We start from the raw sequence: 57,101 nt of genomic DNA, 5'->3' as shown, positions 1-57,101 counted from the left end.
TCTTGCACCGATTTCATGGCTTTTCTCCCTCTTTCGCCTGCCTGAGGCGGATTTTATAAATGAGCAATACGAGCGCGGCGACCGCCAATCCTTCCGCCACAGGCAAAAAAACAGCGAAAAACGTTAACACCGTGCAGCCGAGCGCCAGCAAGACGTAAATGACGGCGCTTTTCAACAGCGGCAGCCGGCGGGCAAAACCGAGACGGTAAACAAGCGCCGCCAGCAGCAAAACCGTGGCGTACAGCAGCCACATGCCGCGCTCGGGATTGCCGTCAACGTCATAAAGCGAGGCGAAAAACGTCAGCCGTTCCAGCACGTTCATACTGTTCCCTCCCGTTCACCCGAATGGCCCGCCAAAACGTAGCCCTGTTTTGTTTCCTCTCAAGCGCCGCGCGGCAGAAGCATGCACACGCCGGCGCATCCAGGGCTTTCCCGGTTAGCCAAAGGCATGCCGCTTCTATTTTGCCTGTTGCGCCGCTTTCTTTCTCTTCTCCGCTTTTTCGCGCTCGCTTTTGCTTAAGATTTTTTTGCGCAAACGAATGGAAACCGGCGTCACTTCGCAATATTCATCGTCGTTCAAATACTCAAGCGCCTCTTCCAACGTCAGCAGGCGCGGCTTTTTCATCGTCACCGTCTGCTCTTTCGTCGATGAGCGCACATTCGTAACATGCTTCTCGCGGCAAATGTTGACGACAAGGTCGTTTTCCCGGTTGTGCTCGCCGACGATCATTCCTTCGTACACTTCTGTGCCCGGCTCGACAAAAATCGTGCCGCGGTCCTCAAGCTGCATAATGCTGTACGCTGTCGCCTTGCCGGTTTCCATCGAGACGAGCACCCCTTGGCGGCGGCCTCCGATCGCGCCAGCCTGCATGGGAGCGTAATGGTCAAATGAATGGTTTAAAATGCCATACCCACGCGTCAGCGACATAAATTCGCTTCGATAGCCGATCAACCCGCGCGACGGCACAAGAAAGACGAGGCGCACTTGTCCGTTGTCTCCATGCACCATATCGGCGAGTTCGCCTTTGCGGCTGCCAAGCGATTCCATAACGGCGCCGGTATACTCTTCCGGAACGTCGATCACGACTCGTTCAATCGGTTCGCACAAAACGCCATCGATCTCTTTGACAATGACTTCCGGCTTCGATACTTGCAGTTCATACCCTTCTCGGCGCATGCTTTCAATTAGAATGGCTAAATGAAGCTCGCCGCGTCCGGAAACGATCCATGCATCCGGCGAATCGGTCGGCTCGACGCGCAGGCTGACATCGGTCTCAAGCTGGGTGAGCAGCCGCTCTTCCAACTTCCGTGCCGTCACATATTTGCCTTCGCGCCCGGCAAACGGGCTGTTGTTGACAAGAAAGGTCATTTTCAGCGTCGGCTCATCAATATGAAGCGGCGGCAACGGTTCCTGGCGGTCCGGCGGACAAACGGTCTCGCCGACGTTAATGTCTTCCATTCCCGCAACAGCCACGATGTCGCCGGCGTGGGCTTCTTCAATCTCGATCCGCTTTAAGCCAATAAAGCCGAACAACTTTGTGACGCGGAACTGTCTCACGGTGCCGTCGCGCTTCAATAAGGCGACTTGCTGGCCGGTTTTCATCGTGCCGCGGAAAATGCGCCCGATGCCGATGCGGCCCACGTATTCGTTATAATCGAGCAGGGCCACCTGGAATTGCAACGGTTCATCGCGATTGTCCGCCGGCGCCGGAATATGCTCGATGATCGTCTCAAACAAGGCGGTCATGTCCCCGCCTTGCCGGTCCGGGTCAAGGCTTGATGTTCCGCGCAGCGCCGATGTGTACACGACCGGAAACTCAAGCTGCTCCTCCGAAGCGCCGAGTTCAATAAACAAGTCGATCACTTCATCGACGACTTCCGCCGGACGGGCAAACTCGCGGTCGATTTTGTTGACGACGACAATCGGCACAAGCTGCTGCTCAAGCGCTTTTTTGAGCACAAACCGCGTTTGCGGCATACAGCCTTCGTACGCATCGACGACAAGCAAGACGCCGTCAACAAGGCGCATGATCCGCTCCACTTCCCCGCCGAAATCGGCGTGCCCCGGTGTATCCAAAATGTTGATGCGCGTCCCTTTATACAACACAGCAGTATTTTTGGCTAAAATCGTAATGCCGCGCTCACGCTCCAAATCGTTGCGATCAAGCGCCCGCTCCTCGACTTGTTCGTTTTCGCGGAATGTCCCCGACTGCCGGAGCAGTTGGTCGACGAGCGTCGTTTTTCCATGGTCGACGTGGGCGATAATCGCAATATTGCGAAGATCCATTCGTTTCTTGGTCAATGTTGGTCACTCCTGTTAGACAAGCTGCTCGTCTATTATATCACAAAACATAGAAAATCAGCATATTTTCGTCTCTTCACCACAACATGTACTTGACAAGCCATGCGGTTTGCTGCAGAACGATAGGCCAAAATCGCTCATTTGGCAATTTTTCCTCACAGGCGCCAATAAGGGATGTTTCAAAAAAATCAAGTATAACGTTTGGTGAAGAGCCGTATTTTCCGGTACACTAGAAAAAGACGCCTCATTTTCCGAGAAAGGAGTCAAGCGGATGAAACGCATCGAACCTGTGCCGCTGCTACTCGCCATCCTCGCTGTCGCCGCCGTCATGGCGATCGGCGTTTTCATCGCTGAGCAAAGCGCAACCGGCATCGCCGTCTCGACGCTCACGTTTATCGCCATCATGGGCGCCGGGTTCGTTCGCAAAAAGCGGATGCGCGAATAAAAAAACGGGACTGATCCGAAAACGCACTCGCATTTTGGATCAGCCCCTTTTCTTGCCGCAGCCTCCTTCTCGTCAGCCCCGAAGGTAGCGCTGCAAAATTTCCTCATGCACGCCCGGCTTGGCGGCAAGCACAGAGCTGCGGTTGAGCAGATCGATCGGCTTTCCGTCGAGGTTCGTCATGATTCCGCCCGCCTCTTCAATTAAAATCATCCCGCCGGCAAAATCCCACGGCGACAGGCGCGGCGAAATGTAGGCGTCCAAGCGGCCGGCTGCGACATAGGCGAGCTCGAGCGCCGCCGACCCGTACGAACGCGTGCCGCGCGCATCTTTGGCCAGCCTCACGAGTGGACGATGGTCGAGACGTTTATTTTCCATGAGCCATGTGCCATTAATGGCGATGATCGATTCCGCCACCGGTGCCGGCTGCAAGCGGCCGAGCGGCTCGCCGTTCAAAAACAGCCCCTTCCCTTTTTGCGCGGTATACAGCTCGTCAAAGACAACGTCATACACATAGCCAAGCTGGCCGACGCCATCTTCGAAAATGCCGACCGACACGGCAAAGTGGCGCCGCTGATGGACAAAGTTCATCGTTCCGTCAATCGGGTCAATGACCCATACAACGCCGTCCAATGCGGCCAGCTCATCGCCGAACCCTTCTTCGCCCAACAGGCGATGGCCGGGAAATTGGCGGCGGATGTGCTCGGCGAAAAACTGCTCAATGCCGCGGTCGACGTTCGTCACCAAGTCGTTGCGGTTTTCCTTCGTTTCCACAGTCAGCGGCTCCGCAAACGAGGCGCGGATGCGCTGTCCCGCTTCTGCAATCCATTGCCGGGCATACTGGTCGATCTCTTCCCATTTTCCTGCCATGTCTATTCCTCCCGCTTTCATTATGTACGCAGCAGCCGGAAAGGGGTGGGCACCGCTCATGAAAAAAACGAACCGCAAAGATGGTTCGCCTTAAAAATGGTCATACTTGAAGGCGCATCAGTTCTTGGCGCAGCTTTTCAAGCCGCCGTTTGCATTCTCTTTTCTTTTCTTCATCGTTTTCCATCATGGCTTCATACAGCGTCGCCAATTCATAATCAAGTTCGAGCCGCAACACCGCCATGCGTTTGTCTCCGTCTGGCCGTTTCAGCGAATTGGCGGTTTTTTTCATCTTCGTCCGCACCCCTTTCTCGATCATCCGCTAAACTTCCGGCGCCCCTCACGGAATGTGCTGCTTCGTTTTGTTTTATATTATATTATGTGGAAAAAGGGGTGTATGCAACTAATTTGTGCGTTTACCTACCGCGTTTCGCCCGCTTGGCCCGATGTGAATCCAGTCACCGTTTTTTGCCTCTTTCATCTGCTTGATGACCGCGTACGATGAATAGCCGCTTTCCTTTTCAAACTCGGCGTACAACCGGTTTTCCTCACTTTTGGACGGGACGATCTCTTTGAAACGGCGGTATATCTCCATTAATTCTTCGCGTTTCATCCCCCGCTCATACGCCGTTTCGACCGCCGTAAAAAATTTAATGACATCAATGATTTCTTGCGTCGACCAATCATACGAAAACGGGTACGAATAGCCCATTGTTTCACCTCCGCCGTTAGTTTGCCCAACGGCGCCGAATTTGTTCCGCCTCGCCGATCATGCGGGCAAACAGTTCAGCGACCGACGGAATGTCGTGAATGAGCCCAATCGCCTGTCCGGCCCAAGCGAACCCTTCATCCACCTTCCCTTCGTAAATAAAGCGCCGATTCGCCTCTCCGCTAATGTATTCTTTCAAATCGTCATACGTGCCGCCTTGGCGCTCAATTTCCAATATTTTTTCTGTCCACTTGTTGGCAATTGCCCGCCCCGGCGCTCCGAGCGACCGTTTGATGACCACTGTGTCATGCTCACTGGCGTTCACGATCATGTCTTTGTATATCGGATGGGCGTGAACGCATTCTTTCGTGGCGATAAACCGCGTGCCCATTTCAATTCCTTCCGCTCCAAGCGCCAGCGCCGCCATAAGCCCGCGCCCGTCGGCGATCCCGCCCGAAGCGATGACCGGAATCGATACGGAATCAACGACTTTCGGGATGAGGACGAACGTGCCGGTGTCATATTTGCCAAGGTGGCCGCCCCCTTCCTGCCCGACGACCATCACCGCATCGGCGCCAAGCTCTTCCGCTTTGACCGCTTGGCGAACAGCTGCGACAAGCACTAATGTTTTGACGTTCGTTCCTTTCAGCAGTTCAAAAAACGGCGCCGGATTGCCGCCTGTGACCGAGACGACCGGCACGCCCTCATCAAGCGCCGCCTCAAGCATATGAGCGAACGGGCGGCCGTGCTGGCCGATGGCAAAATTAACTCCAAACGGCCGGTCCGTCTTTTCTTTCACTTTGCGGATTTCCTCGCGCAAGCGCTCCGGGCTTTCAAGCGACATCGCCGTAATTTGGCCGAGCCCGCCGGCGTTGGAGACGGCGGCGGCCAAGTCGGCGTACGCCAAGTAGGCAAGCCCCCCTTGAATGATTGGATATGTAATACCGAGCAACTCGGTCACTCTCGTGTTCCATTCCATCGGTCCATTCCCCCTTTTGATGTTATCCTTCTTTTACTTCTTGTTTTGATCGCCATTCTCCTTTTTTGGTGCAACATTCTTTTCTTCTTTGCAAACAAACAAATAAATGCTATAATGCATTTGTTTTATTTTTAAGGTAAAGAGGTGTGGGGAACCATTGTCACAACTCGAAACACCATTGTTTACCGGACTGTTGGAGCATATGAAAAAAAATCCGGTTCAATTTCACATCCCCGGCCATAAAAAAGGGGCCGGCATGGATCCGGAGTTTCGCGCCTTCATTGGAGAAAACGCCTTGGCGATCGATTTAATCAACATCAGTCCGCTCGACGATTTGCATCATCCGAAAGGGATGATCAAACGTGCACAGGAGCTCGCCGCCGAAGCGTTCGGCGCCGATTACACGTTTTTCTCGGTGCAAGGGACGAGCGGGGCGATCATGACGATGGTCATGTCGGTCGCCGGACCGGGCGATAAAATTATTGTGCCGCGCAACGTCCATAAATCGGTCATGTCTGCAATCGTCTTTTCTGGGGCGACGCCGATTTTCATCCATCCAGAAATTGACAAGGAGCTCGGTATTTCCCACGGCATTACGCCACAGGCAGTGGAAAAAGCGCTCCACCAACACCCGGATGCCAAAGGGGTGCTCGTCATCAACCCGACGTATTTTGGCATTGCCGGTGATTTGAAAAAAATCGTCGAGATCGCCCACTCGTACAACGTTCCGGTGCTTGTCGACGAAGCGCACGGCGTGCACATTCATTTTCATGAGGACTTGCCGCTCTCCGCGATGCAAGCCGGGGCCGATATGGCGGCGACAAGCGTCCATAAGCTCGGCGGATCGCTGACGCAAAGCTCGATTTTAAATGTGCGCGAAGGGCTCGTCTCCGCGAAGCACGTGCAAGCGATCTTAAGCATGTTGACGACGACGTCGACGTCGTATTTGTTGCTCGCTTCGCTCGATGTCGCCCGCAAACAGCTGGCGACGAAAGGGCGGGAGCTCATTGACAAGGCGATCCGCCTCGCGGAATGGACACGGCGGCAAATCAACGAAATTCCATATTTGTACTGCGTCGGTGAAGAAATTTTAGGCACGGAAGCGACGTACGACTACGATCCAACGAAGCTGATCATCTCCGTCAAGGAGCTCGGCTTGACCGGCCATGATGTCGAACAATGGCTCCGCGAAACGTATAACATCGAAGTGGAGCTTTCGGATTTGTATAACATTTTGTGCATCATCACGCCAGGCGACAGCGAGCGGGAAGCCGGGCTGCTCGTTTCGGCCCTCCGCCGCCTGTCGGACGAGTTCAGCCATCAGGCGGAAAAAGGAGTCAAACCGAAAGTGCTGCTTCCGGATATCCCGGCCTTAGCCTTGACGCCGCGCGACGCCTTTTATGCAGAAACAGAAGTCGTGCCATTTCACGAGTCAGCCGGACGGATCATCGCGGAATTTGTGATGGTGTATCCGCCGGGCATCCCGATTTTTATTCCCGGTGAAATCATTACGGAGGAAAATTTGAAGTATATCGAGACAAACTTGGCCGCCGGCCTGCCGGTGCAAGGCCCTGAGGACGATACGCTGCAGACGTTGCGCGTCATCAAAGAATATAAGCCGATTCGTTGAATGCACAAGCCGGTTTTCCCGGCTTGTTTTTTTAGGCCAAAATCAACGGCGCGCATGTGCTTTGCCCCACATGCGCGCCTATCCGTTCCTTCCCCCGTTTGTTTGCCCGCCTTATTCTTTTTCTCCGTCCTCGCGGTCATGACCGCAGCAATCGCATTTCCCGTAAAGCGTTGTCACTTTTTCATCTTCAAAATACGCAATTGTCACTTCACACGTTTGGCATACGATCGTGCCCATCCCCAAAACCCCTTTATGATGATAAATGTTGTTGTTGGTTTTATAATAATATATCATATTTGGATTGTCAATCCCAATTTGTATGTCACATTTCGGATTATGACACCAAACTTTTTCACCGCAGTCCGGAAAAACATGGTACAATGAAGACGAGAGAGACAAAAAGATGGCGAAAGGAGAGAAGGGCGTTGAATGCAAGCCTAAAGCTGCTGGGGGAAAATCGATCAGCATCGAGGAAATCAAACAGTTGCTCGAACGTTACCGAGCCGCGCTGCGCAAAACGGGGGAGCAGCTTGGATGGGCGTACGAGCAGGCAGCCTTTTCATACACGGTGCATGAACGCGACCACGTTCTTTATTTGCAAGGCGACGGCCGCTTATACAAAGGGATGGCCATTGCCGTGCGGACAGCCGGAGAAGAAACATGGATTGAGCTGGCATTGGCGCCGGGAGCAACGCACGGGGACAAAGGAAAAGCAAACGAATTCAGCAAATGGATGGCCAAAACGCTTGGCGGCGAACTGCGTTTATTCAGCGGCCGGACGATGTCGTTCGGCCGCGCGTAAACAGCGGCATGGGACCGCTGTTTTTTGTTCGCCGAACCGCGCCGCTTCCGCACCCAAGGGGTAGATCATGGAATAGATTGCCATATGAAATGCTGGCCGGTAAAATACACCGCCGCCGTGGCAGCTGTTGTAAGGAGCGCTTTGCGCGTCGCCAAGCCGAGCTGGCGCGCCAGTAAAAACGCTATGTACATGAAGACGCACAACATCAAGCCGCGGAAAAACGGCCGATCCCGCCCCGACAGCCACTCGATCAAGGAAAAACTGCTCCAAATCATCATTTGCAGCAAAAAGGCGACATACGCTTTCATCATTTCCATCTCCCGCTTTTCTTTACCATAACGATATGAAACGAAAGCGGAAAATAGTATGAAAAACAGGACAAGAAATGCGCCATTCCCGCATGATAAGAAAAACGACCGGGCCAAGCCCGGTCGTTTCACAGTTACTTCGTAATGATATGAATCGGTGTGCCAAGCGCCACTTCCGCCGCTTCCATGGCGATTTCGCCAAGCGTCGGATGGGCATGGATCGTCAAAGCGATGTCTTCCGCCGTCATGCCGGCTTCAATGGCGAGCCCAAGCTCGGCGATCATGTCAGAAGCATTTGGACCGATGATTTGCGCACCAATGACGACGCCGTCCTCTTTGCGGACAACGAGCTTCAAGAAGCCGTCCGTATCGTTCAGCGCCAAGGCGCGGCCGTTGGCAGCAAACGGGAATTTCGCGGCAATGACATCAATGCCCTCGTCTTTCGCCTGCTGCTCAAAATAGCCGACCGACGCGCATTCCGGATCGGAGAAGACAACGGCTGGAATGGCCACGTAATCGACTGCCGACGGATGGCCGGCGATGGCTTCCGCAGCCACTTTTCCTTCATACGACGCTTTATGGGCGAGCGCCGGACCTGGAACGATGTCGCCGATCGCAAAAATGTTCGGCACGCTCGTGCGGCATTGATGATCGACTTCGATCAAGCCGCGGTCTGTCATTTTCACGCCGAGCTGCTCGAGCCCAAGCTCGTCCGTATTCGGCCGGCGGCCGACGGTGACGAGCACATAGTCGGCGTCAATCGTTTTCGTTTCGCCATTCGCCTCATACGTGACCGTGACGCCGTCTTCGCGTTCTTCGGCCCCTTTCGCCAATGCGTTCGTCACGACTTCAACGCCTTTTTTCTTCAGGCGCTTCTTGATGATGGCAGCCATTTGCTTCTCAAAACCGGACAAAATTTCGCCGGCTCCTTCTAAAATGGTCACTTTCGTCCCAAAGTTGGCGTAAGCCGTACCGAGTTCGATGCCAATATAGCCGCCGCCGATGACCACGAGCGATTTCGGCACTTCCCCAAGGTTGAGAGCTCCCGTCGAGTCAAGAATGCGGTTGGAAAACTTGAAGTTCGGCAGCTCAATCGGGCGCGAGCCGGTGGCGATAATCGCGTTTTTGAACGTATACGTCTGCGCGCTGTCGCCGTTGACGACACGCACCGTATTGGCGTCGACAAAATACGCTTCCCCTTTGACGATCTCTACTTTGTTTCCTTTTAACAGCCCTTCGACGCCGCCCGTTAATTTTTTCACGACGCTTGCTTTCCATTCTTGCACTTTGGCAAAATCGACGGTGACGTTCTCCGCCTTAATGCCCATTTCTTCGGAATGCTTCGCCTGCTCATAGCGGTGGCTTGCGGAGATCAGCGCCTTTGACGGGATGCAGCCAACATTTAAGCAGACGCCGCCTAAATTGCCCTTTTCCACAATCGTCACTTTTTGTCCGAGCTGCGCGGCGCGGATGGCGGCGACATACCCGCCAGGACCGGCGCCGACGACAAGCGTTTCCGTTTCAATTGCAAAATCGCCAACTACCATCGTTTTACGCCTCCATTAATAATAATTCTGGATCGCTTAACAGCTGTTTGATATGGTTGAGCGCTTTTTGCGCCGTCGCTCCGTCGATCATCCGGTGGTCAAAGCTGAGCGAGAGCGCCAGCACCGGTGCGGCGACAATTTCCCCGTCGCGGACGATCGGTTTTTCGGCAATGCGGCCGATGCCAAGAATCGCCACTTCCGGATGGTTGATAACCGGCGTAAACCATTGCCCGCCGGCCGAACCGATGTTTGTAATCGTGCACGAAGCGCCTTTCATTTCTCCCGGCGTCAGTTTGCCGTCGCGCGCTTTCTCGGCGAGCTCATTGATTTCTTGCGCCAAGGCGAAAATCGGCTTGCGATCGGCATGTTTAATGACCGGTACAAGCAAGCCGCGGTCCGTATCAGCGGCGATGCCGATATTGTAATAATGCTTCTGGATGATTTCTTCCGTCTCATCATCAATGGACGTATTCAACACTGGGTATTCACGCAGCGCGGAAACGAGCGCTTTGACGACGTACGGCAAAAACGTTAGCTTGATGCCTTTTTCTGCGGCAATGGCCTTGAATTTTTTCCGGTGAGCAACAAGCTTCGTCACATCGGCTTCGTCCATCAGCGTCACGTGCGGGGCCGTATGTTTCGAATGCACCATGGCCTTGGCGATCGCCCGACGGATGCCGCTCATTTTCTCGCGCGTTTCCGGGAATTCGCCTTCTGGCGCCGCCGGTTTCGCTGCCGCCGGCGCCGCTTTTTCCTCCGCTGCGGCCGGTGCCGGTTTTGCGCCGCCGGCAAGGAAAGCGTCAATATCTTCTTTCAGGACGCGGCCGTTTTTGCCCGTTCCTTGGACAAGCCGAATATCGACGCCTTTTTCGCGCGCATACTTGCGCACGGACGGCATGGCGATGACGCGGCGGTTCGGGTCAGCCTCCGCTTCAGCTGCCGGTGCATTGGGAGCGACAGCGTCAACCTTTTCCTCTTTCGACACCGTTTCCGTTTTTTCCTCTTTTTTCGCTTCTTCTTGCTCTTGTCCTTTAAACGTCATGTTTTCATAACCCGGCGCATCGAGCGTGATGAGCGTTTGCCCGACCGTTGCCACTGTTCCCTCCGGGACGAGGATTTCAAGCACTTTCCCTTTGACCGGGGAGGGAATTTCGACAACCGCCTTGTCATTTTGCACTTCGCACAATACATCGTCTTCGTTCACTTCATCGCCCGGTTTCACAAACCATTTGACAATTTCACCTTCGTGGATGCCTTCGCCAATGTCCGGCAGCTTAAATTCAAAAGCCACTGTCTGTCTACCTCCTATCGTTTGCCGAAAATGGGCGGGGGAAGGCGTTCCGCTCCCCCGAATTTGTCCGCTGTTAGAAGTTCATCACTTTTTTCGCCGTTTCGATTACATCTTTAAAGTTCGGCAGCCATACCGATTCCGCCTGAGCAAACGGATAGACCGTGTCCGGAGCGGCTACGCGCAACACCGGCGCCTCAAGGCTTAAGATGGCGCGTTCGTTAATCTCCGCCACGACGTTAGCGGCGATGCCAGCCTGCCGTTGCGCTTCTTGAACGACAATGGCGCGGCCCGTTTTTTCGACCGAACCGATGATCGTTTCAATATCGAGCGGCTGCACGGTGCGCAAGTCGACGACTTCGGCAGAAATGCCTTCCTTCTCTAATTCTGCCGCCGCTTTTAACGATTCATGCACCATGGCGCCGTACGCGATGATCGTGATGTCTTTTCCTTCCCGCTTAATGTCCGCCTTGCCGATCGGAATCGTGTATTCCCCTTCCGGCACTTCCTGACGGAACGAACGGTACAGCTTCAAATGTTCAAGGAAAATGACCGGGTCGTTGTCGCGAATCGCCGAGATGAGCAGCCCTTTCGCATCATACGGCGTCGACGGAATGACAACCTTCAAGCCTGGCTGTTGGGCGACAAGCCCTTCCAAGCTGTCTGAGTGCAACTCCGGCGTATGGACGCCGCCGCCAAACGGAGAACGGATCGTAATCGGCATATGGTAGCGTCCGCCCGTACGATAGCGGATGCGCGCCATTTGCCCGCAAATCGAATCCATCGCTTCATACACGAAGCCGAAAAACTGGATTTCCGGCACCGGGCGAAACCCTTGCAGCGCCAAACCGATCGCCAAGCCGCCGATTCCTGATTCGGCGAGCGGCGTGTCAAAAACGCGATCTTCGCCAAATTCGGCCTGCAGCCCTTCCGTCGCCCGGAATACGCCGCCGTTGACCCCAACGTCTTCCCCGAAAATGAGCACGTTCGGATCATTTTTCAACTCGATGCGCAGCGCATCGGTGATCGCCTGAACCATTGTCATTTGCGCCATGGCTTACTTCGACTCCTTCTCTTTGTAAATTTCATACTGCTCCTTCAAATTGAACGGCAGTTCTTCAAACATGATGCTGATCAAGTCGGTTACTTTTTGCTTCGGCGTTTCGTCCGCTTTCTTGATCGCTTCTTTAATCTCTTCTTTTGCCTGTTCAATAACGTTGTTTTCTTCTTCTTCGCTCCACAAGCCTTTCGCCTCTAAAAACTTGCGGAAACGCACGAGTGGGTCTTTCTTCGCCCATTCGTTTTCCAACTCTTTCGAACGATAGCGCGTTGGATCGTCACCGGACATCGTATGCGGGCCATAGCGGAAGCAGAGCGTTTCAATGAGCGTCGGCCCTTCGCCGTTAATGGCGCGCTCGCGAGCAGCTTTGACCGCTGCGTAGACCGCAAGCGGGTCCATGCCGTCAACTTGAATGCCCGGAATGCCGGCGGCGACTGCTTTTTGCGCCAATGTTTTGGCAACGGTTTGCTTTTCGACCGGCGTCGAGATGGCAAAGCGGTTGTTTTGCACGACAAAGATGGCCGGCGCCTTAAACGCCCCCGCAAAGTTGATCCCTTCGTAGAAATCGCCTTGCGACGTGCCGCCGTCGCCCGTATATGTAATCGCCACTGCTTTTTTGCCCCGCATTTTCAAGCCGAGCGCCACACCAGCTGCTTGGATGTATTGGGCGCCGATAATGATTTGCGGCGGCAGGACGTTTACGCCTTCTGGAATTTGGTTGCCATGGAAATGGCCGCGCGAGAACAAAAACGCCTGATACAGCGGAAGCCCATGCCAAATGATTTGCGGAACGTCGCGGTATCCCGGCAAAATAAAATCTTCTTTTTCCAATGCAAAATGGCTGGCAATTTGGCTCGCTTCCTGCCCGGCGGTCGGCGCATAAAACCCGAGTCTCCCTTGGCGGTTCAACGAAATGGAGCGCTGGTCAAGAATGCGCGTATACACCATGCGGCGCATCAGCTCTTTCAGCTGCTCATCGCTCAGCTCCGGCATCGCCTCTTCATTGACGACTTCTCCTTCCTCATTCAAAATTTGAAATGTCGGGAACTGCTCGGCCACTTTCTCGAGCTGCTCCGCAAATGGGAATTGGAAGGTCTTTACACCCATCTTGTTCACCTCTGCCTTTCATCAAGAAATTTGGAAATCAGGCTGTCTTCATCCATATACTATTAATGTACCCAAAAGAAAGAAGAAATAAAAAGCAGCCGCCGCTTGGCGCAACGGAAACCGAAAACGGCGCCGACATCTGTATTACTATTTTTTATATCCTCATTAACACAGCGTCTGTTCGCAAGTTTTAGTTTACACTTTATTTTTCACGCCGTCAACGACTTTGATTTTCCGTTGCTTTCCCTTTTGTCTTCTGGTTGTATTTGGAATCAGGAACATTCCTGAAAACATCTGTTATATTACATCGAAACAACACTGTATTAATTCTGTATTATATTTTTCGGGAAATGCAAAACGCAATGTCCGTTCACGTTATTGACAGCGCTTTCTTAAGTTTCTTTTCCGATTATTCCTTATACGCCGATAATATCTCCAGACGGCCGCATTTTCATTTACGGCGCACAGGCATTTTTGTTAGACTAACACTGTAGACCGCGATGCGAGAGACAGGAGTGAAAAGGCGAATGATCACCATGAAAGATATCATTAAAGAAGGGCATCCGACGCTGCGGAAAGTGGCTGAGCCCGTTCCGCTGCCGCCTTCAGAGGAAGACAAACGCATTTTGCAAAGCTTGCTTGACTATGTGAAAATGAGCCAAGATCCGGAACTGGCGGCCAAATACGGCCTGCGGCCCGGCATCGGCCTCGCCGCTCCGCAAATCAACGTCTCCAAACGGATGATTGCCGTCCATGTCACTGATGAAAACGGAACGCTGTACAGCTATGCCTTGTTCAATCCGAAAATCGTCAGCCACTCTGTGCAGCAATGTTATTTGACGACGGGGGAAGGCTGCCTGTCGGTCGACCGTGATGTGCCCGGATACGTACCGCGCTATGCCCGCATCACGGTCACCGGCACGACGCTCGACGGCGAGGAAGTCACCTTGCGCCTCAAAGGATTGCCAGCCATCGTCTTCCAGCATGAAATCGACCATTTAAACGGCATTATGTTTTATGACCGCATCAATCCGGACGACCCGTTCCAAGTACCAGACGGGGCGATCCCGATCGGGCGCTGAACCGTGGCCGGCCATGCCAAACAGCCGCCCCGCCGAATGAGCGGCGGGGCGGCTGTTTATGGAATCAATTGCAATTGTTTCAATCCGTACCATATGCCTTCTTCACTGACCGGTTTCGTTACAAAATCGGCGACCCGTTTCACTTCCTCATGGGCATTTCCCATCGCCACGCCGGTTCCGACGAACGACAACATTTCAATGTCGTTCAGCCCATCGCCGAACGCATACACATCGCCTTTGTCAATCCCGAGCTTCTCAATCATCAGGCGGATCCCCTCCGCTTTCGATCCCCCTGCCGGCAGCACATCGGTCGACACATCGTGCCAGCGGACAAAACGGAATTCTGGATAATTGCGCACGTACGGTTCTTCTTCTGCGGCGCGGCAAAACAGCAGCGCTTGGTAAATGTCATTGTTTTCGTAATAAAGGGGATCGACAGGCGGGTGGGAAAACTTCAAGCTTCCCATGCTGACATGAATGTGCGGATGGTCGCCGACGCTCGCCCTCATTTCCTCCGCGTCCATAAAGACGAGCGGATGACCGTTGCGGTGGGCGTCCTCAGCCAACGTCCGCACTTTCTCGCGGCGGAGCGGACGCTTATGCAGGACAGTTCCTTCAAAAACGACGTATTGCCCGTTGAAGCTGACGAACGAGTCGATCCCAAGCTGGCGGCGTACATCCGCAAACATAAACGGCGCCCGGCCGGTGGCGATGGCGACATAGACGCCGGCCTGTTTTAGCTGACGGACCGCCTCAACGGTTGATGGCGGCAGCTGTTTTTGTTCATCAAGCAGCGTGCCGTCAATGTCGAAAAACACGATTTTTCTGCCCACGTTCTCTTCTCCTTGCCGAAAATGTATTCACTGTTTACCGTACTGAAAAACAATTGGAATGTCAACCGAAAGACACGGCTCGTTCCATTTTTACCCATGAAAAACAAGCCTCCACCTACATAACATATATAATAGAAACATTTACTTTCGTCGCAAATTGAGTACAATAAAAAGTAAGGAGTGATGAAAAATGTTGAAAAAGCTGAAAAAAAAGCTGCTTCAACAGTGGAAAGATTTGCTCCGGAAAAAATTGATCGCCTAACTGTTCCAACAACAGCCCTTCGGACGGAAGGGCTTCTTTCCCACTTTGGCGAATGAAACGGCCAAAATCCGTCAAAGATGATACGTACCGTCGGCACACCTCCCGCCTGTTTTTTGCTTTTGAACGACAAAAAACATGAAAACGGGGTTGCATTTTTATATAATGGAAAAGCAATCATTGTACGATAAGGAGAGATTCGGTCATGATTTTCAAAGTGTTTTACCAAGACAACGCGGAAGAGGTGCCCGTGAGAGAAAAAACGAAAACACTCTACATTGAAGCAGAATCAGAGCGGGAAGTACGCCAAAAGCTGCAAAACCGTCCGATCAATATCGAGTATATTCAGCCGTTAGAGGGGGCGCATTTGGAGTACGAAAAGAAAAGCGCTAATTTTCAAGTATTGGAGATCTCATCATGAAACTATTAACGGATCAGCAAGTCGGTGTGTTTGCCCTCGGCGGACTGGGTGAAATCGGGAAAAATACATATGGCGTACAATTTCAAGACGAAATTATTGTGATTGACGCGGGCATCAAGTTTCCAGAAGACGAATTGCTCGGCATCGACTACGTCATCCCGGACTATTCGTATTTAGTCAAGCACGCGGAAAAAGTGAAAGGGCTGTTCATTACCCATGGGCATGAAGACCATATCGGCGGCATTCCGTATTTGCTCCGGCAGGTGAACATCCCGATTTACGGCGGCAAGCTGGCGCTCGGGCTCATCCGCAATAAACTCGAAGAGCACGGGTTGCTGCGTCAGGCAAAACTCATTGAAATTCGCGAAGAGGATGTCATTCGCTTCCAAAAAACAGCGGTCACTTTTTTCCGGACGACGCACAGCATTCCGGACAGCTACGGCATCGTCGTTAAAACGCCGGTTGGCCAAATCGTCCACACAGGAGACTTTAAATTCGACTTTACACCGGTCGGCGAACCGGCAAATTTGACAAAAATGGCAGAAATCGGGAAGGAAGGCGTGCTTTGCTTGCTCTCGGACAGCACGAACAGTGAAATTCCGCATTTCACGATGTCCGAGCGGCGCGTCGGCGAGAGCATCCACGACATTTTCCGCAAAGTGAACGGCCGGATTATTTTTGCAACGTTTGCGTCCAACATCCATCGGCTTCAACAAGTGACCGAAGCGGCGGTCGCCAACAACCGGAAAATCGCTGTCTTCGGCCGCAGCATGGAAGCGGCGATTGAAATCGGCCAAGAACTCGGTTACATCAAATGCCCAAAAGGCACGTTTGTTGACGCTAACGAAATCAACCGCCTGCCGGCCAATCGGGTGACGATTTTGTGCACCGGCAGCCAAGGCGAGCCGATGGCGGCGTTGTCGCGCATCGCCAACGGCACGCACCGGCAAATTCAAATCATCCCAGGCGACACGGTTGTTTTCTCCTCATCGCCAATTCCGGGCAACACCGTGAGCGTCAACCGGACGATCAACATGCTGTACAGAGCCGGTGCGGAAGTGATCCACGGCCCGCTTAACGACATCCATACGTCCGGCCACGGCGGGCAAGAAGAGCAAAAACTGATGATCCGGCTCATGAAGCCAAAATATTTCATGCCGATCCACGGCGAATACCGGATGCAAAAAATGCACGCCAAGCTCGCCATTGACTGCGGCGTGCCGGAGGAAAACTGCTTTATTATGGACAATGGCGAGGTGCTCGGCATCAGTGAACACGAGGCGCGCATCGTCGGCAAAATTCCGTCCGGCTCCGTTTATATTGACGGCAGCGGCGTCGGCGACATCGGCAACATCGTCTTGCGCGACCGCCGCATTTTGTCAGAGGAAGGACTCGTCATCGTTGTCGTCAGCATCAACATGAAAGAATTCAAAATCGCCGCCGGCCCGGACATTATTTCTCGCGGCTTCGTCTATATGCGTGAGTCAGGTGACTTAATCAGCGAAGCGCAAGTGTTGATCTCCAAGCATCTCGAAAAAGTGCTGGAACGGAAAACGAATCAATGGTCGGAAATTAAAAATGAAATCACCGAAACGCTCGCTCCGTTCTTGTACGAGCGGACGAGACGGCGGCCAATGATTTTGCCGATCATCATGGAAATCTAAAGAAAAAAGGGCGTCCTTGCAAAAGGATGCCCTTTTTCCGTCATCATCATGCACAGGCCGCCTGCCAGCCGTCAACCGACCACTTTTTCCTCAAACCGGTCAATGTCGCTGTCGGCGCCAATCACGACCAACACGTCGCCTTTGCGGATGATTTCCGAAGCGAGCGGGGAGACGATGACGCTTGTTCCACGCTTGATGGCGACAATGTTGATGCCGTAGCGGGCGCGGATGTCTAGCTCCAAAAGCGAATGGCCGTCAAGCCGCTCGCTCGCCACGATTTCAACGATGCTGTATTTGTCCGACAGCTCCAAATAGTCCAACACGTTGTTGGAAATCAAATTGTGGGCGATCCGCTCGCCCATATCGCGCTCCGGATGCACGATTTGGTCGGCGCCGATTTTTTTCAGCACTTTTTCGTGGTAATCGTTCGTTGCCTTGACCGTAATATGATTGACGCCAAGCTCTTTTAAAATGAGCGTCGTTAAAATGCTGGCCTGAATGTTGTCGCCAATGGCGACAATGACGTGGTCAAAGTTGCGGATGCCTAAGCTTTTCAACACATTTTCGTCCGTCGTATCACCGACGACGGCGTGTGAGGCGACCGCCGCAAATTCGTTCACCCGGTCTTCGTCAATATCGATGGCCAACACTTCCATCCCTTGTTCACTCAACGTGCGGCAAATGCTGCCGCCAAACCGCCCGAGGCCGATGACGGCAAACTGTTTCTTTTTCATCAGTGATTCCTCCATCGCTTGCCCATCATTGCTTTTTTCCTTATTCTATCAAAAAAGAAGGAGAACGAAAACGTTCTTCCGCTTCTTTTTCCTCATGCTGCCTTTTTCTAATCGGCCGGACCGCGCCTTTCCGCAAAAAAACGGGCTGCCTGCGCACACAGCCCGATGAATTTCGTCGTTAGCGAAGTTTTTCTTCAACTTTTTGGCAAATTTCTTCCGCGGTAAGCCCGCTCGCTTCAATGACCGGACCGGACGTGACGATGTTGTGAATGCCGGCAACGTTTGCATCCAAGCCGGTAATGACGCAGCAATCGCAGCCCCGGGCATCTTGTTCCCCGCCAAGCGGAACAACCTCATACCCTCTTTCTCTCAATGCCTCCTGCACGTCGGTCAGCGATTGCTCAACACCGATTTTCGCCATCACACTCCACCTCCTCATATACATAATGTGTCTTGATGGAGGTGGAACTATACTTCATTCGGCGTTCCCTTTCCATGAAAAATAATCAATTAAAAAGGCGATCGCCCGGTCAATGGCCTCTTCATTTGGGGTGAGCTTTGCATGGTGCAACCCATGGGGCGAATCCACGCCGAGCCAAAACATCAATCCCGGGATTTCCGCCAGCATATAGCCAAAATCTTCGCCGGTCATCGCCTCTTTGCAGCGAATGACGTTCATACCGGGATGCGCTTCGGCAAACCGCATAAATTCCGCTGTCAGCGCCGGATCGTTGTACACTTGGTAGTACATGGCGCCGTAATCGATCGCCGCCTCGCATTCGTAGGCCACTTCGATTCCGCGCACGATCGCCTCAATCCGCCGCTTGACCGCCTCCATAGCCGCAGGCGACAGCGTCCGGATCGTTCCCTCGAGCCGGGCATGTTCGGCGATGACGTTTTGCACTGTCCCCCCGGCAATTTTCCCGATCGTAATGACGGCGCTGTCGAGCGGATCAACGTTGCGGGCGACGATCGACTGCAGCTGAACGACGAGCGTGCAGGCAGCGACGACCATATCGTTCGCCAAATGGGGAAAGGCTGCATGTCCGCCTTTTCCTTTTAAATCGATAAACAGCTCCGATGTATTGGCAAACAACAGTCCTTCTTTCGTCGCGATAGTGCCGACCGGATATTCCGGGGCGATATGCAAGGCGACGATCATATCCGGCCTCCATTCCTGCATGATGTCGCTTTCCATCATCGGCTTCGCCCCGCCCGGCCCTTCCTCGGCCGGCTGGAAAATAAACAGCAAGTCATCTTGAATCGGATGATGTGCGAAATGGGTGAGCACGCCAAGAGCGATGCTCATATGCACATCGTGGCCGCACGCATGCATGCACCCTTCATGTTCAGAGCGGTACGGCAAACCGGTCTCCTCGCGGATCGGCAGCCCGTCTATATCGGCGCGGTAGCCAATCGTTTTTTGCGGCGATGTTCCGTTGACTTTGACAAAAATCCCGGTTTTCCATGTCCGGACTTGAAGCCGCTCTTGCGGCAGCGACCGAATATAGTGAAGCAAATATTGCTGTGTTTTAAACTCTTGAAACCCGAGCTCGGGAATTTTATGCAAGTCGCGGCGAATGGCGACAAATGGGCTGATCGCTTCCATCCTCTCTCCTCCATTGGAAAAAAGCTGCCCCGTGAGCGGACAGCTTTTTTCCCGTCATTATAACTGGCGAAGCTCTTGTTTAATTTCCGTTTTCGCTCTCGTTTGTTCGTCGATTTGCTTAATGACGCGCGCCGGCACGCCGGCGACAACGGTATACGGCGGCACATCCTCGACGACGACCGCCCCGGCGGCGACGACCGCCCCTTTGCCGACGGTGACGCCTTCCAAAATGACAGCATTCGCGCCGACAAGGACATCGTCTTCAACGATCACCGGCTTCGCCGATGGCGGCTCAATGACTCCGGCCAACACCGCTCCGGCGCCAATATGGCAGTTTTTTCCGACCGTCGCCCGGCCGCCGAGCACCGCATTCATGTCGATCATCGTTCCTTCACCGACAACCGCACCGATGTTGATGACCGCTCCCATCATGATCACGGCGTTGTCGCCGATTTCCACATGGTCGCGGATAATGGCGCCCGGCTCGATGCGCGCCTTGATTCCTTTTAAGTCCAACAGCGGAATGGCCGAGTTGCGACGGTCGTTCTCGACGACGTAGTCCTCGATTTTGTCTTGATTCGCCGCGATTGCGGCTTGAATGTCTTGCCATTCGCCAAACACGACCCCGGTGTTGCCGGTGATGAACGGTTTCGCGCTCGGGCCGAAATCGATGCCTTCGAGTTCCCCTTTTATGTATACTTTAACCGGTGTCGATTTTTTGCTGTTTTGAATAAACGAAATGATCTCATTGGCGTCCATCATCTTCATCGGCGATTTCCTCCTTCATGCTGTATTCTTTTTTACTTTAGCAAAACAAAGATGTTGGTGACAAGCATCAATTCATAAAAGTTTTCGGCCCTGATTTGGCCGCCGCAGCTGTTTATTCAATTGCTTCAATATTTCGCGGCGGGTAAAAATCCCTTCAAAATAGCCATCCTCGTTCTCAACGCACACAAACGGATGGTTAACGATGAGCCCCACCGCTTTCCAAAGCCGGTCGTCAAGCCGCAGGCGCGGAATGTTTCGGTTCATCACTTCTTCGACCTTCATCGTCTCGAGCCGTTCAAACTCGATGCGCTCCAACCCTAAAATCGCATCCATAATCATCGTCATGCCAATCAGCCCATGCAGCTTGTACGACGTATCAAGCACCGGAATCGCCGAGTAGCCGGTTTTCGTGAGGACGAGGAGCGCATGATCCAAATAATTGCCCACTTGAACGTGCGCTACTTTGTCAGCTGGAATCAAAAATGACTTGACAGTCATGTTCGCCCATTCCTCATTTGCAAATAAGCTCATACATCCGTTCCGCCTTTCTCTGTATGCATCTTCTCCTCTCCACCTGTATGATACCATAAAAAAGACTATCGCTTCCTTACAAGCGATAGCATCAGCTTTGTTTTTATCCTTCCTCGGTCAGCAGCCGGTCATACAAACGCAGCAGCTGCCGGTATCTCTGTTCATCGGCCTCTTTATCTCCGTTTTCAATATCCGCCAGCTCAGAACGGACGAGTTCCAGCGCGTACTGCTGGCTGAACATCACCTCGAGCAACAGTGACGCTTCCTCGCCCGACAGCTGAAGCGGCAGCCGCTTCCCCATCTTCATTCCCCCTTTGCCTCTTCCGCTTCCATATATATTCGCCGGCAAAGGAAAAAAGTCGTGGAAAAAAGCGTCATTTGCGGACAGGCAAAAAGGCCACCCATATGAATGGAATGGCCTTTTTTTCAATAATAGCGCAACGCCAAATAACCAATGGCAAAAATGGCGAGCAAGACAGCGAGTACGTAAGCGAGGAACACCGGGTTGCGCAAGTAGGCATGCTCCTCGACCGTTTTCGGAATCGGCCCGTCAAGCTCCCCTTGCCAACGCTGTTGGCGTCCGAGGCGAACCGTATAGACGAACCCAATGACCGCGATCAATACAGAGAGGGCGGATAACACAAAAGTTAACTGTGCCATAAGTTTCACCTCATGTTTACTTTGCCGCAATGAGGCGATTTTATGCAGTCAATAATGGGCGTCATGCTCAAACAAATAGCTGTACGACAAGTCAATAAACAAGTAATGGCGCTCATCGATCGGATACGAATACGTCCGGATCGTTTCCCCTGTTTCAATATCCGTGTATAAATCGGACAAAATCCCTCTTCGGCGCGAGCGCATGCGAATAATGTTTTCCAAAAAATACGGGCGCCAGCTCCAGTTTTTCATATAATATTGCGGCTGAAGCTCCCACCGGCCGCCGCGCTTGAACATATTGCCCGACTGCTGGAAGCCGTCCTCATCACAAACATAAATGCGGAAGCAAACATCGTCGAGCTCGCCGGCCAACAGGGAAATGAGCTCGTTAAAATCGGCGGCTTTTTTGTATTTGCCAAGCAGCGCGCTGATCCGCTGCTGAAACTGCTCAGCAATTTGATACAGCGTTTCAAGCTTTTTCTTTTCCTGCTGGATGAAGCGATGGCACTCTTGGCGGAGCAAGTCTTTCAACAAATCGCGCGGCACAACCTCTGGCGCCGGCTTGGCCAAATAATACCCTTGATAATAGCGGCCGCCATGCCGCCAAGCATACTGAAGCTGAAATGACGTTTCGATGTCCTCATACAGGAGCGTCGCTCCGATTTTGCGGGCCAACAGCGAAATCGAGTGAACGATTTCCTGGTATGCTTGATGAACGGACGTTTTCCGCAATTCACGCAAATCGATTTTTAAAATGTCAGGCGACAACACCCCGATCCGCTCCAAGTTGATGCTATGTTCAGCGATGTTGTCGACCGCCACTTTCACACCGTACGTACGGATGTATGTCAATAAATGGTTGAGCTGATCGACATCCCCTTTAAAATGTTGCTCGTTAATTTCTAATACGATGCGGCCAAGCGCCAGTCCTTTCGCCTCATAGGCAAGAAGCAGCTGCAAAAACGACTCGCCGCGATCGAGCATCAACAAATTGGCGTCGCGGTTAAAAAAAATGAGCGGCGTCTGATCCGCAAGCGCCAAAAAATAATCGAGCGCTTTTTTCGTGACCACATCGTCGACTTCGATGCGAAACTCTTCCGGAATCGTGTCATCGTGGAAAAACGGTCCGAGGCTGACCGGACCCGCCTCCGTTTGAAAGCGCCCGAGCACTTCGTATCCGACGACCCCGTGCTCGTCCGCGCTGAAAATCGGCTGGTAGTACGGAACGACTTGCGACAAATTGGCCATAACGTCTAACGCATCCATCGTGCTCACCTCATTTTTGTCGACCGTCTTTGCCTTTATTATAACATACTGTCCAACTTTTTCCCGGCATGAAAAAAGCGGCCGCCCAATGCTGGGAAACCGCTGTCTGCTTGATGTCGCGCCAAAACATAACGATGTTTTAAAAAGGCCGCCGGTTCAGCCATTGGCCGCCGTCAACTGTGATGCAAGCGCCGTTAATGTAAGCGGCTTCATCTGAAAGCAAAAACGAAGCGACCGCCGCGATTTCTTCCGGCGTCCCGAGCCGCCCGAGCGGCACGCTTTCCAACGTCATCCGCTCTGCTTCCTCTGATTCCCAAAGCCGCTCCGCCCCGCCGGTCCGCTCAATCGGCCCGGGAGCGATCGCATTGACGCGGAAGCCGTACTTTTTCCCCCATTCCACAGCAAGCGTGCGCGTCATTGCCAGCACTCCAGCCTTGGCGCTCGCTGAATGAATGACCCCGGCGCCAGCGTGCCAGGCGTACGTCGCAATAATGTTGAGGATATTTCCTTTCAGGCCACGCTGAATCCAATAGTTGCCGACTTCCCGGCTGCAGTAGAACGTGCCGTTTAACACAATGTTGATGACGCTGTTCCAGCCGTTGATCGACAACTTTTCCGCCGGGCAAATAAAGTTGCCGGCCGCATTGTTCACCAAAGCATCGATGCGGCCAAACTCCGCATCGGCCCGTCCCACCATCTCGGCGACTTGCTCCGGATTGCGCACATCCATCGGCACGGTGAGCACGCGCCCCCCATCAGGCGCAGCAATTTCTCGCTTTGCCTCTTCCAGCGCATCGGCTCTCCTTCCGGTAATGACAACGTTCGCCCCTTCGGAAACAAAACGCTTGGCCATATATTTGCCCATGCCGCTTGATCCGCCTGTCACGATCACAACTTTTCCATTCATTTTCTCTCCCCCTAACATGACTGATGACTCATTCATTTTTCATCATATCATAAAAAGGTCGAATATTCGAACATTATTTTTTCTCTACTTGTCCTCATCTTCCGTTTTTTGTTATAATAATTCTGCTTATGAAAGGACAGACGGAACGATGCACCATATGGAGACAGCAAAAATGAGCCGACGCACGTTTTTAAAAAAGCTGGCGCGCACCGGCCTAGCCGCCGCATTGGCCACAACGGCCGCGTACAGCTATGCCCGCTGGATCGAGCCGGCCTGCGTGTCTGTAACGCGCCATACATTGTCGCACCCGCTCATCCCGAAGTCGTTTGCCGGCGCAACGATGCTGCAATTCAGCGACCTTCATCTCGGTCATTACTATGGATTAAAGCGCTTTGACCAGGTGATCGATCAAATTAACAAGCTAGAGCCGGATTTGATCGTCTTCACCGGCGATCTGCTCCATGAGGCGAACCGATACCCGCACACAGAAGCGGTCGCCGAAGCGCTCGCCCGCCTTCGGGCCCCGCTTGGAAAATTCAGCGTCTACGGCAACCATGATCATGGCGGTTACGGAACAGACATTTACCGCCGGTTGATGGAGCGGGCTGGGTTTCGCGTCCTCGTCAACGAGCATGCGCTTATCCGCCGCGGCCAACACGCGATCGCCATCGCTGGCAGCGACGATATGATGCTCGGCCGTCCGGATTGGTCGAAAATGACAAATGGCATTCCGCCGGCAACGTACACGATCGCCCTCGTCCATGAACCGGACGGCGCCTTGGAAACATCCCGCCTCCCGATTCACGTGCAGCTGTCCGGCCATAGCCATGGTGGGCAAATTCAATTGCCGTTTATCGGACCGCTCATCACGCCGCCGTTGTCTGAGCGGTATTATGAAGGGTTTTACCACGTCGGTGGACTCTTGTTGTACGTCAACCGCGGCCTTGGCACAACAAGGGTGCCGCTTCGCTTCTTCGCTCCGCCGGAGTTGACCGTTTTTTCGCTTACCCCCGGATAGAAGTAGGACAAACCGGGCAACAACACCGCTTCCTATGTTATAATAGAAAGAAAAAAGGAGACATGCCGATGAAACCGGTGCAATTGACGGTCGACAATATTGCCAAAGCGATTTTTACCGTCAACCGCCATGCCAAAACAGCATTGAACCCTTCGTTTCTTTATCTTCTGAAGAAAAAAGCGATCGAGAAGCTGCTTGAGGAGGGCAAGGCGAAAAAAGTGGGCCTCCATTTTTCCCGCAATCCGAGATACAGCCAACAGCAATCCGACGTGCTTGTCGCCGTCGGCGACTACTACTTCCACATTCCTCCGACAAAGCAGGATTTCGCCGCCCTTCCGCACCTTGGCTCTCTCAACGATTCATACCGCAACCCTCCAGCTCGGATGCCGCTGTCAGAGGCAAAAGCCATTCTCATCGCCTACACCGGACTGAAGGAAAAGCCGGAACAAAAGCCGAAACGGCTGACAAGACCCGTATTTAAACGGCTCGGCGACCGCTATTAAGCGGACGCCGGTTTTTTTCAACAGTGGGCACATCTTAGCGCCGGGTCGGCAACAGGGGCATCGATGTCTCTTTTGCTTCAACCTGCTTTTTCGCCCACCCTGTCTTGCAATGAAAGTCCCCTCTCGTTTTCGCTGCACTAAGAGGCGGTGAAAAGCAACCATTTTCCCTAAATTGATGATTCTCGAGTCAACTACCCCCACTTAGCTAACGCTTGAAGTGGGGGCTTGCAACTCCCCAGAAGTACAAGCGGACTTCGTCCTCCTTCCTTGACTTGGGGTTGCATCAGGGCAGGTTGACAACTACCCAACGACGCAGGTCATGCCTGCATCGTTACCGATTCTCTCGGTGTGTCTGTTGGCAGTACTTGGCTTCCACACACAACAGACGGATCTACGCTCGATGTTTTACGGTTACAACGTTTCCTGTAACCAACTCCATACATCGAGTAGCCGTGATTGGAGTGCCTTTATTAAACGGTTTTCTCCACGCCTTTATTATATCATACACAAAAGAAAAGGGGAACGCGCATTCCTCTCCCACTTACTCCCTTTGGTCGTTGAAGTGGGAGTCTCCTGCGCGAAATAGGATAAAGAGGAGAACAATATCCGTAAGGCTTCTCCATTTGAGGAGAAACATGATTGGGCCGCCTTTCCTGTTCAATCACCGGCCTTCTAAAACAAATAAGCCAGCCGCTGTTCTGTCGGCTACGCTGAGACCCCTTTCCTCTTTATGCTTCCCCATTGTTTTTTTCGACGAATGGCATCGATCACCCCTTCGCACCGCCACCAAGCGGTAAGCGGACGGTACCAAAACGTCTCGGTCAACGCGAAGAAAAACAGCTTCACCAAATCAGAGATGCTCGGGAACTCCCGCTCAGTCCACTCTTCAAGCAAGACGGCTACTGCTGATAACAGCGAACCGTACAAAACCGAAACCGTCAGCAACAAAAGAGCGAATTCGACGTACAAGTTTCCGAGAAATAAGGAGAAAACAACGACAATATAGCCCATCAATTCAACGATCGGACCAAGAAGCTCAATGAACCAAAAATACGGCAGCGAAAGAAGGCCGATTGAGCCATATTTTGGATTGAACAGCATCGATCGATGCATCCATAAGCTTTCCAAAAGCCCGCGATGCCAGCGTCGCCGCTGCCTCCGCAAATCGCCATACGTTTCCGGTGCTTCCGTCCAGCAAACCGGGTCGGGGATGTAGATGATTTTTTTCGCCTCGTTTTTTTCCCGCGCCAGTCGATGCAGACGCACGACGAGCTCCATATCTTCGCCAACTGTATCAGCATATCCCCCTGCTTCAATCACCCAAGGCTTGGAAAAGACGCCGAACGCCCCAGACACAATCAGCAGCAAGTTGTGGCGGCTTAAGCCGAGACGGCCGAGCAAAAACGCACGCAAATATTCAATCGTTTGCATAATGACGAGCGGCCGCCGCGACAACCCAACCTGGACGATCTCACCGCGTTCAATCCGGCAGCCATTGGCGATGTGGACGCTTCCTCCAGAAGCGATGATCTCCCCGTCGGACTCAAGCATTGGTTTCATCACTTTCAAAAACGCGCGCCGCTCCAAAACCGAATCGCCGTCAATCGTGCAAATGTATGGATAGCGAGAAGCGTTGATTCCCGCGTTCAACGCATCCGCTTTCCCACCGTTTTCTTTATCCAGCACAAACAAATGGGGATAATTAAGCGACTGATAAACCGCCTTAATTTCCTTTGCGTCCAGCTGGCGGCGAATGACGCGATAGACCAGCTGCAAATGAAAATGCTCAATCAGCCGTTCAAGCGTTTTGTCAGTCGATCCATCGTTAATGACAATGACCTCGTACTCAGGATATTCAATAGCCAGCAGCGACCGCACCGAGCCGACGATGCCCGCTTCCTCATTATAAGCGGGAACAAGAATGGACACCGGTTTGGCATAGCTCGCATCGAGCAGCTCTTCATACGGCTCCCAGTCATCAAGACGATGAATGCGGCGCAAATGGATGAACGAGACAACAAGCAAAAAGGCATAAAAAAGAAGAACGATGACCATGTAAATCAGTACAATATGTCCTGCGACCCAAAGAAACGAACGCCACGCTTCCACTATCATTCTCCTCCTCCAAGCCACTGCCTCGCCATATCACGAGCATAACGATCCGATGCTGTGCGCGCCGCGGCGCGCAACGCCGTTCGGCCTCCCGGCAGACGCGCGATGGCCGCGGCGGCTTCGGAACGAACAACGAATGAACGGTCGCTAAGCCGCTCATACAGCAACGGAAGAAGCCGCTCTTCGCGGCATTTTCCCGCCAGGCGGGCAGCCATCAGCCGCTCTTGCCAATGGGAGGAGCACAACTGCTGCTTGAGCCTCTCCGCTTCAAGCGGCATGCCGATTTCCGCCATCGCCTTGAGCGCGCGAACGCGAAGTTCCGACTCATCGGATGCCAACAGCTCCAGCAAAAACGACCGCTCCTCGCGCCGGCGGATGCCGATCATATCCACGAACGCGCACTTCCCCGCCCGCGTCAGTTCATCAAATCGCTGTTCCACCTGTCGAAGCAGCCGCTCGCTCATATGGCCAAAAATAACTCGGTACGCAAACTCGGTCAATTCGTATTTCGGCTCAAGCACGTAGGTCACCACTGGGCTATAGTCAAATCGGGCAAAAATTGTCAACAGTTTTGCTTCTTCTCCTCTCGTCACCCGGTCGGAGCGGTACAATCGCTCCATCTCCGGCAACATCGCCTTCATCTGCAAATCCTCTATCAAAAACAGTGCGTTCATCCGCTCGCTCCAATCCCGACTTGACAACCAGCGGCGCAGCCATCCTTGAAAATGCTTTTCCGCCAATGTTCGGATTCTCTCCTGCACCTGTTCGCCTTTCAAGAGCGAAGCGAAATGGTCAAGGAGCTCCATCATCGCCTCACGCTCAAGCGGCGAAGACGGCAACGGCAGCTCTTCCTCTTCGCCGAGCACATGACGAAACAGCGGAAGATGGAACCGCTTTTTCAAAGCCCTGATCTCTGCCTGGCGTCTATTTTCCCTCCATTTTCGCACCACCAAATAGAGAAATAGGTTTACTAACAGTGCAAGGAAAACAATCGTTGCGGCTAAGGCAGAAAAAAGCGCCATCACTCCTCCAGCTCCTTCAACAACCGGCGCAGCCGCGCCTCAAGCTCAAGCCATTTAAACGGCTTTGTCACATATTCGTCCGCTCCTCGGTTCAGCGCATGGGCAATATCCCGCTCATCTTGGCGCGACGTCAGCATCATCACCTTGTATGGCTTTCGCTCTTGACGGAGGCGGTTCAACACCTCAAGGCCGCCCATTTTTGGCATCACCCGATCCAAAATGACGACAGATTGCCGCCCGCTTTGATAAAACGGAGATTCGAGAAACGAAAGGCCGTCGCCAAACTCGTAAATGTCCGCTTTCCTCCCCTGCTCATTGACGAGCTTGCGGACAAGATGAGCAATCATCATCCGCACGAGTTCATCGTCGTCTACGATGGCAATCGCCCATCGCCGCCGATCCGTTGATGCTTGGCTTGGGGCCTCATCCGAAGAACCGCTTTTCTCACGCGCCGCCTCTTCGATCCGATTGCCACCGCCTCGTTTCGCCGCATACAGCGCCTTGTCGGCCAGACGCAGCCAATAGTCAAGCGGCCGATCCGGTTCATCACACTCAACCAGGCCGGCGGAAAACGTACATGATAGAAGTGCGCCATCCGCCGCGATTTTTTCGGCGGCGAACTGGCGTTGCAGCCGCTCAAGCACTGCACGAGCCTCGCTTTTGGACGTTTTGGCCAGCCAAACGACAAACTCTTCGCCCCCAAAGCGAACGACGGTATCCACTCCACGTGTATGTTGGCGCAAAAAGGCAGCCAGCTTTTGCAATACCGCATCGCCTGCAAGGTGGCCGAAACGGTCATTGACTTGTTTGAAATGGTCCAAATCAAGCAACGCCAAACAGCTTGGCGCTCCGTAACGCTCGAGGTCGCTCCGAAGGCGGGTGTATACCCGCGGCAAATACTTCCGGTTATACACACCTGTCAATTCGTCAATGAGCACAAGGTCATCGATTTTTCGTTTTTTTTCAATGAGCCGGCGAACGCGAACGAACAGCTCATCTGCCGCTGGGGTGGTGATGACATCATCCGCGCCAAGCTCATAACCTTTCAACCGCCCCTCTTTGCCCTCGTCTCTCCTCACAATGACAACAGGAAGATAGGGGCGCTGTCCGGCGCGCTCAAGCAAAACCGTCAAGTCCGGATTCTCCCACTCTCCCTCCTTCACGCTGACGATGATGCAATCCGGGCTGAGACGAAACATCGACGCGGCCGCCTGCTCAAGGGAGGGAATCGTCGTGAAACGCCATGGCACGGTTTGCAGGGCGCCGCGGACGTAAGCAAAAAACAGGGGATCATTTCCACAGAGGAGAATAGCTGCTTTCGGCCCTTGGCGGTGCGAAGAGGGAATGGTGGCAGAAGCCACTTCCCCGGCTTCATAGAAGCAGCGAAGGAGAGGAACCATCTCCATCAGCGCCTCCTCCGCTGTCCATTGCCGTTCCGTTTGGCCGTTCAACCGGTGAATGAGCCGCTCTGCTTCAGCAGCGATGTCGCTAAGGCCAATCACCGCCGCCGTCCGGCCGACAGCATTGAAAAATCGGGCCAATTCCACACCGTCAAGCGGCGGTTCTGTCCTCCATCGTTCGTATTGTTCATGGATGCGGTCCAACAGTGAGGCGACAGGTCGATCCATATTCCCTCTCCTTTCGATCATCGTTCCGTTTTCCCCAACCGACTGACATCCTCCTTTTTTTCTATTACTAATATAATCGATCCAAGCAAAAAAGGTTCATCACCAAAAGTTGTACTTGCACCTGTCATGAAAGTATGTTAGCTGTTTCTAGCCGGACCCGCCATGCAAAACGCTGGATATTTCTGTATCCGTATCCCCGACGTTTCATCAGCTTGATCTTGTTATTTGTTCCCTCCATTTTCCTATTTGAATAAGGGGATAAAATGCACGATATGATTTCGTCTGTTCGTTTGACTCTTAAAATCTCAAGTACAACTTGTGGTGAAGAGCCGCAAAAAAATTAAAAGAAAAGACGCGCAACAGCCAACAATTTCCCAGCCGCATAAAAAAGCCGCTGCCTTTTTGCAACGGCTTTGTTCAATACAAAAAGTCCAATAGGCGTCGGTCAGCTAAATTCGTGTCAACCGGGCAGACTTCTGCATCACGCCCGTACTGCCACACCCAGACATTCGCGCTGCAAGGCGGGGCAGCCGGCTGATAGCGCGGCGCTTTCTGCTCTTTCGTCGTTCCCGGCCTTGGTGCGGCGCTCCAAATGACCGCCTGCACCGCCACTTGGTTGTTCCGGCTGACCGCCTCGCAATAGGCAACGGCGAAATCCCCTTTCGTCGGGTCCGCGTACAGCCCCGGCCGGTATCCGGTCGGATAGAGCGTTTCCACCCAAGCAGCGATCCAAGCGGCATCCACAGCGAAAAAGTCTTCGATGTTGGCAAACAGCAGTTTATTTTTCGGAATGCCGAGCCGCCGCGCATGGAACACCGCGTTGCGCGCCGCCACCTGACCGTTCGCATAGCCGACCGCTTCGCGGAAGGCGTTATAAATCGGCAGCACTTTCACCCCATAGTTGCGAATGCGGGCGATCTCCTCCCGCGTCAATCCTTCCGATACGTTCGGCACCTCGACCAAATAGCGGCCCCAAAACTTCGGGTAGCCGAGCTCGGTTCGCACGCACTGAAACAGCTGATCCGTGACCACCTGCGCGGAATCGACTCCCCAAATGCCTCTTACCATCCTTCCCCCTCCTTTGCGGTCACGCTGCCATAGTTATGTATATGAGGGGGAGCGCTTGTTTTATACGGCTACCGGCGGCGCTTCCGTTCCTCTTCCGTCCAATCGCCTTTCAACAACTGAAACCAGCCGTTGCGCTTAAACCAGACGAACATCGTCATGCCGATCACCGCCATGGCAGCCAATACAACAAAGTATCCGTACTTCCAGTGCAATTCAGGCATATAATCAAAGTTCATCCCATAAATGCCGGCAATAAAGGAGAGCGGCATGAAAATGGTCGTAATGGCTGTAAATGTCATCATAATATTGTTCATTCGATTCGAGTTGAGCGATAAATAGCTGTCGCGGATATCCGCGGTAATTTCTCGGTTTGTCTCAATCATTTCCGACAGCTTCAGCAAATGATCATAAATGTCATGAAAGTACAGCTGCCGTTCTTTCATGCGCTGCAGCCGGTCGGAATGGATGATGCGGTACAACAAGTCGCGCATCGGCACGATCGTTCGGCGCAGCTTCGATAAATCACCGCGGATGTCAAACACTTTTTCAATAATGTCGTGAATCGGTTCATTGTTCGTATTCTCCTCTAAATCGTTCAGCACGTCTTCAATATGGTAAAGCGGTGGAAAATAATCATCCACAAGCTTGTCGATCAGCCGGTACATGACGTGAAACGGCCCCTGCTGAACATCTTCTTCATGCTTCAATCGCTCCCACACCTCATCGACCGCGTGAATGGCCGACTTATGAAACGAAACGATGAAATTTTGCCCGACAAACAAATCGACTTCCTCAGCCTCCAGCGTCATCCCGGCAATGGCATGAAGCACAACAAACAAGTAGCGGTCATAAAAATCGAGCTTCGGCCGCTGCACATATTCGAGACAGTCTTCAATCGCCAGTGGGTGAAAACGGAAAAAGGAGGCGAGCAGCGCCGATTCCTCATCCGTCGGCTCATGAAAGTCAACCCAATACCATGAGACGTCCGGGCTGTTGACAAGCGTTACGTCAACATCATACAAAATCTCAAATTCTTTTGTCACGACACACGTGCGAATCATCGCCATCACCTTTGCCTTGTTCTCCTCTTATCATAACCGAAAAACTGTTAAGTCCCAACAAAAAACGGGTATAAAAATCATGTAGAGAAAAAATTGACAAAAAATATTTATCTAAATTTTCTTTACATTAGCATCAAAAACGACGATAATATAAGAAAGGGAACTGTTTCGTTCCCATATGGGAGGGACTGAATCATGTACGAAAAACAATACCCGAATGAAGGCGCCGTTTTGTTCAACCAGCCGGAAGAAAAAAGCAGCTACGGGCCGATGGCCGAACAAGTGCTGAAAGAAGCGATCTTCCAGTTTCAAAGAAAAAAACTGATGGAACAAATTGATGAAGCGCTCGCGGCCGGCAACAAGCCGTTGTTTTTCAAGCTTTCCGCCCAATATAACGACCTGTTGAAAAAATACGGCGCGTAAAAGGAGCGAACGAAGTTGGAAAGTGAATCGTCGATGACCAAGTGAGCCCCATTTCCGTTTGTGGGAACAATCCGGACGGAAAGGGGCTCATTTTTGTTTTTTCGTTTTCCTCGCCAATGGTACAATAGAAACAAAAAAGAAAGGTGGACAACCGTGAAACACCTCATTCAACCACGTGTTCAAGCCATTCAGTTATCAGGCATCCGCCAATTTTTCAACCTTGTCGCCGACCGGCCGGGACTTGTTTCCTTGACGATCGGCCAGCCGGATTTTCCAACTCCCGAACATGTGAAAGCAGCCGCTCAAGAAGCCATCGCGGCGGATTTTACAACGTACACGGCAAACGCTGGCCTAATTGAGCTGCGCGAGGCGGCTTGCCAATTCGTCGCTGACAAGTACGGCCTTCGCTACACGCCAGACGAAGTCATCGCCACCGTCGGCGCCAGCCAGGCGCTTGATATTGCGTTTCGCACCATTTTAGAGGAAGGAACAGAGGTGCTCCTTCCCGCGCCGGTCTACCCCGGCTATGAACCGCTCATCCGCCTGTGCGGGGCGAGGCCGGTGTATATTGACACAAAACAAAACGGCTTTCGTCTGTCGGCCGAGCTGATCGCGCCTTATATAACAGACAGGACGCGCTGCCTCGTGTTGCCGTATCCGTCCAATCCGACAGGAACGACGCTGCCGGGCGAAACGCTCGAAGAGATCGCGGCGCTCATGAAAGGGCGGCCAATTTGGATCGTATCCGACGAAATTTACAGCGAACTCGTCTATCGCGGCCGCCATCGTTCGATCGCCGAATGGCTGCCCGAGCAGACGATCGTCATCAATGGCTTAAGCAAATCGCACTCGATGACCGGCTGGCGCATCGGATTTGTCTTCGCCCCGTCGTTTGTGATTGAACAGATGGTGAAGGTGCACCAATACAGCGTCTCATGCACCTCGTCGATCAGTCAAAAGGCGGCCATTGAGGCGCTGACCGCCGGCAAACATGACGCCGAGGCAATGCGCGCCGCCTATGCGGAACGGCTCGAGTACGCTTACAACCGCCTAACCGCGATGGGGCTGCCGGTCGAAAAACCGGACGGGGCATTTTACTTGTTTCCATCGATCGCCGCCTTTGGCATGCCATCGTTTGACTTTGCCCTCGATGTCGTTGAAAAAGCCGGTGTCGCCCTCGTCCCCGGCAGCGCCTTCTCCGAATACGGCGAAGGCCATGTCCGCCTGTCGTATGCTTATTCGCTCGATGTCCTGAAAGAAGGGCTTGACCGTCTTGAGCGGTATATCGACAAAAAGGCGGCAAGTGCACGCTGATGGCGCCCCTTAAGACCGGAGCAAGACAGGCTTTCGCTTTTTTGCGCCGGGTTAACTCAAAAGCCGTCTGTCCTTCCGTAAAATACAAGATTGAAAAAGGGGCTGACCGAAAACAAGAGTGTGTTTTCGGGTCAGCCCCTTTGTTGCTCACGGCACCAACAGCAGTTTGCCGCTCGTTTTTCGCCCTTGCAGCAGGCGGTGCACCTCGGCCGCGCGCTCGAGCGGATAGACGCCCCCGATGGTCAACTCAAGGCTTCCATCCCGCACCCAAGCGAGCAGATCGCGCAAGCTTCGTTCATATAGCGCCCGTTTTCGCATGACTTGCGGCAAGAAAAAGCCAACGACCGACCAGTTTTTTGCCATCAAACGGACCGGATTGAGGCGCGTCATCTCCCCGCTCGCCGCCCCGTATACAACCAAGCGGCCGAACGGGGCAAGGCAGTCGAGCGTTTGATGGAACACATCGCCGCCCGCCATTTCCAAGGCGACATCGACGCCGCGTCCATCTGTTGCCTCCATCACTTCCGCCGCCCAGCCGTCCTTTGTATAATCGATCGTGACGTCGGCGCCGAGCCGCGCGGCTAACGCTCGCTTTTCCTCCGTGCTGGCGGTGGCGATCACCGTTTTCGCCCCGAACCGTTTCGCCAGCTGCACAGCGAGCGTGCCAACGCCGCCAGCGGCAGCGTGCACAAGCACGGTTTCCCCTTCCTCCAGCCGCCCCATTGTCGTCAAAATATGATAGGCGCTTAACCCTTGCACGGGCAGAGCCGCCGCCCGGCGGACGTCCAACCCGTCCGGCAGCGGCACGACCGCGCGTTCGTCAACCGCCACAAACTCGGCATAACCGCCTGATTCAATCAACGCGACAACCCGCTGGCCCGGGCGGATGGCTTCCACATCCGGACCGACTTCGCGGACGATGCCGGCCACCTCGGTGCCGGGCACGAACGGAAGCGGCGTCGGCACAACGTAGCGCCCTTCCCGCCTCGCTGTATCGGCGTAGTTCACACCGATCGCCTCAGCTTCAATCACCACTTGCCGTCCCGATGGCAACGGGCGCTCAGCCTCTTTTACTTGCAGCACTTCCGGACCGCCGTACTCAGCAAATTGCACGATTTTCACTGTTCATTCCCCTCTTTCGTCATCTTCATTTGCACGATATCGCGCACTTCCGCCGCCAACGGCCCTGGCTCGAGTTTCGGAATGACGGAAAGCGCTCCGTGCCGGTTGATGTAGTCGATCTCCTTTTCGAGGCCATAAGCCACCATCCAACGTCCGACCCGCGAGGCGGACAACACTTCTTTTGCCTTCTCCTCGCTTGCGTATTGCCGGTAAAACAGCCAAGCAGCCATCGCGCTGTCGGACAGCTCCGCCGCGGCGATCCCCTGCTCGACTAGACAATGGACAAAATATCCGGCGCCATAAAAGTCCTCCAAGCAAAAACGCCCGGATGAACCGGCGCAAATGGCGATAACGGTCTCTTCTTTGTGCGAACGGCCAATATGTTCGCTGACCGCCGGGCTGTTCAGCAAGCTCGCCGCATAGACCGCGCGGGCCGGCATTGCCTTGCGGAGCGCCACGGTGCCGTTTGTCGTCGACAAAACGACCGTTTTCTCCGGGCATACCGTCTGCAAAAACAGCGGCGCGGGCGGATGAAAGCCGGCGATCGTCCTTCCTTCGCTTTCCCCGACAAGCTCATAGCTCCCGCCAGGCAATCGGCGTCCGACTTGCTCCGCTTCGGCAGCGTTGTACACCGGAATGACGGAGCGGGCGCCCGCCGCCAACGCCGCAGTGATCGATGATGTGGCGAGCAAAATATCGAACACAACGGCGACCTTGGCATCGGCGAGCGCAGTTTCATCAATGTCTTCTTTGCGCAGCACGACATGCACTTTTGTCATCACGCCGCCTCACCGTCCTGTCGCCAGCTGCCATGCATGCTCAATGAGCGCTTCGACAAACTGGCCAAAATGGCGAAACCGCTCATCGTTCGTCTGTCCGCGGCGGTAGCGGTAATAAATTTGCTGGCAGATCACGGCCAATTTAAAGTAGGCAAACGTCAAATACACGTGCATATTCGAAACGTCCCGACCGCTTTTTTCGGCATAGGCGGCGATAAATTGTTCGCGCGTATAAAAACCGGGACGGACGGTGACCGGCGCGCGGCCAAACCCACTTTTAATGAGTGGAGGATCGTCTTCCTCAATCCAATAACTCATGGCCACCGCCAAATCGGCAAGCGGATCCCCGACCGTCGACATCTCCCAATCAAACAGCCCAACCATTTTGGTGATGTCGTCTTTGGCAAACAAAGCGTTATTCAGCTTAAAGTCGTAATGGATGACCGTCGCTTCGCGCTGCGGCGGAATATGGGACGCCAGCCATTTCATAAGCGCTTCGGCCTCCGGGATATCATCCGTTTTCGCCCGTTCGTAACGTTGGATCCAGCCGTGCACTTGCCGCTCCATAAATCCTTCCGGCTTCACCATCTGCACGAGCCGTGTTTTCGTATAGTCAATTTGATGAATTTGTACAAGCGTTTCGACCATCGTCTCGGAAATGCCGCGGCAGACGTCTTCCGTCGGATGAATGTCATCTGGAAAATCACTGTCAATCACAACACCATGGCGCCGTTCCATGACGAAAAACGGGCTGCCAATCACAGACTCATCTTCACAAAAATAAAACGGCTTCGGCGCTAGCGGGAAGAGCGGATGAATTTCCGCAAGCCACGTGCTCTCCCGCTTCATATCGTGCGCTTTCGGCGGCACCGGGCCGAACGGCGGCCGGCGCAGCACCGCCTCCCACTCCCCACAGCGGAGCAAATAGGTCAAATTCGACCGGCCGGCGGAAAATTGCTGGATCTCGAGCTCCCCATCCGGCATGTCCGGCAGCACCGTGCGCAAAAATTGCCCCAGCTTTTCAGCCGGCAATTCCTCCCCTTTGCGCACCGGAATGATGGCAGTCATCTCCCTCTCCCCCCTTGTAAACGCATTTATATAGATGCAATTTGAAGCTTTACCATTTGCAACTTTTACCGAGTATTTGATCGACTGTCGGGCGACCGAACAGCGCCGCTTCCAGACCCATTATATGGGTCTGGGAAGCAGGCGGTTGTTCGGTCCTTCGTCACGCCAAGGCGTGACGGAGAAGCCTGTGGCTTTCCTCCGACAGTCGAAAAAGGGGCAAACCGCTTTTCCTCAGGGATATGTTAAACTTCTTCGTTGCATCTATATAGCTTGGTCTACGAGACGCGCGGCCCGCTCATTCCGTCAAGCAAAATGGTCACCATTTGCTTCGCCACCTCGGCATCCGTCAGCTCGCCATCCGGGCGAAACCATTGATAGCTCCAGTTGGCTGCCCCAAGAACGGTAAGCGTGGCGATCGATGGCGACAAATCGCAGCGCAGTTCACCGCTTTTCATTCCTTCCTCAATCAACGACTGCAGCCGATAGCGGAACAAATCGCGCTTTTCTTTTACTTTCTGTAAATGCTCTTCATTCAAATGCTTCATTTCACGAAAAAAAATACGCGCTTCCCGTCCCTGCCGTTCGACATTATGGATGAGCATGAAGACGATGTCATACAGTCGTTCCCGCACCGAGCGCTGTGTATCGCTTATAATCCGCTCCTCTTCGTCCAGCAGCCATTCAATGTAGCGAAGGTGAATATCCATCAACAGTTCTTCTTTGCTTGTAAAATAGTAATAAAACGTCCCTTTTGTCACCCCGAGGGCGTCAACGATGTCTTGGATCGATGTTTCGCTGAAGCCGTTTTGTTCAAACAGCTCAATGCTGGCAGCCATAATTTTCTCCTTCACGTTTTTACACCTCTTGCCTAAAATGTAGTCGCTGCCAGCTATTGTACCATAAAACGCCCAAGCCCGCTTCCGACTTGGCCGAAAGGCGCGCCGTTATTGCGAGCGAGATGCTTCTTCGCGCAAGGCGCGGCGCAAAATTTTGCCGACGTTCGTTTTCGGCAGTTCAGTGCGGAACTCGATGATGCGCGGCACTTTGTACGCCGCTAAGTTTTTCCGGCAGTGGGCGAGAATGTCTTCTTCACTCGCCTGTTGTCCGTCTTTTAACACAATGATCGCCTTCACCGTTTCACCCCGGTATGGATCCGGAACACCGATCGCCGCCGCCTCTCTCACCGCTGGATGTTCGTACAACACCTCTTCAATTTCACGCGGATAAATGTTATAACCGCCGGCGATGATCAAATCTTTTTTCCGGTCGACAATCGTCACATACCCTTCCTCGTCAATCGAAGCCAAATCGCCAGTGTACAGCCAGCCATCGCGCAGCGCCGCCGCCGTTTCCTCGGGCATGTTCCAATACCCTTTCATCACTTGCGGCCCGCGGATGATGAGCTCGCCGACTTCTCCTGGCGGCAATTCCTGCGTGCCGGTCGCCACGTCGACGACTTTGTACTCCGTCAACGGCATGCCGATGCCGACCGTACCTGGCTTGCGCGCCGCAAACGGCGGGTTGCAATGCGTCACCGGCGACGCTTCGGACAATCCGTACCCTTCAAGGACGACCGCCCCAGTTTTCGATTCAAAATCGCGCATCAATTCAAGCGGCATCGGCGCGCTGCCGCTGTTGCACGTTTTGATGCTGCTGATGCCGTACTGTTCGACGCCCGGCGTATTGGTAATCGCGACATACATCGTCGGCACACCTGGAAACACGGTCGGTTGCTTGTCGCGAATCGTCTCGAGCACTTCTTTCAGCTCAAAGCGCGGCAGCAAAATGTTTTCCGCCCCCTGGTAAATGGCCAAGTTCATTCCCGACGTCATCGCGAACACATGGAACAACGGGATGACGGTTAAATACCGCTCTTTGCCGAGCTCAAACGTTCCTTTGAAAAACTCGGCGCATTGCAGGACGTTGGCGAAAATGTTGCGGTGGGTGAGCATCGCCCCTTTGGAGCGCCCCGTCGTTCCTCCCGTATATTGCAATACAGCGACGTCGTGCATCGGCTCGATCGGCACCGGGCGCACCACTCCGCTTCCTGCGGCAAGAAATTTGTCAAACGTGACATCTCCTTCCGCGAGCGCAACGGACGGCGGCGCGCCAAGGCTGACGGTGACCGCCTGCTCGACGGCTGTTTCCCCTCTGACGGCGGCGAGGCGCGGATAAAGCGGTTCATAAATGACAATCATCTTGGCGCCGGAATCTTTGAGCAAATAGGCAAGTTCGCGCTCAACAAGCATCGGGTTCACTTGGGTGACGATAGCGCCCGCCTGCAAAATGCCGTAATAGGCGATGACATATTGCGGGCAGTTCGGCAGCATAATCGCGACGCGGTCCCCTTTTTGTACGCCGCGCGCCTGCAGGCTTGAGGCAAAGCGGTTGACCGCGGCCGCGAGCTCGGCATAGGTGATCGTCTTATCGTAAAATGTCAACGCCGGCTGGGAGCCGAATTCCCTCGCCCGTTCCTGGAGCACATCGCATACCGTTTTGTCTGGAATATCGATGTAAAACGACACATGCTCCGGATAAAAAGGCAAAGCCCGTTTTTCGCTCATTTCGTCTCCCCCTTTTCTCGTTAAATGCCGGTCGCATGGCTGCCGCCGTCAACGACTAACAGCGCACCGGTGACAAACGCAGACGCCGGCGAGGCGAGAAACAGAACGGCGCCTTTTAAGTCATCCTCGCCGCCAAAGCGGCCAAGCGGCGTATGCTCGAGCACTTTTTGCCCCACTTGCTCGAGGACAACTCTTGACATTTTCGTCGGGAAAAAGCCCGGCGCCACCGCATTGACGCGAATGCCGTGCTTCCCCCATTTTGCTGCTAGGTCCCTCGTAAACGTAATGACCGCCCCTTTGCTCGTGTTGTAGCCGATCGTATTTAAAATGTCCGGGTGCGTGCCGCCAAGGCCGGCGACGGAAGCGATGTTGATGATGGCGCCGCCCGATTGCTTCTCAATCATCACCTTGCCGGCCGCCTGGCTCATGAGAAACGTGCCGGTTACATTGACGTTCATCACCTTTTGCCATGCTTCAAGCGGCATCTCTTCGACCGGCGCTCCCCACGTCGCTCCGCTGTTGTTCACCAAAATATCGATGCCGCCAAACTCCTTCACCGTCGTTTCGACGACATGTTGGACATCATCCGGGTTCGTCACATCACACTTTAGCGCCAATGAACGGACGCCCAGCTGTTCCAACTTTTCTTTCACTTGCTCGCACGCCTCCACTTTGCGCGAGCAGACGACAACGTTCGCCCCCGCTTCGGCGAGGCCGACGGCGATTTGCTCGCCGAGCCCGCGCCCGCCGCCGGTGACGATGGCGGTTTTTCCTTCGATTTTAAACAAGTCCAACACATGCATAAACGCCACTTCCTCTCCCTTTATTGTTCATATGGACGCAACTCAAGCTTGGCTACTTGCTCTTTATGCACCTCATCCGGCCCGTCGGCCAACCGGAGCGTGCGCGAGTTCGCCCACATGGCAGCAAGCGGAAAATCGTTGCTCACCCCGGCGGCTCCGAACGCCTGAATGGCGCGGTCGATCACTTTTAAGGCGACATTCGGAGCGACAACTTTAATCATGGCAATTTCTTTGCGCGCCGCTTTGTTGCCGACCGTATCCATCATGTACGCTGCCTTCATTGTCAACAGGCGCGCTTGCTCGATCTCAATGCGCGACTGAGCGATCCAATCGCGAATGACGCCATGGTCCGCAAGCCGCTTGCCGAACGCCACCCGCGACTGCACGCGCCGGCACATAAGCTCAAGCGCCCGCTCCGCCGCTCCAATCAAGCGCATGCAATGATGGATCCGCCCCGGACCGAGCCGCCCTTGGGCGATGGCAAATCCTTTCCCTTCGCCCCAAATGATGTTTTCTTTCGGCACCCGCACGTTGTCATACGTAATCTCCGCATGCCCGTGCGGCGCATGGTCAAAGCCGAACACCGGCAGCATCCGTTCGATTTTCACGCCCGGCGTATCAAGCGGAACGATGATCATCGACTGCTGCTCATGTTTTGGCGCATCGGGGTTCGTTTTTCCCATCACGATGGCGACTTTGCAGCGCGGGTCGCCGGCGCCAGACGACCACCATTTCCGTCCGGTGATGACATACTCATCGCCGTCGCGAACGATCGAAGCGCGAATGTTCGTCGCATCGCTCGACGCGACATCCGGCTCCGTCATCGAAAAGCACGAGCGGATTTCTCCGTTCAAGAGCGGGATGAGCCACTTTTTCTTTTGCTCCTCTGTGCCATAGCGGACGAGCACTTCCATATTGCCCGTATCGGGCGCATTGCAGTTGAACACTTCCGGGGCGATGAGCGAACGGCCCATAATTTCGCAAAGCGGCGCGTATTCGACGTTCGTTAAGCCGGCTCCGTATTCGCTGTCCGGCAAAAACAAGTTCCAGAGCCCTTCTTTTTTCGCTTTTTCCTTCAGCTCTTCGATGATGGGCGGCACCCCTGACCATCTTGACTCTTGGGCGTTCAGCTGCTCCTCATACACCCTTTCGTTCGGATAAATGTACTCTTCCATGAAAGCGCTTAATTTTTTGATCAACTCTTGGACTTTCGGCGAATAGGAAAAGTCCATGTCATCCCCTCCCTGTATACTAACCGGTTAGTATGTGCTCTTTATTTCTACTATACCTCGACCAAAAGAAATATTCAATATTTTTTGATAAATATATCTCACATTCAAAAAAAGAGAGGACGAATCCGCCCCCCATGTCACTGTCTGATATAGCGTTTGTACAATGCTTGCGTGCCGCTGTTTTCCTCACCGGCTTGCGCCAACTCTTCGTACAGTTGTTTGGCGAGTGCCAGCCCTGGCAGCGGCAAGTTCATCCGCTCGGCTTCCTCAAGCGCAATTTTCATATCTTTAATGAAATGCTTGATGTAAAACCCCGGAGCAAAATCTCCTGACAACATGCGCGGCGCCAAGTTGCTCAGCGACCAGCTGCCGGCTGCCCCTTTGGCGATGCTTTCCAACACTTTGAATGGATCAAGACCAGCCCGCTTCGCATACGCCATGGCCTCGCAAACGCCGATCATATTGGTGGCGATGGCAATTTGGTTGCACATTTTCGTATGCTGGCCGGCTCCAGCTCCTCCTTGCCGCACGATGTTCGTGCCAAGCCGCTCGAGAATCGGCTTGCACGCCAAAAAGACGTCCTCATCACCGCCGACCATAATCGTCAACGTTCCTTCGCGCGCGCCGATGTCGCCGCCGGACACCGGGGCGTCCAACGCGTGAATCCCTCTTTGCTTCGCTGCTTCATAAATGGACTTTGCAAGCGTCGGCGTTGACGTCGTCATATCGATGACATACGTTCCCGGCCGCGCATTCTCCAAAATGCCGCCTTCGCCGAAATACACTTGCTCGACATCGTGAGGATAGCCGACCATCGTGATGACGACATCCGCCTCCCGCGCCAAATCAGCGACCGTTTCCTTCCAAACCGCCCCTTCCTGAAGCAAGTCTTCCGCCTTTTCTTTTGTGCGTGTATAAGCTAGAAGTGGATAGCCCGCCTTCAGCAAATGGCGCGCCATGCTTTTTCCCATGACGCCAAGGCCGATAAACCCGATCGTTTTCAACGCTGTCCTCTCCCTTCTTGTCCGTTTGGCCGCAAGCGCCCAGCGATCTGCCCACCACCTGCGCTTCGCTTAGCAGCGGAGGCTTCTTTCGAAAATCGTTAAATCGCTTTGACCATGCCGCCGTCGACGATCAACGCTTGTCCGGTGACGTACGAGTTCGCTTCGGACAATAGAAAGACGACGACGTTCGCAAATTCTTCCGGCTTCCCGTAGCGGCCGAGCGGAATGGCGCTTTTCATGCGCGCTTCCATTTCCTCTTTTGTAATGCCAAGCTTTTCGGCGTTCACCTTATCTAAAAAGGCGACGCGTTCTGTCGCAATCCGCCCGGGAGCGACGGTGTTGATCAAAATGTTGTCCCGCGCGAATTCCGTCGCCAACGTTTTCGTCAGCCCGACAATCCCGGTGCGAAACGTGTTCGACAAAATCAAGCCCGGAATCGGTTCTTTGATCGATGACGAAGCGATGTTGACAATTTTGCCGCCGTTTTTCTTTAAATATGGCAGCGCTTCACGAATCAGCCGAATGTAGCTCAATAAATTGAGCTCAAACGCATATTGCCAGTCTTCGTCGCTCACCGTTTCAAACGTTCCCGCCGGAGGGCCGCCGGCGTTGTTGACGAGCAAATCGATCGTCCCAAACGTTTCGACCGTTTTGGCGACCAGCTGGCGGATGTCTTCCGCCTTCGTCACATCTGCACGCGTGTAGGCGACGCGTCCCTTATGCAGCCCATTCAACTCCTCGGCTGCTTCCTGCAGCTTTTCTTCGTTCCGGCTCGTGATCATCACGTTCGCTCCTTCGAGCACAAGCGCCCGGGCGACCGCTTTGCCGAGCCCTTGGCTTGAGGCGGCGACCAACGCCGTTTTTCCGGCTAATCCGTACTCCATTGCCATCCCCCCGAAAAATAGTCATATTAAGTAAACACTATTCGCGTTTGTTCGCCGTTTTCCTTCTTTTTTCGTTCACGAAAAAAGCGATCCGCTGGGCGAATCACTTTTTTCCTTCCATGAGAGAGCGAAACCGCTTCATTCCTTCCTCGACAGCAAGGGAGTCGACGTGAAACGGGTCAGGGTTGGCCGCCCGCATCGGATCGGCGTCAATCCGTACACCGATTGCCTTGGCGCCGTCGGCAGTTGCATCGTTGATGATGCTTTCGCGGGCGCCGTCACGGTGAAAGGAATGTGGATGGTCGTTTCGTCCGCGTTCCGGCATCAATGGTTCCCTCCTTTTTGCTTGTAGTGTACCACCGCATCGCGCAATCATGCCTTTTCGGTTCCGAATCGCGCTTTCCTTCAAAAACAGGTGACTGCACTTTTCTTTTTGTTCTTTTCCAAAAAAGGGGCTGACCCAAAAGGCTGTCTGTCTTCAGTATAGACACAAAATATAGTGCAGAAGAAGCGGTCGGTGTATATATAGAAACGAAAGAGGGTGTCCCGATCTTTTTGGGACATCCCCCGTTCCTGCCTTGGTTAGCTTTCCAACAATAAGTCTTCCGGATTTTCGATCAAGTCTTTCACCGTTTTCAAGAACCCGACGGCCTCTTTGCCATCGATAATGCGATGGTCGTACGACAAAGCAACATACATCATCGGCCGGTTTTCGATCCGCTCTTCGTCGATGGCGACCGGGCGCAGTTTGATCGAATGCATCCCTAAAATGCCGACTTGCGGGCCGTTGAGAAGCGGAGTCGACAGAAGCGAGCCGAAGACGCCGCCGTTTGTGATCGTAAACGTGCCGCCTTGCAAATCGGCAAGCGACAACTTATTGCTGCGTGCTTTCGCTGCCAATTCGGCAATGTCGCGCTCAATTTCGGCGAAGTTTTTCCGGTCGCAGTCGCGCACAACCGGAACGACAAGCCCTTCATCCGTCGATACGGCAACGCCGATATCGTAATATTTTTTCAGCAAAATCTCATCGCCTTGGATCTCCGCGTTGACGTACGGATATTTTTTCAGCGCCGCGACAGCCGCTTTGACGAAAAACGACATAAAGCCAAGGCGGACGTCATGCTCTTCGAAAAATTTATCTTTTTTCCGCTTGCGCAAATCGATGACCGCCGACATGTCAATTTCGTTAAATGTCGTCAACATCGCGGTCGTTTGCGTCACTTCCAGCAGCCGTTTGGCGATCGTTTGCCGACGGCGCGACATTTTTTCGCGGATGACCGGCTTGCCGGCCTCAGCGGTTGGAACGGCGGCCGGCGTCGACGTCGGCGCGGCTTGCGGCGCCGGCTGCGGAGCGGCGGCCGGCTGGGCGGCAAACGAGGCGACGTCTTGTTTGCGCACGCGTCCAAGCGGATCAACGGTCGGCACTTGCGTCAAGTCGATCCCTTTTTCACGCGCCATTTTCCGAGCAGCCGGCGAAGCAATCGGTCGTTGGCCTGGCGCTTGGGCAACCGCAACCGGCTGCGGCGCTGGCTGCTCAGCACGGTCGACCGGCACAGCCGGTTTTGGTTCCTCGGCCAGCTGCGGCGCCTTCTCTGGTGCAGGCGGTGCCGACGCCGCTCCTTCTCCGATAATGGCGATCGCTTGACCGACCGCAACCGTATCGCCTTCATTGGCAAGCAGCTGTTGCAAAACACCCGACTCTTCCGCCATAATTTCCACGTTCACTTTATCCGTTTCAAGCTCGCAAATCGATTCTCCTTTTTCCACGTAGTCGCCCGGTTTTTTCAGCCATTGGGCGATCGTTCCCTCCGTGATGGATTCTGCTAACTCTGGGACTTTGATCTCAGCCACGTTGATACCCTCCTCAAATGTTCCGTAGTCATCATTCATGCTTCGTCAATGCACAGCGGATGATGCGCTCTTGCTCTTTTCGGTGGACGACCGGATCGCCTTCCGCCGGGCTCGCCCGCCGGCGCCGCCCAATGTAGCTGACATCGACACCCTCTGGAGCCAACGCCCGCAGGCACGGTTCCATATACAGCCATGCCCCCATGTTTTTCGGTTCTTCTTGCACCCAGACGAGCTCTTTGACGTTCGGATAGCGGGCGATGATGTCTTTCACCGCTTCTTCCGGGAACGGATACAGCTCTTCAATGCGCACGACGTGCAGCCAATCGAGCCCTTCGGTTTTGCCAATCTGTTCGGCTAAATCGATCATCAATTTGCCGGTGCCAAACACAATGCGTTCCACTTTGCCAGCGTCAGCGCCCAATCCCGGCTGTTCCAGCACCGGCGAGAACGCACCGTCAACGAACACTTCCGCATCCGATGCCGCCAGCGGATGGCGGAGCAAACTTTTCGGCGTCATAATGATGAGCGGGCGAACTTCTTCCCTTGTCAACAGCGCCGCCTGCCGCCGCAAAATATGGAAATATTGCGCAGCCGTCGATAAGTTGGCGACCGTCCAGTTGTTTTCCGCCGCCAGCTGCAAAAAGCGCTCGACGCGGCCGCTTGAATGTTCCGGGCCCTGCCCTTCGTAGCCGTGCGGCAAGAGCATGACAAGCCCGGATTTTTGCCCCCATTTCGCCCGGCCGGATGAAATGAATTGATCAAACATTACTTGCGCCATGTTGGCGAAGTCGCCAAATTGCGCTTCCCAAAGCACGAGCGTCTCCGGCGCGTAAACGTTGTATCCATATTCATAGCCGAGCACGGCGGCTTCCGTCAGCGGGCTGTTGTACACGACAAACGACGCTTTGGCGCCGCTGATGTGGTGAAGCGGCACATACTCTTTACCGGTTTTCACGTCATGGAGCACCAAATGGCGCTGTGCGAACGTGCCGCGCTGCGAATCTTGACCAGTCAGACGGATCGGCACCCCGTCTTGCAAAATCGTGGCGAACGCCAAAATTTCCGCGTGCGCCCAATCGACTTTGCCGTTTTGCGCAAACACGCCGCTTCGCCGTTTTAAAATGCGCTCAAGCTTGTTAAAGACGTTGAATCCGTCCGGAAACTGCAACAATTCTTCGTTCACCCGATGGAGCACGTCTTTCGCCACGCTTGTTTTCACTTCCGGCAGCCGATCGACGACCGGTTTGGGCGGATCCATGATGAAATCAAGCTCGTCTTCGTTTTTCGGCACCCGCTCGTAGGCGATTTTCAGCCGTTCCGCCACCTCTTGCTCCATTTCGTCGACTTCCCGCTCGGTGATGATCCCTTTTTCCATCAATTTTTGCGCATACAGCTTGCGCACAGTCGGATGTTGGTTGATGATCGCGTACATCGTCGGATTCGTCGCCATCGGTTCATCCATTTCATTATGACCGAAACGGCGGTAACCGATTAGGTCAATGACAAAGTCTTTTTTAAACCGCTGGCGGTAGGCAAACGCCAAGCATGCGGCCGCCAAACAAGCCTCCGGATCGTCGGCATTGACGTGCACAATCGGCACCTCAAACCCTTTCGCCATATCGGAAGCATACGTCGTCGAGCGTGAATCGTAGCTTTCCGTCGTAAAGCCAATCATGTTGTTGGCGATGATATGGATCGTCCCGCCGGTCGTATAGCCGCGCAGCTGGCTTAAGTTGAGCGTTTCCGCGACGATCCCTTGTCCCGGGAACGCGGCATCGCCGTGAATCAAGATGGCAAACGACGCATCAGTATTTTGCACCGGCACGCCTGGTTTTGTCCGATCTTCTTGCGCGGCGCGCGTGTAGCCAAGCACAACCGGATTGACCACTTCGAGATGGCTTGGGTTGTTAGCGAGCGTAATCCGCATCGTATGCGCGCTTTTATTGCGAAGGCGGCGCGCCGCCCCCAAATGGTATTTCACGTCGCCCGTCCAGCCGTAGGTGATGGCCACCGCTCCTTCAGATGGAATAAAGTTTTTGCTCTCTGCATGCTGAAACTCGGCGAAAATCATTTCGTACGGCTTGCCGAGCACATGGGCAAGCACATTCAGCCGGCCGCGGTGCGCCATGCCGATGTTGACGGCGTCGATTCCATGTTCGATCGCTTGGCGGACGAGCTCATCCAAAAGCGGCACCATGGAATCAAGCCCTTCGATCGAAAACCGTTTTTGCCCGACATACGTCCGGTGGATGAACTTTTCAAACCCTTCCACTTCCGTCAGGCGGCGCAACAAAGCAACCCGCTCTTTGTTCGCCAGGCTCGGATAGTACGCTCCGGACTCAATTTGCTGGATGAGCCAGTTCCTTTCTTCTAGATTATGTACTTGCGAGAATTCAAACGCGATTTTGTCCGTGTAAATTTTGCGCAAATGCAAGATGGCGTCCCAGCCGTTTTTGACATGCGCCGGAGCGTGGGGACAAAGAAACGCGACCGGAATGCGCTTTAAATCCTCTTCCGTTAAATCGTATTCGTCAAGCTCCAAGCGGCGCAGCTTTTTCTCCTTTTTGACAAGCGGATTCGTATCAGCAGCCAGATGGCCGTAATGGCGAATGCTGTCCGCCAGCTTGACGGCAGCGACAAGCTTGCTGAAAATCGTCGGCGTCTCCGGCAGCCGGAACGTTTGATGCGTTTTGGCCGCCTCGTCATCCGCAGAAGAAACCGGTTCTTCCAAAACCGGCGCCCCCCACTGTTCGAACAATTGTTTCAGTTCCGGGTCGATGCTGTTAGGGTCATCGAGGTACTGTTCATACATGTCGATGACATAACCGAGGTTCGGCCCGTAAAACTGGCTCCACGGTTGAGCGTAGTTCGTCTGTTTTGCCATCGTGAAAAAACCTCCACCTTGTTTTCGCATCGTTCGGGCTGGCAACAGCTATGCATGAAAGTCCTCATTTCGCTGCCAGCATCCCCAAACGTACAGCAAAATAACAGTATAAACGTTTTCACTGTTTATTTTAGCACTATCGCCCACTAAAATCGACGAAGAAGCTGAAAAAATTTCACTTATTATCATTGTATGAATACAAAAAAGATCGTGACTGCACGACGGCGGGACATTCATGATTTTAAGTAAACGCCGACCGACATTCATCTCCCGCTTATTTTGGACTGCACCCTGTACAAAGCGAAAGTGAAAGTCTCCTATTCGAAAATGATTGAACGCCTCTTGCCTGCGCAAACGTTTAGCGGTGGGAGATTCTTTGGAACAACCGCTCCACGACAGGCTTGCCAGCCAAGCCATCCTCGTGTGTCCCACGGTTCCGTTGTCTTACGAAGACAGCAAGCGAAATCCTTCTTTTTTTGGGCGGCGTTAGGGAACATCCTTGATGCTTCATCCCCCACTTACGCACGCGGAAATGGGAGCCTTCTCGGCTAGAGATGATAAAAAAGGCGCCCCGTTGCCGCTAGGACACCTTCTGTTTTTTATGAAATCTTAAACTTCTCCACCAGTTGTTTCAACTGCCGGCTCATCTCACTTAACGTTTCCGCCGATTCGGTCACCGTCGAAAGCGCCTGCAGCTGGTCATCAGCGGAAGCGGCCACTTCTTCCGCCGCTGCCGCTGCTTGTTGGGCGATGGCGGCGATGTTTTGCATCGCTCCGACGACATCGTCTTTGCTCGCGTTCATCCGCTTTGCTTCCTCCATAATCCCAGCAAGCGCATCAGCCACTTGCTCCATCATGCCGGTGATTTTGACAAACGAATCGCCGGTCGTGTGCACCGCTTCCCGCTGTTCGTCGTACGCCTGCTTGGAGCGGCTGACCGCCTCGATCGCCAATCCGGCCTGCTGCTGGATGGCGGCGATCGTCGCGCGGATCATCTCCGTCGCTTTCGCGGATTGTTCGGCCAGCTTCCGCACTTCGTCCGCGACAACGGCAAACCCTTTCCCATGCTCGCCGGCGCGCGCCGCCTCAATGCTGGCGTTTAACGCGAGCAAGTTCGTCTGCCCAGAAATGGCGGTAATCGTTTGAATGACGTCATCAATTTCCCCCATTTTTCTCACAAGGTCGCTAATGACGTTTTCAACGGCGGACAGCTCGTTGTTCGCCTCTTCGGATTTTTGCTGCAGAACATTTAAATGCTCAAGCCCATCGTAGCTCGCCGTTTTCGTTTCATTTGACAACGATTCCATCGAAGCGGTCGCTCCTGTGACCGCTTCGATTTGCTGCGACAGCGCTGTTGTCCGCTCATTGATCGTATCGAGGCTGCCTGCTTGATCGGTTGTTCCTTTGGCGATTTCGCCAATCGCTTTCGCCACTTGTTCGCTTGTCGCCATCGTTTCCTCTGAGACGGCGCTTAAATGATCAGCCGAGGCGGCCAGCTCGTTGACCGATCGGTTCACTTCGCCGATCAGTGCGCGCATATGATCGATCATCTCGTTAAAATGGCGGGCGAGGCGGCCGATTTCATCTTTGCTGGCGGTGCGCACTTGCACGGTCAAATCACCGCCCGCCGCCTTTTCGACTTGCTCTTGCAGCGCCACAATCGGCTTGGTGATCGAGCGCGCTAAGAAATAAACGACGACCAAAGCGATGATGAACGCAATCACCGTAATGACAAGCATGGTTGCTCCGAGCGAGCGGCTCATCGCCGATAAGTCTTTTTCTTTATAGACGGCGCCGACTTTCCAGCCGAGCTCTGGAATCGTAGTGAAGTAAATCACCCGTCGTTCGCCGTCTTGCTCATATTCGTGCATTCCTTTTTCATGCTCGAGCATGTAGCGGACTGTCGCATTGTTCGCCATATTTTTCCCTTTATCTTCCGGATGAACAACCGCCGTTCCCTTCGTGTCAAACAGCACCGGATAGCCGTGATAGCCGACGTCGCTCGCATTGACGATTCTTGTCACCGCATCGAGCGTCATATCGATGCCGATGACCGCAGCAATGCGGCCGTTTTCGCTCACCGCTTTGGCCAACGTCACAACGTGCTTGCCGGTAATCGCATCGACGTATGGTTCGGTCCACACCACTTCATCCGGACGTTTCATTGCTTCTTTATACCACGGGCGGCTCGTCGGATCGTATCCATCCGGGAGCTCTGTCATCGGCGATATATACATTTTCTTCTGCTCGGTGCCAATATAGATGAATTGCACATTCTCATGCAGGCGCAAAAACGTGCGGAACTGTTTCTCAAGCTGCAGCCACATTTTTTCATCTTGAACCATTTGCAAAGCCAACGGCGATTCACTGAATTGCACTAAGCTATTCTCCTCACTTTGAAAACTGTCGCGAATATCGCCGAGCAGTCCGTCAAGCGCCGTCTGCGCCCGCTGTTTCACGTCAGCATCCACCATCTTCCGCATTTGCACAACCCCAAAGAGTTGTGTTGCCGCCAATGAAATCACTAACAATAAAGCCATCAAGACGATCAATTTGCTGCGCAATGTCCGGAACACTCTCTATTTCTCCCCTCTGTTTCCTCTTTTTGTCGAACCACGTCCATTATAAAAGGACAATCGTCCTGCGTCTATAGGATGAGCTTCTTATTCATACATAGAGAGCCGCGCCTGTGGGACATTAAACGTAGGCAGGTGAACCACAATGGGCGCGATTGAACATGAGGGCTATATATTTGAGATCGAATACAGCGTCTTGCTGCAAAAAGGGGCGCTACACGTTTATCGCGATGGTGAATTGATTGAGGAAATTGAGTTTGCATTTTGCGGCGAAAAGCCCGATGAACAGCAAATTGAAGCGCTTGTGAGCGAGTATGTCGAGCAAAAAACCTCCGGCCGCTGTTAGTTGTCGGAGGCTTTTCTTGCCATTTTTTCGCGTTTTCCGTTATGATGAGGGTAAAAAAGCAAGGGGGATCAGCATGTACGATAAACGTTTATACGTCTTTGACGGCAACACCCCGCGCGAAGCGGTCATCCGCAACTATACGACAGACGACTTCGCTGATCTCATCCGCGTGCAGCAAGAAAGTTTAGAAGACGAAGAATCGCTCAACCATGCCGTGTTAATGGAATGGCGCAATCCATTTAGGCAGATGACCAAAAAAATTAACAGACACCAAATGACAGGAATTGTCGGCAACGAACGCAAAAAATAAGGTTCATCACCACAACGTGTACTTGACAAGCGAGGCTTTTTCTCGTGTCACCATGTAGGAAAATCGTTATCATTTTAATTAAAGGAAGATGTTACATATGAAGGCAATATATAAAAATAAAGCATTTCTGTTCATAACCTCGAGTCATTTTATACATAAAATAGCAGAAACTCTTTATGATCTAGCCATCCCTTTACTGGTTTTACATGCAACAGGCTCTTCTTTACTCATGGGAGCAATGTATGCATTGGGCTTTTTTGCTGAATTTTTAGTTAGCTTCTTTGGTGGAGCGATCGTAGATAGCGTAAATAGAAAGAAATTGTTAATGTTTATATCCACCCTACAAGCTTTATTCATTAGCATACTTCCTATATCTGCTTCATTTGAATTCTTTAATATAATAATTATTTTTTTAGTTGCGTTTGTTCTTGATATTTGCATCGCTATATATAGAATTGCGGATATATCTATTATTCCTCAATTAGTTGAAAAAAAACATTTACCTGAAGCTAACGGTATTATGCAAATGGCAATTTCTACAGCAGAGGCTATAGGTCCAGCTATATCTGGATTATTAATCTCTACAATGGGATTATTTAACTCATTATGGATAAATTTCGCAACTTTTATCATGTTGTTAACTACATTATCTTTAATTAGATATCAAAAAACGGAACCAAACAATAATATTTCTTCTCCTAAACAACTATGGTCTTCGAGCATTCAAGGACTCCACTATACATTAAGAAACCCCTTGTTCAGGTTAATATTAATTTGGAACTTGTTTGTTAACTTTGGACTGAGTGGGGCTGTCCTAATGATTTTGTTTCATTTGAAAGAAATAATAGGCCTAACAAGTTCTGAAATTGGTCTTGTTATGACAATGTCAGCATTAGGAGGAATTACTAGTGGAGCGCTATTCTCAAGGATTCAAGCTATTTTTAGCTCAGGTAAAATGTTATTAATGTCATCATTGACAACTTCTCTAGCATTATTCCTTTTTCCTTTCCAAGATAATTGGTTTTTTTCTGGTATTATGGTCTTTATACTAATGTTCAGTGTAGGACTAAATTCAAGATTAATTCATTTACTATTCCAATCTAGTGTTCCAGCTAATAAATTAGGGAGAGTAATAAGCGCCTCTAGATTAATATCTACCCTCTTAGCTCCTGTCAGTGTGCTCATTGCGGGATTAATTGCAAAAATAAATTCTGATTACGTATTTATTGGTGGCTCCATAATAATCGCTATATCAACCATCATTGCTTTAAATACAAACCTTAAGGAGGCAAACTGGTCTGTAAACGCGAAATCTATTGCGAATACAGAATCACAATAAACATTTACATATTTAACCCGTGGTGCTAGTTGAGCGTCAGCGCTCAACTAGCCCTAGTGTGACCAGGGAATACGCCAACAAGATGCCATCGAGTGCCACTTCAAATCCGATAATCGAATTGGCTCGGATCCCCGTGATGCGATAGTGGTCAACCAGAACCGAGAACACCGTCTCGATCACTTTGCGTTTTTGCTGGATCCATTTCTCCTATGCTTCGGACCAGCAATGTTTCTGGTTTTTTCGAGACGGAGTCCAAAGCGCCATTTGGTATTCTTCGTACAGCCTTTTTTGCAAGTCACGGCTAATGAATCCTTTGTCCCCAAAGTTATACGGGTGGGGAATTTGGGTCATCACGCTTTCGGCTGCGATTCGATCGTGGCAAGATGCTTCCGTCACCACATACCCCATCGGCAGCCCTTGATCGGTCACTTGAAGGTGCAGCTTCAACCCGTAGTACCATTGCTTTTTGGAAGCGCAATAACCGATGTCGGCGATCTCTTGAAACCGTTTGACGCGATGCATTCTTGCCGTATGGCACAATGGGAGCGGCAAGCTGTCCACGACGGCATAGGCATGATGTTGACCGCGTTTTGCTCATGACGGTGATCCATTTGATGGCGAAACCAAGCGCCCGGTAGCGGCGGTTATACCGGGAACGTTCGAGAAACGAGCCGTTTGTGAACAAATTTCCCGTGACAAAACGATGCCACGCCCGTTCAGAAGTAAAACCGAGCAGCTTTCCTAAAAGATGAATGGCGATGATGACAGCGTCCTCTTGCTTGACCAAATGGCGATTTCGACGATGAAGATGCACCTGAATGCATGAAAGTTGAGCAGAAACAAAAACGAAAATGGCGGCATATTGCTTTTGAATCTTGGCCCGATCTGTAGTAAAATGAAAGTGCTCTTGCATGGGGATTCTCCTTTTTAATGTTTGGTTGCACTTTCATTTTAAGGAGATCCTCATGCAAGGGCTATTTTTATGCTTGTTTGAGTTTATCTAGCACCACGGGTTATTTAATAACATCAGGGCATTTTTTGACTAAAAAATGCTCTTTTTAGCTGGATTCATTTACTAAACATGATAAATTCATTAAATAGTAACATAGTTAGAAATAGCCAAACCTAATATCAATTATTTGACATCAGGTTTGGCTAATAGTGCGAACGAGTTTAGTTGTTCACTGAACTCTGAGTGTTAAGAGACTTATTCTTCTCTCCAATAAAAGCAAAATAAAGTTTTAACAGGATCCATCCAACAAATCCACCAATGGAATTTAGGATTAAGTCGTCTATATCGGCTACTTTGTTTGGAATTCCTGTGAGAAAATTAGTGATTAGTTGGATTAATTCGATACCTAAACTTATAGAAATTACCATGATTAAGGCCCTAATGAAGGTTGTACTATTATTCTTCAATAGTCCTATAAGAATAGGCAACGGAAGAAGAAGTACAAAGTTCCCGATAACCTGCAAAATGTTACCTTGATTCAATGCGGAAATTATTGTTTTAAATGGGATCAACTGATAATAGTATTTCCAAGGTACATCTGGATAACTTGCTTTATCAAAGCTTATAGTTATGGGTAGTAAAGTAAGTTTGACAACAGACAAAGAATAGAATATGGTAGCTCCAACAAAGAACAATTGTTTAGGACTCATATTCATTTTTTTTCGTTTTAAGACGAAGTAGGTAATACCGCATAAGATGACAAAAACAATCGTAAATAATAGCGGATGTAAGTCAAATGAGAATCCAATCATTTTCATAATATCACCGATCTTGATTAATAAATTTTACCAACTGTAATCAATCTTTACTTTACCTTCAAACAGTACTCCTGTGAAATTTCTGAATCTGATATAATATTGACCGGAGCCAGAACCCGATTTATAAAGAGTTTCACTATCTACTTTTGTTGATGAAACCGTGCCGCTATCAATATCGGTGTCTCCAAAAACACCTTGTTTTCTTAAATATAGAGTCATAGTTGATCTTTCTAATCCTTTTGTTGGGGATGTTGTTACAACAAACTTCGGTGTGGCACTTGCATCAAACGTTCGACTATTAAGCCCACCAGTTAAGCTGTAAGTAGATTCATATGTACCACTTGCAGCAAGAGCTGTGGATACAGAGGAAACTAGAACAGCAGCTAAAAAACAATAAGCCAAACTTTTCCTTAACATAAAATCATCTCCTATTATGAAATTTTTTTACAATTGAAGATTATATTACAATGAAACTATTTAATCAATGCTTTACTAAAAAATTTTTTGCATTAACCAATAATTTAGTCTAATCGAACTTATATTTATGAAACTTATTTCTGAAATGTGATTAACGAATCATTACTATATAAGTTGAAACTTTGTTTTACATCCAGTAGAGCGCCCACCGCATTCTATCAAAATGACTTGTTATGAAGGAAAACAGAATCGAACAATCGGAAAATCTTTATTGCAACTTATATATAGACTCCCATGACAAAAAAAATTTCGTCACCATCGGAAGGATGAAAACAACCTTCTGTCGAATGATCTCCTTGCAGCTGGGGTCATGAGGTCGTTGTATCTATGGTACGTAAAAGTCCGATATATAGACGGACCCCAGTAGTCTAGTGCACTACGGAATGTCGCTCCTTTGGAATCAAATTCCGAAGGCTAGGCGGGTTCCGTTTTTTTGTCTTAAATGGTGTTTTCAGGATAGACGGCGGCAACATCCTTCGCTTTTATCGGTTGTACGTCATTACCTGCCGCCTCTAAAATAGAATAGGAAATCGAATATCCATTGTAATGGAACGTGGCGTATTCTCCATCGACCATCTTTTTATAAAACCCGAGTTCGACAGTTTTGAGGCCATTTTAGGCAAATGAAAATGGCCAAAATGCTGTTATATCAAAGATTTCGCGATGCGGATCCTAGAAAAAACACTGAATTTCATAGGCACACGAATTCATAATTTATCCTTTAAAAAAAGCCTAATATAGCTTATAATATAGGCATGTACATACGACGAGTGACACGCAAAAACAAAGACGGAACGACTGTGGCGGATCCCCAGCTTGCTCATAATGAATGGGATCCAAAGGCCAAATAGGCGAAAGCGAAGGTGATGGATTCGTTCGGTCGCGAAGATGAAGTGGATCGCGCCGTCTTGGAGCGTCTGGCCAAAAGCATTTCGCGATTCCTTTCCCCTGACTCATGAATCGTGGCCGAAAGTAAGAGACGAATGCGAGCGTCTCATGCTTGGACATTTTTCTTCAAAAAACGGCGACCTTTATCAACGAACAGAACTGACGGCCAAACAAGCGCTATTCCTTGCGGCTCTAGGGCTGGAACCTCCTCCAAAGATTCTAGGCATCCACCCTCGCGCCTAGATACACGCCCGAAGTGTGCCCAAATGCCTCCGATCCCTTTTGTATCAAGGGGCGAGAGGCATTTTGTTTGCCTAGTGACTGTCGAACTCGGGTAAAAGTTTGTCTCCAAAATGGTATTCTCTGTTTCCTCCTCCCTGCCATCCATCATTTTCGACAGACAAAGTTCGACATGGTTTTTCATTTTCTTCGGAAGCTTTTGCGAGTAAACCAATTTGTATGTAACTCACATTTCGCACCCTCTCGACGAAAATCGGGAGGATTTTTTCGTTCCGATGTCGAATGAATCCTTGACACACAAGGAACGTAAAGGAGTTTTTCTCTTATGAACGTTCAAGTCAAAAAGGTCTATCGCAATTCTTATTTGAATATAATAAGTGCCCTATTCAAGAAACTGGGTCTGCCTCAATTGATTGACCATCTCGTGCCCGTCGATCCGCAGTGCCAAACGCGAGTCAGCGATGCCGTTCAGGCCATCCTCTACAATGTGTTTGACGGCCGGCAAGCCCTTGTTCACTTGGAACATTGGGCTCAGGAGGTCGATTGTGAGAAACTCATCCGTCCCGATCTCCATCCTTCCTGGTTGAACGACGATGCGTTGGCCCGTCATCTCGATCGCCTGTATGAGGCTGGCATTCACAACGTCATCAGCACTTGCTTGATTCATATTTATCGAAAAGAAGGCCTTTCCCTCCGAGCCTTCCACGCCGATACGACGGACAAGACCGTTTACGGCGCGTATGAATCGGCCTCGTTAGAGGCCTTACAAATCACACATGGCTACAACCGCCATCATCGTTGGCAAAAACAGATCGGTTTCGGACTGGTCGGCAACGAGGACGGCATCCCGTTTTACGGCGATGTGCACGATGGCAACCTGCCCGATAAAACATGGAATCCCGAGGCGCTGTCTCGTGTCCATGAACAGCTAAAGCAGGCCAAAATCGAAGACGAATGGATTTACGTGGCCGATTCCGCCGCGATGACGAAAGAGACCCTGGCGCAAACCAAAGCGGCCAACGCCTTTTTGATCACCAGAG

Annotated in this window: 56 protein-coding genes and 5 pseudogenes (1 of these 61 running past the window's edge); 16 read left to right on the top strand and 45 right to left on the bottom strand. The window is 52.3% G+C overall.

Annotated features, from left to right (window positions below; translation table 11 throughout):
- The 3 genes from ETC02_RS00295 to typA all read right to left on the bottom strand — a co-directional run.
- A protein-coding gene (locus ETC02_RS00295) for a hypothetical protein (protein ID WP_033008503.1) crosses the window boundary here: on the bottom strand, positions 1-17 show its 5' portion. It extends 268 nt beyond the left edge of the window; only the first 17 of its 285 coding nucleotides appear in the window; its start codon is at positions 15-17; its stop codon lies off the left edge, out of view.
- Positions 14-322, bottom strand: a complete 309-nt coding sequence (locus tag ETC02_RS00290) for a YlaH-like family protein (protein WP_033008502.1) — start codon at positions 320-322, stop codon at positions 14-16. The genes ETC02_RS00295 and ETC02_RS00290 overlap by 4 nt, the downstream gene beginning before the upstream one ends.
- A gap of 135 nt (positions 323-457) precedes the next feature.
- A complete protein-coding gene (gene typA / locus ETC02_RS00285; RefSeq protein ID WP_033008501.1) occupies positions 458-2,302 on the bottom strand; it encodes a translational GTPase TypA in 1,845 nt (614 codons plus the stop codon).
- A 271-nt stretch (positions 2,303-2,573) separates the two neighbouring features.
- Between typA and ETC02_RS00280 the strand changes: the two genes are divergently transcribed.
- Positions 2,574-2,747, top strand: coding sequence for a DUF5325 family protein (locus ETC02_RS00280; protein ID WP_158236218.1), 174 nt, complete (start codon positions 2,574-2,576; stop codon positions 2,745-2,747).
- A 72-nt stretch (positions 2,748-2,819) separates the two neighbouring features.
- Here ETC02_RS00280 and ETC02_RS00275 read toward each other — a convergent pair whose 3' ends face one another.
- From ETC02_RS00275 to ETC02_RS00260, 4 genes are all read right to left on the bottom strand, one after another.
- Positions 2,820-3,614, bottom strand: coding sequence for an inositol monophosphatase family protein (locus ETC02_RS00275; RefSeq protein WP_044741483.1), 795 nt, complete (start codon positions 3,612-3,614; stop codon positions 2,820-2,822).
- Between the two features lie 100 nt (positions 3,615-3,714).
- Positions 3,715-3,930 carry a hypothetical protein gene (locus ETC02_RS00270; RefSeq protein WP_171697956.1) on the bottom strand — a complete coding sequence of 72 codons (216 nt, stop codon included), beginning with the start codon at positions 3,928-3,930 and terminating at the stop codon, positions 3,715-3,717.
- Between the two features lie 84 nt (positions 3,931-4,014).
- Positions 4,015-4,323: a UPF0223 family protein gene (locus ETC02_RS00265; protein ID WP_047818080.1), complete on the bottom strand. Its 309-nt coding sequence runs from the start codon at positions 4,321-4,323 to the stop codon at positions 4,015-4,017.
- Between the two features lie 16 nt (positions 4,324-4,339).
- Positions 4,340-5,299, bottom strand: coding sequence for an NAD(P)H-dependent flavin oxidoreductase (locus tag ETC02_RS00260; RefSeq protein WP_033008497.1), 960 nt, complete (start codon positions 5,297-5,299; stop codon positions 4,340-4,342).
- 157 nt (positions 5,300-5,456) lie between these two features.
- Here ETC02_RS00260 and ETC02_RS00255 point away from each other — a divergent pair, with 157 nt between their 5' ends.
- Entirely contained in the window at positions 5,457-6,929 is a 1,473-nt protein-coding gene (locus ETC02_RS00255) for an aminotransferase class I/II-fold pyridoxal phosphate-dependent enzyme (RefSeq protein ID WP_050368466.1), read from the top strand.
- A gap of 111 nt (positions 6,930-7,040) precedes the next feature.
- Here ETC02_RS00255 and ETC02_RS00250 read toward each other — a convergent pair whose 3' ends face one another.
- Complete coding sequence (locus tag ETC02_RS00250; RefSeq protein WP_050368465.1) at positions 7,041-7,166, bottom strand: GapA-binding peptide SR1P; 126 nt, start codon at positions 7,164-7,166, stop codon at positions 7,041-7,043.
- Positions 7,167-7,332: 166 nt separating this feature from the next.
- Between ETC02_RS00250 and ETC02_RS00245 the strand changes: the two genes are divergently transcribed.
- Positions 7,333-7,731 (top strand): DUF1885 family protein, encoded by a 399-nt coding sequence (locus ETC02_RS00245; RefSeq protein ID WP_063211134.1) that lies wholly within the window; start codon positions 7,333-7,335, stop codon positions 7,729-7,731.
- A 65-nt stretch (positions 7,732-7,796) separates the two neighbouring features.
- Here the strand turns inward: ETC02_RS00245 and ETC02_RS00240 are convergent, their stop codons facing one another.
- The 5 genes from ETC02_RS00240 to pdhA form a co-directional block, all read right to left on the bottom strand.
- The gene (locus ETC02_RS00240) at positions 7,797-8,039 is read right to left on the bottom strand and encodes a hypothetical protein (RefSeq protein ID WP_033016256.1); all 243 of its coding nucleotides are present in this window, start codon (positions 8,037-8,039) and stop codon (positions 7,797-7,799) included.
- Between the two features lie 134 nt (positions 8,040-8,173).
- Entirely contained in the window at positions 8,174-9,586 is a 1,413-nt protein-coding gene (gene lpdA / locus ETC02_RS00235) for a dihydrolipoyl dehydrogenase (protein ID WP_050368463.1), read from the bottom strand.
- 4 nt (positions 9,587-9,590) lie between these two features.
- Positions 9,591-10,877, bottom strand: a complete 1,287-nt coding sequence (locus tag ETC02_RS00230; RefSeq protein WP_063211132.1) for a dihydrolipoamide acetyltransferase family protein — start codon at positions 10,875-10,877, stop codon at positions 9,591-9,593.
- Positions 10,878-10,950: 73 nt separating this feature from the next.
- Positions 10,951-11,928 (bottom strand): pyruvate dehydrogenase complex E1 component subunit beta, encoded by a 978-nt coding sequence (gene pdhB / locus ETC02_RS00225; RefSeq protein WP_033008487.1) that lies wholly within the window; start codon positions 11,926-11,928, stop codon positions 10,951-10,953.
- Between the two features lie 3 nt (positions 11,929-11,931).
- Positions 11,932-13,041 (bottom strand): pyruvate dehydrogenase (acetyl-transferring) E1 component subunit alpha, encoded by a 1,110-nt coding sequence (gene pdhA, locus ETC02_RS00220; protein WP_033016215.1) that lies wholly within the window; start codon positions 13,039-13,041, stop codon positions 11,932-11,934.
- Between the two features lie 527 nt (positions 13,042-13,568).
- Between pdhA and def the strand changes: the two genes are divergently transcribed.
- Positions 13,569-14,123: a peptide deformylase gene (gene def / locus ETC02_RS00215; protein ID WP_033008484.1), complete on the top strand. Its 555-nt coding sequence runs from the start codon at positions 13,569-13,571 to the stop codon at positions 14,121-14,123.
- A 56-nt stretch (positions 14,124-14,179) separates the two neighbouring features.
- Here def and ETC02_RS00210 read toward each other — a convergent pair whose 3' ends face one another.
- Entirely contained in the window at positions 14,180-14,956 is a 777-nt protein-coding gene (locus ETC02_RS00210; RefSeq protein WP_063330702.1) for a Cof-type HAD-IIB family hydrolase, read from the bottom strand.
- A 183-nt stretch (positions 14,957-15,139) separates the two neighbouring features.
- On the opposite strand from ETC02_RS00210, the gene ETC02_RS18025 reads away from it, so the two are divergent.
- From ETC02_RS18025 to rnjA, 3 genes are all read left to right on the top strand, one after another.
- Complete coding sequence (locus tag ETC02_RS18025; protein WP_255350129.1) at positions 15,140-15,274, top strand: hypothetical protein; 135 nt, start codon at positions 15,140-15,142, stop codon at positions 15,272-15,274.
- A gap of 146 nt (positions 15,275-15,420) precedes the next feature.
- A complete protein-coding gene (locus tag ETC02_RS00205; RefSeq protein WP_033008480.1) occupies positions 15,421-15,636 on the top strand; it encodes a DNA-dependent RNA polymerase subunit epsilon in 216 nt (71 codons plus the stop codon).
- Positions 15,633-17,300 carry a ribonuclease J1 gene (gene rnjA, locus ETC02_RS00200; RefSeq protein ID WP_171697955.1) on the top strand — a complete coding sequence of 556 codons (1,668 nt, stop codon included), beginning with the start codon at positions 15,633-15,635 and terminating at the stop codon, positions 17,298-17,300. The genes ETC02_RS00205 and rnjA overlap by 4 nt, the downstream gene beginning before the upstream one ends.
- A gap of 71 nt (positions 17,301-17,371) precedes the next feature.
- Here the strand turns inward: rnjA and ETC02_RS00195 are convergent, their stop codons facing one another.
- From ETC02_RS00195 to fadH, 9 genes are all read right to left on the bottom strand, one after another.
- Positions 17,372-18,034, bottom strand: a complete 663-nt coding sequence (locus tag ETC02_RS00195; protein ID WP_050368461.1) for a potassium channel family protein — start codon at positions 18,032-18,034, stop codon at positions 17,372-17,374.
- A 178-nt stretch (positions 18,035-18,212) separates the two neighbouring features.
- Positions 18,213-18,455 (bottom strand): YkuS family protein, encoded by a 243-nt coding sequence (locus ETC02_RS00190; protein ID WP_033008477.1) that lies wholly within the window; start codon positions 18,453-18,455, stop codon positions 18,213-18,215.
- 54 nt (positions 18,456-18,509) lie between these two features.
- On the bottom strand, positions 18,510-19,643 hold the full coding sequence (locus ETC02_RS00185) for an N-acetyldiaminopimelate deacetylase (protein ID WP_033008475.1): 1,134 nt from the start codon (positions 19,641-19,643) through the stop codon (positions 18,510-18,512).
- A gap of 57 nt (positions 19,644-19,700) precedes the next feature.
- Positions 19,701-20,411: a 2,3,4,5-tetrahydropyridine-2,6-dicarboxylate N-acetyltransferase gene (gene dapD, locus ETC02_RS00180; protein WP_033008474.1), complete on the bottom strand. Its 711-nt coding sequence runs from the start codon at positions 20,409-20,411 to the stop codon at positions 19,701-19,703.
- A 72-nt stretch (positions 20,412-20,483) separates the two neighbouring features.
- Positions 20,484-20,942, bottom strand: a complete 459-nt coding sequence (gene cbpB / locus ETC02_RS00175) for a cyclic-di-AMP-binding protein CbpB (RefSeq protein ID WP_033008473.1) — start codon at positions 20,940-20,942, stop codon at positions 20,484-20,486.
- 103 nt (positions 20,943-21,045) lie between these two features.
- Positions 21,046-21,243, bottom strand: coding sequence for an antirepressor AbbA (gene abbA, locus ETC02_RS00170; protein WP_033008471.1), 198 nt, complete (start codon positions 21,241-21,243; stop codon positions 21,046-21,048).
- Between the two features lie 125 nt (positions 21,244-21,368).
- Entirely contained in the window at positions 21,369-21,602 is a 234-nt protein-coding gene (locus ETC02_RS00165; protein ID WP_011230546.1) for a hypothetical protein, read from the bottom strand.
- Between the two features lie 48 nt (positions 21,603-21,650).
- Positions 21,651-22,868, bottom strand: coding sequence for an EAL domain-containing protein (locus tag ETC02_RS00160; RefSeq protein WP_171697954.1), 1,218 nt, complete (start codon positions 22,866-22,868; stop codon positions 21,651-21,653).
- A gap of 139 nt (positions 22,869-23,007) precedes the next feature.
- Entirely contained in the window at positions 23,008-23,775 is a 768-nt protein-coding gene (gene fadH, locus ETC02_RS00155) for a 2,4-dienoyl-CoA reductase (protein ID WP_050368775.1), read from the bottom strand.
- Between the two features lie 148 nt (positions 23,776-23,923).
- Here fadH and ETC02_RS00150 point away from each other — a divergent pair, with 148 nt between their 5' ends.
- Together ETC02_RS00150 and ETC02_RS00145 are read left to right on the top strand one after the other, a co-directional pair.
- On the top strand, positions 23,924-24,793 hold the full coding sequence (locus ETC02_RS00150) for a metallophosphoesterase (protein WP_050368460.1): 870 nt from the start codon (positions 23,924-23,926) through the stop codon (positions 24,791-24,793).
- Between the two features lie 68 nt (positions 24,794-24,861).
- Positions 24,862-25,296: a YkyB family protein gene (locus ETC02_RS00145; RefSeq protein WP_014195334.1), complete on the top strand. Its 435-nt coding sequence runs from the start codon at positions 24,862-24,864 to the stop codon at positions 25,294-25,296.
- Positions 25,297-26,001: 705 nt separating this feature from the next.
- Here ETC02_RS00145 and ETC02_RS00140 read toward each other — a convergent pair.
- The 6 genes and pseudogenes from ETC02_RS00140 to corA all read right to left on the bottom strand — a co-directional run bounded on the left by ETC02_RS00140 (position 26,002) and on the right by corA (position 32,193).
- Positions 26,002-27,411, bottom strand: coding sequence for a glycosyltransferase family 2 protein (locus ETC02_RS00140; RefSeq protein ID WP_063211122.1), 1,410 nt, complete (start codon positions 27,409-27,411; stop codon positions 26,002-26,004).
- Positions 27,408-28,310 carry a HEAT repeat domain-containing protein gene (locus tag ETC02_RS00135; protein ID WP_235607739.1) on the bottom strand — a complete coding sequence of 301 codons (903 nt, stop codon included), beginning with the start codon at positions 28,308-28,310 and terminating at the stop codon, positions 27,408-27,410. Before ETC02_RS00135 ends, ETC02_RS00140 begins: the two co-directional genes overlap by 4 nt.
- Positions 28,311-28,429: 119 nt before the next feature.
- On the bottom strand, positions 28,430-30,058 hold the full coding sequence (locus tag ETC02_RS00130; RefSeq protein WP_063211120.1) for a diguanylate cyclase: 1,629 nt from the start codon (positions 30,056-30,058) through the stop codon (positions 28,430-28,432).
- Positions 30,059-30,182: 124 nt separating this feature from the next.
- A pseudogene (locus tag ETC02_RS00125) lies at positions 30,183-30,356 on the bottom strand (transposase); the annotation flags it as partial.
- A gap of 119 nt (positions 30,357-30,475) precedes the next feature.
- Positions 30,476-31,126, bottom strand: a complete 651-nt coding sequence (locus tag ETC02_RS00120; RefSeq protein WP_050368457.1) for a glycoside hydrolase domain-containing protein — start codon at positions 31,124-31,126, stop codon at positions 30,476-30,478.
- Positions 31,127-31,194: 68 nt separating this feature from the next.
- Positions 31,195-32,193: a magnesium/cobalt transporter CorA gene (corA, locus tag ETC02_RS00115; protein ID WP_063211118.1), complete on the bottom strand. Its 999-nt coding sequence runs from the start codon at positions 32,191-32,193 to the stop codon at positions 31,195-31,197.
- Positions 32,194-32,382: 189 nt separating this feature from the next.
- On the opposite strand from corA, the gene ETC02_RS00110 reads away from it, so the two are divergent.
- Both ETC02_RS00110 and ETC02_RS00105 read left to right on the top strand, forming a co-directional pair.
- Positions 32,383-32,610: an IDEAL domain-containing protein gene (locus ETC02_RS00110; protein ID WP_011230536.1), complete on the top strand. Its 228-nt coding sequence runs from the start codon at positions 32,383-32,385 to the stop codon at positions 32,608-32,610.
- Positions 32,611-32,763: 153 nt separating this feature from the next.
- Complete coding sequence (locus tag ETC02_RS00105; protein ID WP_063211239.1) at positions 32,764-33,924, top strand: aminotransferase A; 1,161 nt, start codon at positions 32,764-32,766, stop codon at positions 33,922-33,924.
- 147 nt (positions 33,925-34,071) lie between these two features.
- On the opposite strand, the gene ETC02_RS00100 is transcribed toward ETC02_RS00105, so the two are convergent.
- The 13 genes and pseudogenes from ETC02_RS00100 to ETC02_RS00040 all read right to left on the bottom strand — a co-directional run bounded on the left by ETC02_RS00100 (position 34,072) and on the right by ETC02_RS00040 (position 50,691).
- The gene (locus tag ETC02_RS00100) at positions 34,072-35,046 is read right to left on the bottom strand and encodes a quinone oxidoreductase family protein (protein WP_047818064.1); all 975 of its coding nucleotides are present in this window, start codon (positions 35,044-35,046) and stop codon (positions 34,072-34,074) included.
- A complete protein-coding gene (locus tag ETC02_RS00095) occupies positions 35,043-35,825 on the bottom strand; it encodes a 2-phosphosulfolactate phosphatase (protein WP_047818063.1) in 783 nt (260 codons plus the stop codon). Before ETC02_RS00095 ends, ETC02_RS00100 begins: the two co-directional genes overlap by 4 nt.
- Positions 35,826-35,834: 9 nt before the next feature.
- A complete protein-coding gene (locus ETC02_RS00090) occupies positions 35,835-36,893 on the bottom strand; it encodes a phosphotransferase family protein (protein WP_050368455.1) in 1,059 nt (352 codons plus the stop codon).
- 275 nt (positions 36,894-37,168) lie between these two features.
- The gene (locus ETC02_RS00085) at positions 37,169-37,744 is read right to left on the bottom strand and encodes a TetR/AcrR family transcriptional regulator (protein ID WP_050368454.1); all 576 of its coding nucleotides are present in this window, start codon (positions 37,742-37,744) and stop codon (positions 37,169-37,171) included.
- Positions 37,745-37,837: 93 nt separating this feature from the next.
- Positions 37,838-39,457: a long-chain-fatty-acid--CoA ligase gene (locus ETC02_RS00080; RefSeq protein WP_063211116.1), complete on the bottom strand. Its 1,620-nt coding sequence runs from the start codon at positions 39,455-39,457 to the stop codon at positions 37,838-37,840.
- A 20-nt stretch (positions 39,458-39,477) separates the two neighbouring features.
- On the bottom strand, positions 39,478-40,260 hold the full coding sequence (locus ETC02_RS00075) for an SDR family oxidoreductase (protein WP_063211114.1): 783 nt from the start codon (positions 40,258-40,260) through the stop codon (positions 39,478-39,480).
- 20 nt (positions 40,261-40,280) lie between these two features.
- Positions 40,281-41,492: an acyl-CoA dehydrogenase gene (locus ETC02_RS00070; RefSeq protein WP_063211112.1), complete on the bottom strand. Its 1,212-nt coding sequence runs from the start codon at positions 41,490-41,492 to the stop codon at positions 40,281-40,283.
- A gap of 137 nt (positions 41,493-41,629) precedes the next feature.
- Positions 41,630-42,535, bottom strand: a pseudogene (locus ETC02_RS00065) (NAD(P)-dependent oxidoreductase); the annotation flags it as partial.
- Positions 42,536-42,594: 59 nt separating this feature from the next.
- Positions 42,595-43,380 carry an SDR family oxidoreductase gene (locus ETC02_RS00060; protein WP_063211108.1) on the bottom strand — a complete coding sequence of 262 codons (786 nt, stop codon included), beginning with the start codon at positions 43,378-43,380 and terminating at the stop codon, positions 42,595-42,597.
- A 103-nt stretch (positions 43,381-43,483) separates the two neighbouring features.
- Entirely contained in the window at positions 43,484-43,705 is a 222-nt protein-coding gene (locus tag ETC02_RS00055) for a hypothetical protein (protein WP_015374317.1), read from the bottom strand.
- Positions 43,706-43,962: 257 nt separating this feature from the next.
- Positions 43,963-45,231 (bottom strand): 2-oxoglutarate dehydrogenase complex dihydrolipoyllysine-residue succinyltransferase, encoded by a 1,269-nt coding sequence (gene odhB, locus ETC02_RS00050; RefSeq protein ID WP_015374316.1) that lies wholly within the window; start codon positions 45,229-45,231, stop codon positions 43,963-43,965.
- A 31-nt stretch (positions 45,232-45,262) separates the two neighbouring features.
- Positions 45,263-48,115 (bottom strand): 2-oxoglutarate dehydrogenase E1 component, encoded by a 2,853-nt coding sequence (locus ETC02_RS00045; RefSeq protein WP_063211106.1) that lies wholly within the window; start codon positions 48,113-48,115, stop codon positions 45,263-45,265.
- 599 nt (positions 48,116-48,714) lie between these two features.
- Positions 48,715-50,691, bottom strand: a complete 1,977-nt coding sequence (locus ETC02_RS00040; RefSeq protein WP_050368448.1) for a methyl-accepting chemotaxis protein — start codon at positions 50,689-50,691, stop codon at positions 48,715-48,717.
- A gap of 145 nt (positions 50,692-50,836) precedes the next feature.
- Between ETC02_RS00040 and ETC02_RS00035 the strand changes: the two genes are divergently transcribed.
- The 3 genes and pseudogenes from ETC02_RS00035 to ETC02_RS00025 all read left to right on the top strand — a co-directional run bounded on the left by ETC02_RS00035 (position 50,837) and on the right by ETC02_RS00025 (position 52,686).
- On the top strand, positions 50,837-51,037 hold the full coding sequence (locus tag ETC02_RS00035; RefSeq protein ID WP_014195319.1) for a YbxH family protein: 201 nt from the start codon (positions 50,837-50,839) through the stop codon (positions 51,035-51,037).
- A pseudogene (locus ETC02_RS17590) lies at positions 51,006-51,221 on the top strand (GNAT family N-acetyltransferase); the annotation flags it as partial. The gene ETC02_RS00035 and the pseudogene ETC02_RS17590, both read left to right, overlap by 32 nt.
- Positions 51,222-51,444: 223 nt before the next feature.
- Positions 51,445-52,686, top strand: a complete 1,242-nt coding sequence (locus tag ETC02_RS00025; RefSeq protein ID WP_050368446.1) for an MFS transporter — start codon at positions 51,445-51,447, stop codon at positions 52,684-52,686.
- A 36-nt stretch (positions 52,687-52,722) separates the two neighbouring features.
- On the opposite strand, the pseudogene ETC02_RS00020 reads toward ETC02_RS00025, so the two are convergent.
- From ETC02_RS00020 to ETC02_RS00010, 3 genes and pseudogenes are all read right to left on the bottom strand, one after another.
- Positions 52,723-53,599, bottom strand: a pseudogene (locus ETC02_RS00020) (IS982 family transposase).
- A gap of 260 nt (positions 53,600-53,859) precedes the next feature.
- Positions 53,860-54,348 carry a VanZ family protein gene (locus ETC02_RS18315; protein ID WP_050368445.1) on the bottom strand — a complete coding sequence of 163 codons (489 nt, stop codon included), beginning with the start codon at positions 54,346-54,348 and terminating at the stop codon, positions 53,860-53,862.
- Positions 54,349-54,483: 135 nt separating this feature from the next.
- Positions 54,484-54,873 carry a hypothetical protein gene (locus tag ETC02_RS00010; protein ID WP_171697953.1) on the bottom strand — a complete coding sequence of 130 codons (390 nt, stop codon included), beginning with the start codon at positions 54,871-54,873 and terminating at the stop codon, positions 54,484-54,486.
- Between the two features lie 815 nt (positions 54,874-55,688).
- Between ETC02_RS00010 and ETC02_RS18310 the strand changes: the two are divergent.
- Positions 55,689-55,886 (top strand): annotated as a pseudogene (locus ETC02_RS18310) (IS1634 family transposase); the annotation flags it as partial.
- A gap of 500 nt (positions 55,887-56,386) precedes the next feature.
- Positions 56,387-57,101: IS1634 family transposase (locus tag ETC02_RS00005; protein ID WP_171697952.1), on the top strand; the 715-nt coding region annotated here is incomplete at its 3' end.

Origin of the sequence: Geobacillus sp. DSP4a (genome assembly GCF_013096875.1) — a bacterium.
GTDB classification, from domain to species: Bacteria; Bacillota; Bacilli; order Bacillales; family Anoxybacillaceae; genus Geobacillus; species Geobacillus thermophilus.
This window is presented reverse-complemented; position numbering and strand designations above follow the sequence as displayed.

What these genes read in the sequence shown, in the direction of transcription:
- ETC02_RS00290 (WP_033008502.1), bottom strand. Translation starts at nt 322, where the DNA reads ATGAACGTGCTGGAACGGCTGACGTTTTTCGCCTCGCTTTATGACGTT.
- ETC02_RS00280 (WP_158236218.1), top strand. Translation starts at nt 2,574, where the DNA reads ATGAAACGCATCGAACCTGTGCCGCTGCTACTCGCCATCCTCGCTGTC.
- ETC02_RS00275 (WP_044741483.1), bottom strand. Translation starts at nt 3,614, where the DNA reads ATGGCAGGAAAATGGGAAGAGATCGACCAGTATGCCCGGCAATGGATT.
- ETC02_RS00270 (WP_171697956.1), bottom strand. Translation starts at nt 3,930, where the DNA reads ATGATCGAGAAAGGGGTGCGGACGAAGATGAAAAAAACCGCCAATTCG.
- ETC02_RS00265 (WP_047818080.1), bottom strand. Translation starts at nt 4,323, where the DNA reads ATGGGCTATTCGTACCCGTTTTCGTATGATTGGTCGACGCAAGAAATC.
- ETC02_RS00260 (WP_033008497.1), bottom strand. Translation starts at nt 5,299, where the DNA reads ATGGAATGGAACACGAGAGTGACCGAGTTGCTCGGTATTACATATCCA.
- ETC02_RS00250 (WP_050368465.1), bottom strand. Translation starts at nt 7,166, where the DNA reads ATGGGCACGATCGTATGCCAAACGTGTGAAGTGACAATTGCGTATTTT.
- ETC02_RS00245 (WP_063211134.1), top strand. Translation starts at nt 7,333, where the DNA reads ATGGCGAAAGGAGAGAAGGGCGTTGAATGCAAGCCTAAAGCTGCTGGG.
- ETC02_RS00240 (WP_033016256.1), bottom strand. Translation starts at nt 8,039, where the DNA reads ATGAAAGCGTATGTCGCCTTTTTGCTGCAAATGATGATTTGGAGCAGT.
- lpdA (WP_050368463.1), bottom strand. Translation starts at nt 9,586, where the DNA reads ATGGTAGTTGGCGATTTTGCAATTGAAACGGAAACGCTTGTCGTCGGC.
- pdhB (WP_033008487.1), bottom strand. Translation starts at nt 11,928, where the DNA reads ATGGCGCAAATGACAATGGTTCAGGCGATCACCGATGCGCTGCGCATC.
- pdhA (WP_033016215.1), bottom strand. Translation starts at nt 13,041, where the DNA reads ATGGGTGTAAAGACCTTCCAATTCCCATTTGCGGAGCAGCTCGAGAAA.
- def (WP_033008484.1), top strand. Translation starts at nt 13,569, where the DNA reads ATGATCACCATGAAAGATATCATTAAAGAAGGGCATCCGACGCTGCGG.
- ETC02_RS18025 (WP_255350129.1), top strand. Translation starts at nt 15,140, where the DNA reads ATGAAAAATGTTGAAAAAGCTGAAAAAAAAGCTGCTTCAACAGTGGAA.
- ETC02_RS00205 (WP_033008480.1), top strand. Translation starts at nt 15,421, where the DNA reads ATGATTTTCAAAGTGTTTTACCAAGACAACGCGGAAGAGGTGCCCGTG.
- rnjA (WP_171697955.1), top strand. Translation starts at nt 15,633, where the DNA reads ATGAAACTATTAACGGATCAGCAAGTCGGTGTGTTTGCCCTCGGCGGA.
- ETC02_RS00195 (WP_050368461.1), bottom strand. Translation starts at nt 18,034, where the DNA reads ATGAAAAAGAAACAGTTTGCCGTCATCGGCCTCGGGCGGTTTGGCGGC.
- ETC02_RS00190 (WP_033008477.1), bottom strand. Translation starts at nt 18,455, where the DNA reads ATGGCGAAAATCGGTGTTGAGCAATCGCTGACCGACGTGCAGGAGGCA.
- ETC02_RS00185 (WP_033008475.1), bottom strand. Translation starts at nt 19,643, where the DNA reads ATGGAAGCGATCAGCCCATTTGTCGCCATTCGCCGCGACTTGCATAAA.
- dapD (WP_033008474.1), bottom strand. Translation starts at nt 20,411, where the DNA reads ATGAAGATGATGGACGCCAATGAGATCATTTCGTTTATTCAAAACAGC.
- cbpB (WP_033008473.1), bottom strand. Translation starts at nt 20,942, where the DNA reads ATGAGCTTATTTGCAAATGAGGAATGGGCGAACATGACTGTCAAGTCA.
- abbA (WP_033008471.1), bottom strand. Translation starts at nt 21,243, where the DNA reads ATGGGGAAGCGGCTGCCGCTTCAGCTGTCGGGCGAGGAAGCGTCACTG.
- ETC02_RS00165 (WP_011230546.1), bottom strand. Translation starts at nt 21,602, where the DNA reads ATGGCACAGTTAACTTTTGTGTTATCCGCCCTCTCTGTATTGATCGCG.
- ETC02_RS00160 (WP_171697954.1), bottom strand. Translation starts at nt 22,868, where the DNA reads ATGGATGCGTTAGACGTTATGGCCAATTTGTCGCAAGTCGTTCCGTAC.
- fadH (WP_050368775.1), bottom strand. Translation starts at nt 23,775, where the DNA reads ATGAATGGAAAAGTTGTGATCGTGACAGGCGGATCAAGCGGCATGGGC.
- ETC02_RS00150 (WP_050368460.1), top strand. Translation starts at nt 23,924, where the DNA reads ATGCACCATATGGAGACAGCAAAAATGAGCCGACGCACGTTTTTAAAA.
- ETC02_RS00145 (WP_014195334.1), top strand. Translation starts at nt 24,862, where the DNA reads ATGAAACCGGTGCAATTGACGGTCGACAATATTGCCAAAGCGATTTTT.
- ETC02_RS00140 (WP_063211122.1), bottom strand. Translation starts at nt 27,411, where the DNA reads ATGATAGTGGAAGCGTGGCGTTCGTTTCTTTGGGTCGCAGGACATATT.
- ETC02_RS00130 (WP_063211120.1), bottom strand. Translation starts at nt 30,058, where the DNA reads ATGGATCGACCTGTCGCCTCACTGTTGGACCGCATCCATGAACAATAC.
- ETC02_RS00120 (WP_050368457.1), bottom strand. Translation starts at nt 31,126, where the DNA reads ATGGTAAGAGGCATTTGGGGAGTCGATTCCGCGCAGGTGGTCACGGAT.
- corA (WP_063211118.1), bottom strand. Translation starts at nt 32,193, where the DNA reads ATGGCGATGATTCGCACGTGTGTCGTGACAAAAGAATTTGAGATTTTG.
- ETC02_RS00110 (WP_011230536.1), top strand. Translation starts at nt 32,383, where the DNA reads ATGTACGAAAAACAATACCCGAATGAAGGCGCCGTTTTGTTCAACCAG.
- ETC02_RS00095 (WP_047818063.1), bottom strand. Translation starts at nt 35,825, where the DNA reads ATGACAAAAGTGCATGTCGTGCTGCGCAAAGAAGACATTGATGAAACT.
- ETC02_RS00090 (WP_050368455.1), bottom strand. Translation starts at nt 36,893, where the DNA reads ATGACTGCCATCATTCCGGTGCGCAAAGGGGAGGAATTGCCGGCTGAA.
- ETC02_RS00080 (WP_063211116.1), bottom strand. Translation starts at nt 39,457, where the DNA reads ATGAGCGAAAAACGGGCTTTGCCTTTTTATCCGGAGCATGTGTCGTTT.
- ETC02_RS00075 (WP_063211114.1), bottom strand. Translation starts at nt 40,260, where the DNA reads ATGCATGTGTTGGACTTGTTTAAAATCGAAGGAAAAACCGCCATCGTC.
- ETC02_RS00070 (WP_063211112.1), bottom strand. Translation starts at nt 41,492, where the DNA reads ATGGACTTTTCCTATTCGCCGAAAGTCCAAGAGTTGATCAAAAAATTA.
- ETC02_RS00060 (WP_063211108.1), bottom strand. Translation starts at nt 43,380, where the DNA reads ATGGAGTACGGATTAGCCGGAAAAACGGCGTTGGTCGCCGCCTCAAGC.
- ETC02_RS00055 (WP_015374317.1), bottom strand. Translation starts at nt 43,705, where the DNA reads ATGCCGGAACGCGGACGAAACGACCATCCACATTCCTTTCACCGTGAC.
- ETC02_RS00045 (WP_063211106.1), bottom strand. Translation starts at nt 48,115, where the DNA reads ATGGCAAAACAGACGAACTACGCTCAACCGTGGAGCCAGTTTTACGGG.
- ETC02_RS00035 (WP_014195319.1), top strand. Translation starts at nt 50,837, where the DNA reads ATGGGCGCGATTGAACATGAGGGCTATATATTTGAGATCGAATACAGC.
- ETC02_RS00025 (WP_050368446.1), top strand. Translation starts at nt 51,445, where the DNA reads ATGAAGGCAATATATAAAAATAAAGCATTTCTGTTCATAACCTCGAGT.
- ETC02_RS18315 (WP_050368445.1), bottom strand. Translation starts at nt 54,348, where the DNA reads ATGAGTCCTAAACAATTGTTCTTTGTTGGAGCTACCATATTCTATTCT.
- ETC02_RS00010 (WP_171697953.1), bottom strand. Translation starts at nt 54,873, where the DNA reads ATGTTAAGGAAAAGTTTGGCTTATTGTTTTTTAGCTGCTGTTCTAGTT.